40 protein-coding genes and 2 pseudogenes are annotated in these 48902 nt (G+C 55.2%); 20 read left to right on the forward strand and 22 right to left on the reverse strand.

Features of this window, described 5'->3' with window-relative positions:
• Positions 1–174: 174 nt before the first annotated feature.
• Positions 175–1293 carry an aspartate-semialdehyde dehydrogenase gene (asd, locus tag HMPREF2796_RS07385; RefSeq protein ID WP_070632479.1) on the reverse strand — a complete coding sequence of 373 codons (1119 nt, stop codon included), beginning with the start codon at positions 1291–1293 and terminating at the stop codon, positions 175–177.
• A gap of 226 nt (positions 1294–1519) precedes the next feature.
• On the opposite strand from asd, the gene gap reads away from it, so the two are divergent.
• A complete protein-coding gene (gap, locus tag HMPREF2796_RS07390; RefSeq protein WP_070632482.1) occupies positions 1520–2548 on the forward strand; it encodes a type I glyceraldehyde-3-phosphate dehydrogenase in 1029 nt (342 codons plus the stop codon).
• A gap of 222 nt (positions 2549–2770) precedes the next feature.
• Here the strand turns inward: gap and dsbD are convergent, their stop codons facing one another.
• Entirely contained in the window at positions 2771–4555 is a 1785-nt protein-coding gene (gene dsbD / locus HMPREF2796_RS07395; protein WP_070632486.1) for a protein-disulfide reductase DsbD, read from the reverse strand.
• A 280-nt stretch (positions 4556–4835) separates the two neighbouring features.
• Between dsbD and grpE the strand changes: the two genes are divergently transcribed.
• Positions 4836–5420 carry a nucleotide exchange factor GrpE gene (grpE, locus tag HMPREF2796_RS07400; RefSeq protein WP_070632489.1) on the forward strand — a complete coding sequence of 195 codons (585 nt, stop codon included), beginning with the start codon at positions 4836–4838 and terminating at the stop codon, positions 5418–5420.
• A gap of 174 nt (positions 5421–5594) precedes the next feature.
• Here the strand turns inward: grpE and HMPREF2796_RS07405 are convergent, their stop codons facing one another.
• The 6 genes from HMPREF2796_RS07405 to HMPREF2796_RS07430 form a co-directional block, all read right to left on the reverse strand.
• Positions 5595–6188, reverse strand: coding sequence for a 5-formyltetrahydrofolate cyclo-ligase (locus HMPREF2796_RS07405; RefSeq protein WP_070632492.1), 594 nt, complete (start codon positions 6186–6188; stop codon positions 5595–5597).
• Between the two features lie 15 nt (positions 6189–6203).
• The gene (locus HMPREF2796_RS07410; protein ID WP_070632494.1) at positions 6204–8084 is read right to left on the reverse strand and encodes a monovalent cation:proton antiporter-2 (CPA2) family protein; all 1881 of its coding nucleotides are present in this window, start codon (positions 8082–8084) and stop codon (positions 6204–6206) included.
• Between the two features lie 138 nt (positions 8085–8222).
• Entirely contained in the window at positions 8223–8912 is a 690-nt protein-coding gene (locus tag HMPREF2796_RS07415) for an SIR2 family NAD-dependent protein deacylase (protein ID WP_070632497.1), read from the reverse strand.
• Between the two features lie 106 nt (positions 8913–9018).
• Positions 9019–9825 (reverse strand): carbon-nitrogen hydrolase family protein, encoded by an 807-nt coding sequence (locus HMPREF2796_RS07420; RefSeq protein ID WP_070632500.1) that lies wholly within the window; start codon positions 9823–9825, stop codon positions 9019–9021.
• A gap of 132 nt (positions 9826–9957) precedes the next feature.
• Positions 9958–10932: a class 1 fructose-bisphosphatase gene (locus HMPREF2796_RS07425; protein WP_070633459.1), complete on the reverse strand. Its 975-nt coding sequence runs from the start codon at positions 10930–10932 to the stop codon at positions 9958–9960.
• Between the two features lie 215 nt (positions 10933–11147).
• Positions 11148–11624, reverse strand: a complete 477-nt coding sequence (locus HMPREF2796_RS07430) for a DUF2059 domain-containing protein (protein WP_070632502.1) — start codon at positions 11622–11624, stop codon at positions 11148–11150.
• An 843-nt stretch (positions 11625–12467) separates the two neighbouring features.
• Between HMPREF2796_RS07430 and HMPREF2796_RS07435 the strand changes: the two genes are divergently transcribed.
• On the forward strand, positions 12468–14255 hold the full coding sequence (locus HMPREF2796_RS07435) for a 2-isopropylmalate synthase (protein ID WP_070632505.1): 1788 nt from the start codon (positions 12468–12470) through the stop codon (positions 14253–14255).
• Between the two features lie 551 nt (positions 14256–14806).
• On the opposite strand, the gene recQ is transcribed toward HMPREF2796_RS07435, so the two are convergent.
• Entirely contained in the window at positions 14807–16639 is a 1833-nt protein-coding gene (recQ, locus tag HMPREF2796_RS07440; RefSeq protein WP_070632508.1) for a DNA helicase RecQ, read from the reverse strand.
• An 81-nt stretch (positions 16640–16720) separates the two neighbouring features.
• Here recQ and HMPREF2796_RS07445 point away from each other — a divergent pair, with 81 nt between their 5' ends.
• On the forward strand, positions 16721–17155 hold the full coding sequence (locus tag HMPREF2796_RS07445) for a surface-adhesin E family protein (RefSeq protein ID WP_070632511.1): 435 nt from the start codon (positions 16721–16723) through the stop codon (positions 17153–17155).
• 26 nt (positions 17156–17181) lie between these two features.
• A complete protein-coding gene (locus HMPREF2796_RS07450; protein ID WP_070632515.1) occupies positions 17182–17517 on the forward strand; it encodes a hypothetical protein in 336 nt (111 codons plus the stop codon).
• 174 nt (positions 17518–17691) lie between these two features.
• Here HMPREF2796_RS07450 and HMPREF2796_RS07455 read toward each other — a convergent pair whose 3' ends face one another.
• From HMPREF2796_RS07455 to HMPREF2796_RS07475, 5 genes are all read right to left on the reverse strand, one after another.
• Positions 17692–19821 (reverse strand): lysine decarboxylase LdcC, encoded by a 2130-nt coding sequence (locus HMPREF2796_RS07455; RefSeq protein WP_070632518.1) that lies wholly within the window; start codon positions 19819–19821, stop codon positions 17692–17694.
• A 662-nt stretch (positions 19822–20483) separates the two neighbouring features.
• Positions 20484–21083, reverse strand: coding sequence for an LOG family protein (locus tag HMPREF2796_RS07460; protein ID WP_035579837.1), 600 nt, complete (start codon positions 21081–21083; stop codon positions 20484–20486).
• A gap of 368 nt (positions 21084–21451) precedes the next feature.
• The gene (gene lipA, locus HMPREF2796_RS07465; RefSeq protein WP_070632522.1) at positions 21452–22444 is read right to left on the reverse strand and encodes a lipoyl synthase; all 993 of its coding nucleotides are present in this window, start codon (positions 22442–22444) and stop codon (positions 21452–21454) included.
• A gap of 62 nt (positions 22445–22506) precedes the next feature.
• The gene (lipB, locus tag HMPREF2796_RS07470) at positions 22507–23130 is read right to left on the reverse strand and encodes a lipoyl(octanoyl) transferase LipB (RefSeq protein WP_070632523.1); all 624 of its coding nucleotides are present in this window, start codon (positions 23128–23130) and stop codon (positions 22507–22509) included.
• Positions 23130–23402, reverse strand: a complete 273-nt coding sequence (locus tag HMPREF2796_RS07475) for a YbeD family protein (RefSeq protein ID WP_070632526.1) — start codon at positions 23400–23402, stop codon at positions 23130–23132. The genes lipB and HMPREF2796_RS07475 overlap by 1 nt, the downstream gene beginning before the upstream one ends.
• Positions 23403–23713: 311 nt before the next feature.
• Here HMPREF2796_RS07475 and msrAB point away from each other — a divergent pair, with 311 nt between their 5' ends.
• On the forward strand, positions 23714–25312 hold the full coding sequence (gene msrAB, locus HMPREF2796_RS07480; protein ID WP_210385356.1) for a bifunctional peptide-methionine (S)-S-oxide reductase MsrA/peptide-methionine (R)-S-oxide reductase MsrB: 1599 nt from the start codon (positions 23714–23716) through the stop codon (positions 25310–25312).
• A gap of 274 nt (positions 25313–25586) precedes the next feature.
• Here the strand turns inward: msrAB and HMPREF2796_RS07485 are convergent, their stop codons facing one another.
• Positions 25587–26417 (reverse strand): basic amino acid ABC transporter substrate-binding protein, encoded by an 831-nt coding sequence (locus HMPREF2796_RS07485; protein WP_064105521.1) that lies wholly within the window; start codon positions 26415–26417, stop codon positions 25587–25589.
• A 395-nt stretch (positions 26418–26812) separates the two neighbouring features.
• On the opposite strand from HMPREF2796_RS07485, the gene HMPREF2796_RS07490 reads away from it, so the two are divergent.
• The 7 genes from HMPREF2796_RS07490 (at position 26813) to HMPREF2796_RS07520 (ending at position 36265) form a co-directional block, all read left to right on the forward strand.
• Positions 26813–27442, forward strand: a complete 630-nt coding sequence (locus tag HMPREF2796_RS07490; RefSeq protein ID WP_023886426.1) for a lytic transglycosylase domain-containing protein — start codon at positions 26813–26815, stop codon at positions 27440–27442.
• Between the two features lie 124 nt (positions 27443–27566).
• Positions 27567–28292: a DUF4304 domain-containing protein gene (locus tag HMPREF2796_RS07495; RefSeq protein WP_070632533.1), complete on the forward strand. Its 726-nt coding sequence runs from the start codon at positions 27567–27569 to the stop codon at positions 28290–28292.
• Between the two features lie 154 nt (positions 28293–28446).
• Positions 28447–29835, forward strand: coding sequence for an MFS transporter (locus HMPREF2796_RS07500; protein ID WP_070632536.1), 1389 nt, complete (start codon positions 28447–28449; stop codon positions 29833–29835).
• Complete coding sequence (locus tag HMPREF2796_RS07505; RefSeq protein WP_070632539.1) at positions 29822–30337, forward strand: single-stranded DNA-binding protein; 516 nt, start codon at positions 29822–29824, stop codon at positions 30335–30337. The genes HMPREF2796_RS07500 and HMPREF2796_RS07505 overlap by 14 nt, the downstream gene beginning before the upstream one ends.
• Before the next feature lie 133 nt (positions 30338–30470).
• Positions 30471–33314: a type I restriction endonuclease subunit R gene (locus HMPREF2796_RS07510; protein WP_070632542.1), complete on the forward strand. Its 2844-nt coding sequence runs from the start codon at positions 30471–30473 to the stop codon at positions 33312–33314.
• A gap of 2 nt (positions 33315–33316) precedes the next feature.
• Entirely contained in the window at positions 33317–34744 is a 1428-nt protein-coding gene (locus tag HMPREF2796_RS07515; RefSeq protein WP_070633461.1) for a restriction endonuclease subunit S, read from the forward strand.
• Between the two features lie 18 nt (positions 34745–34762).
• Positions 34763–36265, forward strand: coding sequence for a class I SAM-dependent DNA methyltransferase (locus tag HMPREF2796_RS07520; protein WP_070632544.1), 1503 nt, complete (start codon positions 34763–34765; stop codon positions 36263–36265).
• A gap of 232 nt (positions 36266–36497) precedes the next feature.
• On the opposite strand, the gene HMPREF2796_RS07525 is transcribed toward HMPREF2796_RS07520, so the two are convergent.
• From HMPREF2796_RS07525 to HMPREF2796_RS07540, 4 genes are all read right to left on the reverse strand, one after another.
• On the reverse strand, positions 36498–39587 hold the full coding sequence (locus HMPREF2796_RS07525; protein WP_083308673.1) for a DNA translocase FtsK: 3090 nt from the start codon (positions 39585–39587) through the stop codon (positions 36498–36500).
• 265 nt (positions 39588–39852) lie between these two features.
• Positions 39853–40686, reverse strand: coding sequence for a pantoate--beta-alanine ligase (panC, locus tag HMPREF2796_RS07530; RefSeq protein WP_070632550.1), 834 nt, complete (start codon positions 40684–40686; stop codon positions 39853–39855).
• 388 nt (positions 40687–41074) lie between these two features.
• On the reverse strand, positions 41075–41449 hold the full coding sequence (locus HMPREF2796_RS07535) for a YkvA family protein (protein WP_070632553.1): 375 nt from the start codon (positions 41447–41449) through the stop codon (positions 41075–41077).
• A 58-nt stretch (positions 41450–41507) separates the two neighbouring features.
• The gene (locus HMPREF2796_RS07540; RefSeq protein WP_070632558.1) at positions 41508–41984 is read right to left on the reverse strand and encodes a SixA phosphatase family protein; all 477 of its coding nucleotides are present in this window, start codon (positions 41982–41984) and stop codon (positions 41508–41510) included.
• A 92-nt stretch (positions 41985–42076) separates the two neighbouring features.
• Between HMPREF2796_RS07540 and HMPREF2796_RS07545 the strand changes: the two genes are divergently transcribed.
• The 6 genes from HMPREF2796_RS07545 (at position 42077) to ylqF (ending at position 47161) form a co-directional block, all read left to right on the forward strand.
• Positions 42077–42586: a chorismate--pyruvate lyase family protein gene (locus HMPREF2796_RS07545; RefSeq protein ID WP_070632560.1), complete on the forward strand. Its 510-nt coding sequence runs from the start codon at positions 42077–42079 to the stop codon at positions 42584–42586.
• Between the two features lie 189 nt (positions 42587–42775).
• On the forward strand, positions 42776–43663 hold the full coding sequence (gene ubiA, locus HMPREF2796_RS07550) for a 4-hydroxybenzoate octaprenyltransferase (protein WP_070632562.1): 888 nt from the start codon (positions 42776–42778) through the stop codon (positions 43661–43663).
• Between the two features lie 101 nt (positions 43664–43764).
• Positions 43765–44211, forward strand: a complete 447-nt coding sequence (ptsN, locus tag HMPREF2796_RS07555) for a PTS IIA-like nitrogen regulatory protein PtsN (protein ID WP_064103488.1) — start codon at positions 43765–43767, stop codon at positions 44209–44211.
• Positions 44212–44225: 14 nt separating this feature from the next.
• Positions 44226–45188: an HPr(Ser) kinase/phosphatase gene (hprK, locus tag HMPREF2796_RS07560; RefSeq protein WP_003822238.1), complete on the forward strand. Its 963-nt coding sequence runs from the start codon at positions 44226–44228 to the stop codon at positions 45186–45188.
• Positions 45169–46026 (forward strand): RNase adapter RapZ, encoded by an 858-nt coding sequence (rapZ, locus tag HMPREF2796_RS07565; RefSeq protein ID WP_070632567.1) that lies wholly within the window; start codon positions 45169–45171, stop codon positions 46024–46026. The genes hprK and rapZ overlap by 20 nt, the downstream gene beginning before the upstream one ends.
• Positions 46027–46231: 205 nt before the next feature.
• Positions 46232–47161 (forward strand): ribosome biogenesis GTPase YlqF, encoded by a 930-nt coding sequence (gene ylqF / locus HMPREF2796_RS07570; RefSeq protein ID WP_070632570.1) that lies wholly within the window; start codon positions 46232–46234, stop codon positions 47159–47161.
• Positions 47162–47236: 75 nt separating this feature from the next.
• Here the strand turns inward: ylqF and HMPREF2796_RS07575 are convergent, their stop codons facing one another.
• Both HMPREF2796_RS07575 and HMPREF2796_RS07580 read right to left on the reverse strand, forming a co-directional pair.
• Positions 47237–47641 carry a ClpXP protease specificity-enhancing factor gene (locus tag HMPREF2796_RS07575; RefSeq protein ID WP_070632573.1) on the reverse strand — a complete coding sequence of 135 codons (405 nt, stop codon included), beginning with the start codon at positions 47639–47641 and terminating at the stop codon, positions 47237–47239.
• 166 nt (positions 47642–47807) lie between these two features.
• A complete protein-coding gene (locus HMPREF2796_RS07580) occupies positions 47808–48413 on the reverse strand; it encodes a glutathione S-transferase N-terminal domain-containing protein (RefSeq protein WP_070632576.1) in 606 nt (201 codons plus the stop codon).
• 114 nt (positions 48414–48527) lie between these two features.
• Here HMPREF2796_RS07580 and HMPREF2796_RS11535 point away from each other — a divergent pair.
• Positions 48528–48637 (forward strand): annotated as a pseudogene (locus HMPREF2796_RS11535) (IS5/IS1182 family transposase); the annotation flags it as partial.
• A gap of 77 nt (positions 48638–48714) precedes the next feature.
• On the opposite strand, the pseudogene HMPREF2796_RS07585 reads toward HMPREF2796_RS11535, so the two are convergent.
• Positions 48715–48902 (reverse strand): annotated as a pseudogene (locus HMPREF2796_RS07585) (type IIA DNA topoisomerase subunit B); the annotation flags it as partial.

Below are 48902 nucleotides of genomic sequence, written 5' to 3' on the forward strand. Positions count from 1 at the left end.
TACGCCTGTGGCTAACCCAACCTACTTTTACTGCGCCGAAACATCGTTTTCAGGTAGCCTGATGCGGTAAAGATCTCGGGCTGCTGAAAGGGGATGAAACAATATAAAGGCTACCTGAAAGTCAGCCATGACTGTTTTCAGGTAGCCTTTAATGCTGTTTCAGGGCAAGTTAAATCAATCCAAATTGCCCAATACGATGCGCAGGATGCGGCGGATGGGTTCTGCCGCGCCCCAGAGCAGTTGGTCGCCCACGGTGAAGGCGCTGATGTATTCGCCGCCCATGGCGAGCTTGCGGATGCGGCCTACGGGCACGGTGAGCGTGCCGGTAACGGCGGCGGGGGTGAGCTCGTGCATACTGGCTTCTTTGGTGTTGGGCACAACTTTCACCCAATCGTTGGCGCCGGCGAGCAGGCTTTCGATTTCGGATACGGGCAGATCCTGTTTCAGCTTCAGGGTGATGGCCTGGCTGTGGCAGCGCATGGCGCCGATGCGTACGCACAGGCCTTCCACGATGGTGGGGCGGCTGCCGCCGAGGATTTTGTTGGTTTCAACGTCGCCTTTCCATTCTTCCTTGGATTGGCCGTTGCCCAAGTCTACGTCGATCCACGGAATCAGGCTGCCGGCCAGCGGCACGCCGAAGTTGGCTTTGGGGTAGTCGGGCGAGCGCAGGAAGTCGGATACTTTGCGGTCGATATTGAGGATGGCGCTGGCGGGGTCGGCCAGTTCGGCGGCCACTTTGCTGTGGATGGCGCCCATGCCGCTGATGAGCTCGCGCATATTTTTTGCGCCCGCGCCGGAGGCGGCTTGGTAGGTCATACTGGAAGCCCATTCCACCAGGCCGTTTTGGAACAAACCACCCAGGGCCATCAGCATCAGGGAAACGGTGCAGTTGCCGCCGATGTAGTTTTTCACGCCGTTTTGCAGGGCGGCATCGATTACGTTACGGTTTACCGGGTCGAGCACGATCACGGCATCATCGTTCATGCGCAGGGCGGAGGCGGCATCGATCCAGTAGCCGTTCCAGCCGGATTCGCGCAGTTGGGAATACACGGATTTGGTGTAGTCGCCACCCTGGCAGGTAACGATGATGTCCATTTTGGCCAATTCGGCGGGATTGTTGGCATCAAGCAGGGTTTTGGCGGCCTGGCCGAAATCGGGAGCGTTGCCGCCTACGTTGGAGGTGGTGAAGAAATAGGCTTCGGGGATGTGGGCGAAATCGTTTTCTTCGCGCATACGCTGCATCAAAACCGAGCCGACCATACCGCGCCAGCCGACAAATCCTACTTTTTGCATAACTGCTCCTTGATTGGTAAAGAAGTGTGAATGAAATGAGACTGCCTTTTTAACCTTGCGGCGCGGAAAAGTAAAGGGGGGAACGGCAGAATTATGTTTTCAGGTAGCCTCTTAGGATTTGGCGGCTGTAGTTTGGCGGATAAACCCGCTATAATGCGCTTTGTTATTTTGTGTCTGCCCGGGCTGTTTGGCGCGGGGTTTTTTGGAATTCACGAAAGGTGTAAACATGAGCTTGAAGATTGCCATCAATGGCTATGGCCGCATCGGCCGCCAGGTGGTGCGCGCGATTTACGAATACGGCCTGCGCGACCAATTTGAAGTCGTCGCCATCAATACTGGCAGCGATTTGCCAATCAACGCCCATCTTACCAAATTCGACACCGTGCACGGCCGCTTTGCCGCCGAGGTGTCGCACGATGAAACCCATCTGATTGTGAACGGCGACAAAATCCGCTTCCTGTCTCAGCGCGATCCGTCCCAGCTGCCGTGGAAAGAGCTGGGCGTAGATTTGGTGATGGAGTGTACCGGCGCTTTCACCAGCAAAGAAAAAAGCTCGGCACACCTTCAGGCCGGTGCGAAAAAAGTGCTGATTTCCGCACCCGGCGGCGATGATGTGGATGCTACCGTTGTATACGGCGTGAACCACCAAGTGCTCACCCCTGAGATGACTGTTGTGTCCAACGCTTCCTGCACCACCAACTGCTTGGCGCCTGTAGCCAAAGTGCTGGCTGAGGGCGTGGGCATTGCCAAAGGCCTGATGACCACCACCCACGCCTTTACGAATGACCAAGTGCTGACCGATGTGAGCCACAAAGACCTGCGCCGCGCCCGTAGCGCGGTGGAAAACATGATTCCCACCAAAACGGGCGCTGCCAAAGCGGTGGGCTTGGTGTTGCCCGAGCTCAAAGGCAAACTGGACGGCTTCGCCGTGCGCGTGCCCACCATCAACGTTTCTCTGGTGGATTTAACTTTTGAAGCCGGCCGCGATACCAGCGTGGAAGAAATCAACGCTCTGGTGAAAGCCGCCAGCGAAGGCTACCTGAAAGGCGTGCTGGGCTACAACAGCATGCCGCTGGTGTCTTCCGATTTCAACCACACCACCCAGGCTTCCGTGTTCGACAGCACGCTGACTAAAGTTTCCAACGGCAATATGGTGAAAGTGTTGTCTTGGTATGATAACGAATGGGGCTTCTCCTGCCAGATGCTGAACACTGCCCGTGCGATGTTCGGGATGCCGGTGCGCCCGTTTGAATAAGGCTGCTGCGTGATACAAAAGGCTACCTGAAAAGTTTCAGGTAGCCTTTTGTATGGTTTGCGGCTAGTGTTGTTATGCCGATATTCGCTCGGCTTGCTTCTGTATATTTCAGGTAGCCCCAAAATTTCAGGCTACCTGAAAATATGGCTGCATATTAAAGCTACACATTAAAAAGGCTACCTGAAACTGTTCAGGTAGCCTTTGCTTTTATTCCAACCGGCTTCAGGAAACCTGCTGCCGATACCATTCGATAAATGCCGCCGGCTCGGTGAAGCCGATGAGCGGGCTGCTGCGGCGGCCGTCGGGATGGATAACGAAGATGCCGGGTGGGCCGGGCAGGCCGTATTCCTGCAACAGCGCGCGCTGCTCGGGCGTGTTGTCGGTGAGGTCGATTTTGAATACGCGCTCGGGCGGCACGGCGGCCTGCACTTCGGGGCGGCTGAAGGTTTTGTGTTCCATCTCCTTGCAGCTGGCGCACCAGTCGGCATAAAAATCCAGCACTACAGGCTTGCCGCTGGCCAAAGCCTGTTGCATGGCGCTGTTGAGCTGCTGTGGTGCGGTGAATACCCGGTGCGCAGTTTGCTGCGGCGGGAACACGGTGAGCGCCTGGTGCAGGAAGGTGGGCTGCATGCGCACGCTCTGCACGGCGAAAAACACGCCCACGGTGAGCAGGAGGCTGCCCAGCCCCATGGCCAAAGGCCTGATTTGGCGGTTGCGCAGGTGTTTGCCCAACAGCAGGCTGCCGGGGATAACCAACAGCAGGGAATAAAGCGCCACGGTTATGCCATAGGGCAGGAAGGGGGCGGCCAGATACACGGCCACGGCCAGCAGTATAATGCCGAAGGCATGTTTGATGCCGTTCATCCACGCACCGGCCTTAGGCAGGATGTGCCCGCCGAAGGTGCCCACCAGAACCAGCGGCACGCCGGTGCCCAGCGCCATGCTGTATAAGGCCAGGCCGCCTAGCGCGGCATCGCCGGTTTGGCCGATATAGCCCAAGGCCACGGCCAGGGGCGGCGCCACACAGGGGCCGACAATCAGCGCCGAGAGCATGCCCATCACAAACACGGAAGCCATCTTGCCGCCGGACAGCTTGCTGCTCTGTTGTTGGAAGTAGCTTTGGATGAAGGAGGGCAGCTGGATAGTGAACACGTCGAACATGCCCAGCGCCAGTACCACAATCAGCGCGGCGGCAGAAAGCACCACCCACGGCTGTTGCAGCCACACGGTGAGCAGCGAGCCAGTGAGCCCGGCCAGCACGCCCACGGCAGCATAAGTGAGCGCCAGCCCCTGCACATAAACCGAAGACAAAATCAGTCCGCGGCGTTTGCCGGCATTGGCACGGTCTCCCACGATGATGCCCGACACAATGGGCAGCAGGGGATACATGCAGGCGGTAAAACTCAAGCCAATGCCGAAACTAAAAAAAGCCAGCAGGTTTGCCCCCAATGTGTCGCGCGACAGGCTAAACGGGTTTTTGCGCGGCTGCGGCACGGGGCTGGCAGCGGGCGAGCCGTCTTGCGGCGCGGTGAAGCGGTTGCTGCCGCCGGCGGGCGGGGTAGCTGTGTCGCCATACACGCCCGTGCCTTTAATTTCCAGTGTTTTGGTTACCGGCGGATAGCACACGCCAACATCCGCGCAGCCTTGGTAGGTGAGCGTGAGGCGGTAGGTGGCGGGTGCGGCGGATTGGAAGGGCAGTTTCACCACGGCTTGGTGGTAGTGCACGGTTTGCTTGCCGAAAAATTCATCTTCCTTTTCCTTGCCCTGCGAAAACTTAGCCGTGCCCAGCAGGCCGGATGGTTCGGTTTCTACGCGGATTTTTTCTTGATAGAGATAATAGCCGTCGGCAATTTGAAACTGCACGGCCACATCCTGCTCGCCCGCCGCCACCGTGGGGCGGAACGCCTGCTCCGCCGGCAGCAGCTGGCCGGCATCGATTGCATGTGCCGCCATACCGGAGCACAACAGCACGGGCAGGGTGAAAGATTGAATCAATTTTTTAAACATAAAGGCTACCTGAAAGCGTTAGCTTCAACGAAGTTGAAACAAGGGCACAAAAATGTGCGCGGATTATAAGGAAATAGTAACTTGCCCGCCATGGGCTTAATTTAACAAAGCGATTGATGAAATTAACTTTGCCGCCACAGGCTTGCTTATATAGACGAGCGGCGCATGCCGTTTCTGACAGCCGCAGCAAAATAATTATGCCCGCCGCCGCCTTTTCGCTTGAAAATCGGCCGCTCCGCCCCATTTGGCAGGGCAAAAGCTCTCTTTCAAAGGAATTTTCATGTCTCATCATCAACATCACCAACACCAAAACCAAAACCCCGAAACCGAACTCCCGCAGCAAGAAGCCCAGGCCGAAGCGGTTGAGCCGCAGGCCACCGCTGAAGCTGCTGCCGAGCCTACGCCGGAGCAGTTGGCTCAGCGCGTGACCGAGCTGGAAGCCGAGCTGGCCGACATCAACAAATACCATCAGGCCGAGCTGCAAAACCTGAACCGCCGCCATCAGGAAGAAATCCAGGCCGCCCACAAATTCGCCGCCAAGAAATTTGCCGAAGAGCTGTTGAAAGTAAAAGACTATTTGGAAATGGCGCTGCTCGACCAAAGCGGCAATTTCGATGCGCTGAAAATGGGCGTGGAGATGACCCTCACCGAGCTCAAGCGTGCCTTCGAGCAGGCTCAAATCAAAGAAATCCTGCCCCAGCCCGGCGACAAGCTCGACCCGCACCGCCACCAGGCCTTCCAAACTGTGGAAAGCGAGCAAGAGCCGAACACCATCGTGAACGTGATGCAGAAGGGCTATACCCTGCACGACCGCGTACTGCGCCCCGCCACGGTGTCCGTTGCCAAGGCGCCGGAGGCGAAATAGCTTTCGGGCTGTAAACGGATTTTCAGGTAGCCTGCTATATCGAATGCAGGCTACCTGAAAATTTTGGCACACAGTACAGCGTTTGCTTCAATAAAAAGGCTACCTGAAAACGCAGCGCAGTGAAGTTTCTGCGAAGCTAAAGTTTCAGGTAGCCTTTGTTGTATCTATTTTTAGCTAGCGCTGAACATCGGCCGTTTTGCCGAAACGCCGGATGCCGTTTTCGCACACCCACACATCCATCTGCATATCGTGCTCTTCGGCTGGCAGGATGTCGGTTTCCTGGCAGGCGAAGCCGGCGCCGATTTTGTGCGGGCAGAGGCGGTGGCGGGGGGCGGCGAGGGTAACGTCGTAGAAGCCGCCGCCTTGGCCGAGACGGTAGCCGCGCCGGTCGATGCCAACTAGGGGGATGATGATGCTATGCAGGTTGTGGATGCGGATTTTGCGGCCGGCAAATTGGGGAATGTTCAGTTTGCCTTGGCGGCGGCGTTCGGGGCGGCCTTGTTGCGGGAAGGGGGTAAACCACAGGCGCTGGCGGCGTGGTTCGATGTAGGGCAGGTAGAGCTCGGTGCCGCGTTGGCGGGCGGCGGCGGCGAGGCTGTCGAGCCGTAGCTCGCTGCCGATGGGCCAATAGATGGCCAGCCGTTTGCCGCGTTTCAGGTAGCCTTTGAGCAGGTTGTTGATGCGTTTTTCGGCACGCTGCCGCTGGGCAGGCGGCAGGCCTTGCCGTTGGCGGTGGAAGTGGCGGCGGAGGTCGGTTTTGCTTGGCATGGCAGGCTCGTCAGCTTAGGTGAGGCCTTTTTTCAGGCGGGTCCAGCTTTCTGGGTCTTCCTGCCATTCTACGCTTTCGCCGCGCAGTATGGCCTGCATCATTTGGGCGGTTTCGGTATCGATTTCGCGGGCGGCTTGGAGCAGGGGCTCGTTGGCAAACACGGGCAGGTCGGGGGTGTATTTCTCGGCCATTTTGTCCATTTGATAGCGGTCGCGGGCGGCGTAGAACTCGCTGAGCTCTTGGGCTTTTTCAGAGTTGATGCCGAGTTTCTCCAGCGCGAGGCGGCCGCTGCGGATGGCGGCGTCTACGGTTTCGCGGATGATGTAGTTGGCGCCGGCATGGTGCAGGTGGTAGGCATGGATGCGGTCGTGGGCGCGGGCGATGATGGGCAGGTTGGGGTAGTGGCGGTGGACGAATTCCACGATTTCGGTGGACTGCTCGCGGTTGCCGATACAGATGATGAGCAGTTTGGCGTGCGCCAGGCCGATGGAATTGAGCAGCTCGGGGCGGGTGGCATCGCCGTAGTAGGTTTTGCTGCCGTATTTGGTGAGGCCTTCCACAGTGTCGGCTTGGTAGTCGATCACGGTGGTGTGGAAGCCGCAGGCGGTGAGCAGGCTGTTGATTTGCTGGCCGAAGCGGCCGTGGCCGAGCAGGATGACGGGGTTTTCCTCTTCAATCACGTCGTGTGGGCGCTCTTGGTTTTCTTCCACGATGCCGCGTGGGGCCACCACTTTGTCGTAGAAGATGAACAGGAGCGGGGTGAGCAGCATGGAGAGGGCAACCACCAACGAGATTCGGTCTGCCATGGCGCGCGGCAGAACATGGCTCTGGCGGGCGATGGTGAGCAGCACAAAGCCGAATTCACCGGCCTGCGCCAGGCTGAGCGCGAGCAGTTTGCTGCCCATACGCGGCAGGTGGAACAGCAGGCCGAGGATGAATAGGATGATGCCTTTTACCGCCAGTGTGGCTAAGGTGATGGCAGCCACCACCCAGAACTCTTTAGCCAACAGAGTGAAATTCATGCCCGCGCCCACGGTGATGAAAAACAGCCCCAACAGCAGGCCTTTGAAGGGCTCGAGATGGCTTTCCATTTCGTGCCGGTAGGAGCTGTTGGCCAGCGCCACACCGGCCACGAATGCGCCCAACGCGGGGGAGAGGCCGACGAGCGACATCAGCGTGGCGATGCCCACCACCAAGGCCAGGGTGAACATGGTGAACATTTCGTTGAGGCGGACTTTGCTGATGAAGCGGAACATGCGCGGTACCAGATAACGTACGCCCACGGCAATGGCCAAAATGGCGGCAATGCTCACGGCGGCGAGCACCCAGCCGGGCTGGTCGGCCAAAAGGTTGGTGGTGTGCGGGCCGCTTCGGTGGTGGTGGCCGACGGCCAAGAGCGGTAAGAGTGCCAGCATCGGGATGGCGGCCACGTCTTGAAACAGCAGGATGGCAAAGCCTGCCTGCCCGCCGGGCGACTGCATCAGATTTTTTTCGCTATAAGTTTGCAGCACGATGGCGGTGGAGGAGAGCGCCAGGATGCAGCCCACGGCCACGCCCATCTGCCAGCTTTTGCCGATGGCTATGGTGATGCCGGCAATCGCCGCCACGGAGAGCAGCACCTGCAATCCGCCCAGCCCCAAGAGCTTATGCCGCAGCTGCCACAGCTTTTGCGGCGCCAGCTCCAAACCGACCAGGAACAGCATCATCACCACGCCGAATTCGGCAACGTGCTGGATGGATTCGGTTTCTTTGCCGGCGAAGCCTAAAACCGGGCCGATGGCGATGCCGGCCATCAGGTAGCCCAACACCGAGCCCAAACCCAGTTTTTTGGAGACGAGCACGGCGGCAACGGCGAAAGCCAGGTAGGTGAAGGAATAGAGCAGAATGGTAGTCATGGGCGTGCTTTAGGATAAGTGGTGTTTGAAATAAAGGGTTACAGTTTTCAGGTAGCCTTTTGCCGCAGGAGGGGCTACCTGAAAACAGCAGGTTTGTTTCGGCAAAACTGCCGTATCTTTCTGGCGGGCTAGCGGCAATCAGTGCCGTGTGGCTTCGGCAATCAGTTTTTCTACCAGTTGCGGCACACCGTCTTTGGCCTTGGCTTTGATGACGCTGATGTTTGCCAAGCCCACCGGCGGCCGCGGATCGACCAGATAGCGTTCGGCTTCGTAGGGCGCGTATTCCACCAGGCCGGCGGCGGGATACACCTGCATCGAGGTGCCGACCACCAGCACTTTATCGGCCTGCGACACCCAGCGGGCAGCAGTTTCAATCAGCGGCACGGCCTCGCCGAACCAAACAATGTGCGGGCGCATGGGGTAGCCTTGCGGGTCGGTGTCGTTGATAGATTGGTCGCCCGTCCATTCGACCACATAGTTTTCGTCGGCGCTGCTGCGGGCTTTGTTCAATTCGCCGTGCAGGTGCAGCACGGTACTGCTGCCGGCACGTTCGTGCAGGTCGTCCACATTTTGGGTAACAATTTGAACCTGATAATATTTTTCCAGTTCGGCCAGCGCGCGATGGGCGGCATTGGGTTCGGCAGCCTGTGCTTGGCGTCGGCGTTCGTTGTAGAAGTCGATCACGAGCTTGGGATTGCGCGCGAAGGCTTCGGGCGTGCACACTTCTTCCACTTTGTAGCCTTCCCACAGGCCGTCGGTGTCGCGGAAGGTGCGCAGGCCGCTGTCGGCGCTGATGCCGGCACCGGTGAGGACGACGATTTTTTGCATGGTTTGCTTTCTTGTGAACAGGGTTGCCGTGTGTTTTCAGGTAGCCTATATGGCCGGATAAAGGCTACCTGAAAATAAGAAATAGTTTTTCAGGTAGCCTTTTTGTTTAAAACCGGCGGTGCTGCAGGGCGGGCAGTTGGTTGCGCACGGTGTGCAGGCGTTGGGGCTTGAGTTCGGCCATGATCCAGCCTTCTCCTTCTGGCCGCTCGGCGAGGATTTCGCCCCAGGGATCGATAATCATGCTGTGGCCGTAGGTGCGCCGGCCGCTGTCGTGCAGGCCGCCTTGGGCGGCGGCGATAACGTAGCATTGGTTTTCGATGGCGCGGGCCTGCAGCAGGGTTTGCCAGTGGGCTTTGCCGGTGGTGTAGGTAAAGGCGGCAGGCAGGAGGAGTACGTCAAACGGCTGCTGGGCGCGGAAGATTTCTGGGAAACGCAGGTCGTAGCACACGCCTTGGCCGTAGCGCCAGCCGTCGATTTCCACAGACGAGGGGATGCTGTTGCCAGCTTCGATGGTGTCGGCTTCGCGGTAGCTTTCGCCAATGCCGGTGTAGCTGAAGAGGTGGGCTTTGTCGTAGCGGCTGAGGCATTGGCCGTCGCGGCCGTATACGAGCAGGCTATTGATGATTTTGCCGCTTTCGTTGGCGAGCAGGGGGATGCTGCCGCCGAATAAGACGATGCGGTGGCGGGCGGCCAGCTCGGCCATGAAGATTTGCAGCGGGCCGCGACCGAATTGTTCGGCTTGGGCGAGTTTGTCGGTGTCGTGTTGGCCAATTAGCGACCAGTATTCGGGCAGCAGCACCCAGTCGGCGCCGGCTTGGGCGGCAGTGGCTACTTGCTGTACGACACTGCGGCGGTTTATGGCGGGGTCGGTGTGAGAAACGAGTTGGATGGCGGCGGCGCGGATAGTTTGCATGGTGTGTTCGATGTTGGATTAAAAAACTAAGGGGAGGCTACCTGAAAGCATCTGCTTCAGCGGAGTTAAAACAATATCTTGTTGCGTGCGGCTGTTTCGGTGAAGCCAAAATTATTTCAGGTAGCCTTGGGTTTATTGTTGGTGCAATCGCGTGGCGTAATCCACTTCTTCGCGGCTGCCCATAATCACGGCCACGCGTTGGTGCAGGCCTTCTGGCTGAATATCGAGCATGCTCTCGCGGGCATTGGTGCTGGCGCCGCCGGCTTGTTCGATGATCAGACTCAATGGGTTGGCTTCATACATCAGGCGCAGTTTGCCGGGCTTGGCCGGGTCGCGCGCGTCTTTGGGATACATAAAGATGCCGCCGCGCATGAGAATGCGGTGAATCTCGGCCACCATGCTGGCTACCCAGCGCATATTGTAGTTTTTGCCGCGGGGGCCGGTTTCCCCGGCGAGCAGTTCGGCAATGTATTGCTGCATGGGCGGCTGCCAATGGCGCTGGTTGGACATATTGATGGCAAATTCGCGCGTGGCCTGCGGGATTTGCGGGTTGAGCTGGGTTTGGACAAATTGGCCGCCGGCATCCAGCGTAAACACGGCCACGCCGTGGCGCAGGCAGAGCACGAGCTGGGTTTGCGGCCCGTAGAGCGTATAACCGCTGGCTACTTGGGCGCGGCCGCTTTGCAGGAAGGATTGGGTGGAAAGCGGACCTGCAGGTTTTTCCAAGATGGAGAAGATGGTGCCGACCGAAATATTGATGTCGATATTGGACGAGCCGTCTAAAGGGTCGAACAGCACGAGATAGCGGCCTTGATCGCTGGCGGACACAAACTGCTCCTCTTCCTCGCTAGCCAAGCCGGCCACGGCGGAGTTGGCAGAGAGGGCGTCAATCAGGATTTGGTTAGCAATCACGTCCAGTTTTTTCTGGGCTTCGTCTTGCACATTGCTGCTGCCGGCTTCGCCCAGCACACCGGCGAGCGCACCTTGGCGCACTTGGCCGCTGATGGTTTGGCAGGCTTGGACGATGGTGGAAACTACACTACCTAATTCGGCAGGCAGTTGGTGTTCGGCGAGGTGTTGCTGGAGGAATTGGGACAGAGTGGGCATGAGGAACTCGATTAGGATGTTTTTGCGGGTTATCTGTGTCAAAGGCTACCTGAAAAGTTTGGTATGGCCTACACGCCGTTACGTTGGATTTTAACTGCGTAGAGGTTTCGCTTTCAGGTAGCCTGTTGGCATGGCCGTATTTTACCCGCACAGTGGCTGGATAGGGTAGGGTTTGCAGGGAGAAATTTGCCGTACCGTTGTGCTGTTCGGGCTGTTTAACGGCATTTGCCGCGGCCGCTGTGGCGTGGCGGCTCAGTACGTCCAGCTTCGCGCCGGATACGATCCACTTCGCGGCGGAACTGCGGGGTAAGGCGCTGGCTTACCTGTTCGTAGCGCTGGCTGATTAGGCGCATCATCGGCGGCATCATAGTTTTGGTCAAATCGCCCTGTTTGTTCAACACACTCTGCCCGGCAGGTGTGTGGTAGAAGGCGATCATGGCGTCCACTTCTTCTTGTGTGTAGGTTTGGCGCATGGCATCACGGCTGATTTCGCGCATTTGGTTCAGCAATTCTTCCGATTGGAAAACTTCGCGGTTCATGCCGGAAACATATTGTTCGGAAGCACGTTGTAGCGCGGCACGCTGCTCGGGGCTCAGGCGGGTGTTGCTATTGATTTGTCGGTTGATTTCCTGGTTGGTGAAATCGGTGGCGGCTGGTACGGCAGTACGCAGCTGGGCGGGCAGGTTTTGCAACTAAATCAGCCGGTTAAGAGATTCGTCAGACGGGGTTTGCGCGGCGGCGGGCAGGGTAATCAAGAGTGCGGCCAAGGCGAGGCTGCGGAAGATAGACCGGCGGAAGCTATGTGGCATGGGATTCCTTTTTGTAGTGAGGCTACCTGAAAGCATTTGCTTCAGCGGAGTTAAAACAAGATATGCACCGCGAGGCTGCCACAGAATGGGCTATTGTCGGTCCCGGTGGTATTCACGGGTGAAAAAACTGCAATCGTCATGCCCGTGAGTGGTGAGCGGCTTGCGCTGACGGTGGTGCTGTTTCAGGCGTACCAGCAGCCATAGCAACAGAGCCAGTAATAAGAAAGAAAGAGAAAGAGATAAATCGAACATCGCTGCCCCCGCAAGTAATGGCACGAAACACTTTGCATCCCTAATTATTTTGCTAGTTTGCTTGGCAAGGCAGTGAAGCCTTGGTTATGCGGGATGAAGTTGTTCGGCTGTAGGTATCAGAATCGGTGTTTGTTATCTGTTTGTTATCGCGGCGCGTGGCCGGTTTTTAAAGCTTGCCACTTTGAGCGGCAGCAAGCTGTTTGCTTGTTATGTTTCAGCAAGCTCCTCTGTTTCAAAAACCTTTGTATCTGTTTTAAATTATAGCGATTTCTCTACATTTATGTCCAGTAAGTGGCTAAAGTGCGGGGAAAGGTTAAGGCATATGTGCAACAAGTGCGTTATTGTGGACAATAAGTATAAAATTATGCTTACTCTTGCGTTTCTCATATAATTTCTACTTGCTTTTATGTCTATGAATGTCTATTATACTAGTAATTAGCAAATTTCCGGTTTAAATTAGACTGAAAGTCCATTATGAAGCTTGATATTGATCTCCTGATTGCTTATTTCGGTGGCGTAAACGCATTGGCCGAGGCCTTACGCCGGCATGATCCTGAAGGGGCCGCTTCCACCGCAGCCATTTACAAATGGCGCACACGCGGTTCGCTGCCGTTGGCACAGCTGCAAAGGCTGACTGCCTTGGCTGAAGCGCAAGGCAGGCCGTTGGATTTGAATGCTTTTCTGGAGCAGCAGCCTACTTTGCAGCGCGCCCCGGCACAGCCAGGCAACAGCCGCATAGTGGTATTCGATACCACTTTGCGAGATGGTGAGCAATCCCCGGGTGCCGCCATGACAAAGGAAGAAAAAGTGCGCGTGGCACGGCAGCTGGAGAGGCTGGGGGTGGATGTCATCGAGGCCGGTTTTGCTGCAGCTAGCCCCGGCGATTGGGAGGCCGTGCACGAAATCGCCAAAACTATTACCGAATCAACCGTTTGCTCGTTGGCGCGGGCAGTGGAGAACGATATACGCAAGGCCGGCGAGGCGATTGCACCCGCACCGAAAAAGCGCATCCACACCTTCATCGCCACCAGTCCCATCCATATGGAATACAAGCTGAAAATGAAGCCGCAGCAGGTGATCGATGCAGCGGTGAAAGCGGTGAAAATTGCCAAAGAATACACGGACGACGTGGAATTCTCTGCAGAAGATGCAGTGCGCTCCGATTTGGATTTTTTGGCAAAAATCTTCACGGCAGTTATTGATGCGGGTGCCACCACCATCAATATCCCCGATACCGTGGGCTATTCTGTCCCATCCGCATGGTACGAGCGCATCAGCAGCATCATCCGCAGCGTACCCAACGGCGGCAAAGTGGTTTGGTCCACCCACTGCCACAACGATTTGGGTATGGCTGTGGCCAACTCGCTGGCCGCAATTCAGGCAGGCGTTCGGCAAGTGGAATGCACCATCAACGGCCTGGGCGAACGCGCGGGCAATGCCAGCTTGGAAGAAATTGTGATGGCGCTGAAAGTGCGGCACGACTTATTCGGCTTGGAAACCGGCATTGATACTACCCAAATCGTGCCCGCGTCTAAACTGGTGTCCAGTATCACCGGCTATCCGGTGCAGCCCAATAAGGCCATTGTGGGTGCCAACGCTTTTGCCCACGAATCAGGCATCCACCAAGACGGCGTGCTCAAACATCGGGAAACCTATGAAATTATGTCGGCCGAATCGGTGGGCTGGTCGGCTAACCGATTGAGTTTGGGTAAACTTTCCGGCCGCAATGCCTTCAAAACCAAATTGGCCGAGCTGGGCATTGAATTGGGTAGTGAGGAAGCACTCAATGCTGCTTTTGCCCGCTTCAAAGAACTGGCCGATAAAAAACGCGAAATTTTTGACGAAGATTTGCATGTGCTGGTATCGGATGAAATGTCTAATCTCACGCCTGATCGTTATAAATTCATCTCGCAGCGAATCGTTACCGAAACCGGTGAATTGCCGCGCGCCGAAATCGTGTTCAGTGCCGATGGCGAAGAGCAGCACGCCGAAGCCACCGGCTCCGGCCCGGTAGATGCGATTTTCAAGGCCATCGAAAGCGTGGTGCAGAGCGGCGCCGAATTGCAGATTTATTCGGTGAACGCGGTAACCTTCGGCACGGAAAGCCAAGGCGAAACCGGTGTGCGCCTGGCCAGAAACGGCCGCGTGGCCAACGGCCAGGGTGCGGACACCGATATTCTGGCTGCCACCGCCAAAGCCTATCTTTCTGCGTTGAACAAGCTGGAAGGTGGTGAAAAAGTGAAGGCGCAGGGCGGGATTTAGCTGGGTTTTGTTTTCCGCTTGCTTTTGAAGTACCGCCCTTCGGCATCATGCTGCAGGGCGGTTTGATTTTGCGCGAAAGGCTACCTGAAATTATGCGATATGGTTTTCAGGTAGCCTTTTTGTTGTGCAGGCGGCTGGGATGTACGCATCTGAGCAATGCAGATATCCCCGCCTGAGTTTTGCAGCGCCAGACTGCTTTCAGGTAGCCTGAATCATTCTGCATGAGCAGGGCGGTTTGTGCACCAGATAGTTGATTCGTGCCACATAAAATCTGATTAAAGCCTGTGTTTTTATATTTAAATTAGCTGGTTTTACTGCTTCGGTATTGCCTGGCTTGCTCCGAACAATATGGGCTGCGCCATGTGTGGCAAAGGTATAGTGAATTAACAAAAACCAGTACAGCGTTGGCTCGCCTTGCCGTAACGTGTGTACTGTCTGCGGCTCGCCGCCTTGTCCTGATTTAAATTTAATCCACTATAAATTGGCTGGAAACGTGTTGTCCGCATTTAAAAGGCTACCTGAAAATTTCAGGTAGCCTTTTATGGATTGGCTTAGGCATCTGGCAGGGCGGTTTCGGGGACGCTGTCTTGGGTGAATTGGGCGCAGACTTCGAGGATATCGCTGCCGAATTTTTGGATTTTGGCTTCGCCCAAGCCGTAGATGTTTTGCAGTTCGGAGAGGCTGGCGGGGCGTTGCTGCACGATGTCTTGCAGGGTGCGGTCGCCACACACAATGTAGGCGGGCACGTTCTCGGCGCGGGCGCGTTCGGTGCGCCATTGGCGCAGGGCTTGCCAGAGGCGTTCTTCGCGCTCGGTGCGCAGCCATTGTTCGCGCGGGGTACGGGTGGCGGATTTTTCGCGTTTGAGCGGGCGCAGCATCACGGTCTGCTTGCCTTGCAGCACGGGGCGGGCGGCTTGGGTGAGCATGAGGGCGTGGTAGTTGTGCGGGTCGGTGGCGAGCAGGCCTTGGCCGATGCATTGGCGGATGATGCCGCGCCATTCTTTGTCGGACAGGGCGGCGCCGATGCCGTAGGTGGAGAGCTGGTCGTGGCGGTTTTGCCGAATCCAGTCGTCGGCTTTGCCGCGCAATACGTGGATGACGTAGCCGGCGGCAAAGCGCTGGCCGACGCGGTAAACGCAGCTGAGGAGTTTCTGCACGTTTTCGGTGGCGTTGAAGAGGACGGGCGGGTGCAGGCAGTTGTCGCAGTGGCCGCAGGGGGGGATTTCTTCGCCGAAGTGGCGCAATAGGGCGGCGCGGCGGCAGCTGGAGGTTTCGCACACGGCAAACATGGCTTCGAGTTTTTGCTGTTCGATTTGCTTTTGGAAGTCGTTGCTGTTGCCGGTTTGGATGCGTTCGCGCAGCAGGGAGTAGTCGTTGAGGCCGTAGCACAGCCAGCTAGCGGCAGGCTGCCCGTCGCGCCCAGCGCGGCCGCTTTCCTGGTAGAAGTGTTCGATGCTTTGCGGCATATCGAGGTGGGCAACGAAGCGCACGTCAGGTTTGTCGATGCCCATGCCGAAGGCGACGGTGGCCACGATGATGAGGCCTTCTTCGCGGGTGAAGCGGTGTTGGTTTTCGTTGCGCTCGGCCATGGTGAGGCCGGCGTGATAAGGCAGGGCGCGGTAGCCGTGTTCGTTTAAAAAGGCGGCGGTGTCTTCCACTTTTTTGCGGCTTAAGCAGTAAACGATGCCGCTTTCGCCGTGGGGACGGTTGTGCAGAAAATCGAGCAGCTGTTTTTTGCCGTTGTTTTTTTCAATGATTTGGTAGTAGATATTGGGGCGGTCGAAGCTGGCGATGTATTCGGCGGCGTTTTCCAGTTTGAGGTAGTGTTTGATGTCGGCACGGGTTTCGGCGTCGGCGGTGGCGGTGAGGGCGATGCGGGGGATGGTGGGGTAGCGCTCGGCCAAAAGGCCGAGCTGGCGGTATTCGGGGCGGAAGTCGTGCCCCCATTGGCTCACGCAGTGGGCTTCGTCGATGGCGAACAGGCTGATTTCGGTGTGGTCGAGAAAGCGCAGGAAGCGTTCGCTTACCAAACGCTCGGGGGAAACGTAGAGCAGTTTCAGGTAGCCTGCCTCGATAGTGTCGGCAATCTGCTGCACCTGACTGCTGCTGATGCCGCTATGCACGCTGGCGGCGGCCACGCCTGCGGCCTGCAGGGCGGCCACTTGGTCGTCCATCAGGGCAATCAGCGGCGACACTACCACGGCCAGCCCGCGCCGCATCAGGGCGGGAATTTGATAGCACAGGGATTTGCCGCCGCCGGTAGGCATCAGCACCAGCAGATTTTGCCCCTCTGCCAGCGCGTTCACAATTTCTTCCTGCCGCCCACGGAAGGCGTGATAGCCGAAAACTTCGCGCAGGATGCTGAGGGCGGAGGGTTGTGGCATGAGTGGTTTTCCGTTTGCGGGATTTGTTGGATATAATGGCGCGGATTTTATAGCGTTTGAAGGCTACCTGAAAGGATTTTTATGCAACTGAAGAGATGGGCCGGGCTGTGTGCGGTGTTGGTGTTGGCGGGTTGTCCGAGTATGAGCGGCGGGCCGAGCCTGGGCGGCAGCTGGAGAGAAGTGGGTGTGAGCCAAAACGGCAATATGCGTTACGAAATAGACACTTCCAGCATTCGGAAGGAAGGCAGCCGGGTTAGCTTCCGCGAGCGGATTACCGTGTCGGATGTGGGGCGCGAGCATTATGTGAACACGCCGCATTTCAAAACGGCGGTCAACCAATGGCAGTTCGATTGCCAGGCGCGCACCCGCCATTTGGCTGCGGTGGATATGTGGGATGCTTCAGGCAACAAACTGGCTGCCAACCAATATGAAACAGCCAGGCGGCCTGCCCAGCCGGTGGTGAAAGGTTCGGCCGGCGGTAAACAGTTTGAAATTGCCTGTGGCAAAACTTTGTGATTTTTGCAGAATTAAGGAGAGAAAATATGCGGATCAAGGGAATTGTGGCCGGCCTGTGTCTGCTGGCCGCCGCTGCGCCAGCTTGGGCGGATGATGCGGCACAAACTGAGCTTTTGAGTGCGCAGATGGCGTATCAGGAAGCATTGAAAGCGCAAACCGATAACGGCAGCCGTGTGAACACGCTGCGCACCCGTTTGGAAGCGGCACAAACTGCTTTGCAGCAGAAACAGGCGGAAATCACGCAGTTGCAAACGCAATTGAATGAGGCGGATGTGGCCGCGCAGCAATCGAATACCACGATGGAAGAGGCCGGCCGCCGGTTGGATGCGGCTTGGACGGCAGTACGCGGACAGCAGCCTTAGCCGGAGATGAGTAGCAGCAGACTTGTAACTTTGCAGAAACTGGTTTTGACTGGTTAAAGTTGCGCTTTCAGGTAGCCTTTGCTTGCCCGGCTATATCGGCATATAAAAAACCGGCCTGATTATTCAGGCCGGTTGGTTTATGCTGCGAGGGCATGAAGCCCCGTACCGCGTGGGTTAAGCTTTAACAATCTTAACTTTGTAGCGGCCGTCTTCTTGACGGTAAGCACCGTGGATGTCGGTTTCGAAGCCGGGGAAGTGGGCGCCGATTTCGCACAGCATCATCAGGAATTCCAAGATGGGCTTGCTCTCTTCGGTGATCATTTCACCAGGCATTACCAACGGTACGCCGGGAGGATAGGGCAGAATCATGTTGGCGTTGATCTTGCCTACCATGTCTTCCAAGTAGCAGTCTTCAATCTGACCTTTCAGCTCAAGCTGGAAGGCTTTGTGCGGGTTCATCACCATGGTCGGCAACACTTCGAATGCGCTGAACATGAGTTCAGGCAGGTTGTGTTTGCAGATCAGGCTGTGGATGCCTTGTGCCAATTCTTGAATCCGCATTTCTTGGTAGAAAGAGGGCGATTCGTTGAATACGCGCGGCAATACTTCTTCTACGGTGGCGTTGGCATCGTACAGGGACTTGAACTCGTTCAATGCGTGCAGCAGGCTGAGGGCTTTGGTGTCGTCCACGCCGATGCTGAAGAGCACGAGGATGTTGTAGGGACCAGTTTTCTCCACGATGATGCCGCGGTCTTCCAAGAATTTGGAAACGAGGGTAGCGGGGATACCGGTTTTTTCCAGCTCGCCGTTTTTATCCAAGCCCGGGGTAAGCAGAGTTACCTTGATCGGGTCGAGGTACATGTGCTGGGCGTCGATGTCTTTGAAGCCGTGCCATTTGTCGGTCTGATGCAATTCCCAGCATTCGATGTTATCAACGTTTTCAGGTTGCCATACGTCGAAATACCATGAATCGGCATGGGCTTTGTGTTTCTTGATTTCCTTACGGAATTTAACGGCGCGCTCCAGTGAATCCTGCATCAGGCGTTTACCGGCATTGCCGCGCATCATGGCTGCTGCCACTTCGGTAGAGGCTACCATGGGGTAGAACGGAGAAGTGGAGGTGTGCATCATGTAGGCTTCGCCGAAGGTGGCGGTGTTCAGGTTACCTTTAACGTGAATCATGGAAGCCTGTGAGAATGCAGCCAGCAGTTTGTGGGTGGAGTGGGTTTCAAAGATTACCTTGTCTTTAACCTGCTTACCGCCCATACCGGTTTTGCCGTTGTAGATCGGGCTGAAGTTGGTGTAGGGAACCCAAGCAGAGTCGAAGTGGATGGATTTCACATCCAGGGTGTCTTTGATCTTGTCGGTGTTGTAGAACAGGCCGTCGTAAGTGGAGTTGGTAATCACGGCATGTACCGGCCAAGTGGCGCCCGGAACTTTGGTAAGTTTTTCGGTAATAACTTCTTTGGTGAATTCTTTTTGCGGAATACCACCCAAGATACCGTAGGCGTTACGGGTCGGTTTCAGATACACTGGAGTAATGTCGCTCATCATCAACAGGTGGGTTAATGATTTGTGGCAGTTACGGTCGATCAGTACGGTGCTGCCGGCCGGAACGGAGTACATACCCACGATTTTGTTGGCGGTGGAAGTACCGTTGGTTACGATGTAGCTGTGGTCGGCATTGAAGGTTTCGGCGATGTATTCTTCGGCCTCTTTGTGCGGGCCGGAGTGGTCGAGCAGAGAGCCCAATTCGCCCATAGAAACTGAAATATCTGATTTGAATGTGTTTTCGCCGTAGAAGTCGTAGAACAGGCTGCCTACGGGAGATTTCAAGAAAGCGGTACCGCTCATGTGGCCCGGAGTACAGAATGTGTATTTGTTTTTCTCAACGTAGTCAAACAGGGCTTTAGTGAAGGGCGGGGTGATATTGTCGATATAGTGACAGATTGCTTTTTCAATTTTATCAACAACGTCTTCGTTGCTGAACAGATGGCAATCGATGAAGGTGGCGTGGTCGCCTACAGCGCCGAAGTCCACGGGTTTGTCGCAGTCGGTGGGCTTCAGAATGAATACGGGCAGCTCATCGTTGAGTGCAATAATTTGTTCGTCTAATTCTCGGTTGAAAATATCCAGTGTACAAAGCACTGAGCCTATTCTGGCGTCATGTTTCAGGAACGTCAGGATTTCTTGCGGGTCATGGGCTATTCGGATGGTGTGACCACCCTTTTCCAAAGTTTCAATCAAGCTCTTCAGATAGTCACCAAGTTCCTTATGACCACAGCCTAATAAGATGTTCTTCATGATCTAAATCCTTTAAGTAAATAAAAAAACAACTGCTTTTGCCAGCAGGTAAGCTGGCTTTTTGCTACCACCGCTGTTGTGCCATTTTGGCGCAACAACAGTAGTGGCAACCTGTGTTTTGCCGCTTGCGGATACAAGGGCAAAAATAAACCTGCATATGGGGTATGCAGGCAAGTGATTGATAGGGTATTAATGATATTCTTGGCTGTGTGGCCTGGCATTAGATAGAGAATCGTGGCAGCCGAGGCTGGCGGCGGGTAGAATATCGGATTACAGTTAAGGACTGCTAAGAAAATGTAACAGTTCTTTAGCTGTTGCGTTCAAGTGGGCAAATATTAGAATTATTTGCATACCTTGCCTGCATTTAAAGCTGGTTGATTTTAAAGAACAATATCTTGATATGTGGCTGAGTTGGCAGTTTATTTGAATGCCTATCTATTTATTGATACATCATATCATAAAATATGGCGCCTTGGGTTGACTTTAGTCAGAAATTTTTAGAGTAAAGCTGTAGGATAGGGTGTGGAAAAGAAGTGGAAGAGCTATGCCGGCAAGGGCTTAGCGTGAGTTTATAAAAATAGAAACGGTAGGCTTGGGGAAGCACCTACCGTTGGAGAAGCGAGAGCGAGTTTGTTGCCGAATAAAAGGAGGAAGCAGTATTTTCAGGTAGCCTCTGCCTGCTCTTGCCAGGCGGGGCGTTTCCATTTAGGGGCGTCTTGGAAACGATAGGCGGCCATTTTGTTCAGTAGGGCGGGGATGCTGCTGTCTGTACACACTAAGCCGGTATTGGCGGCTGGCATGAAACCTTGGCTGGCGGTGTGTTGCAACAGGGTGGTGATGGGATTGAAAAAGCCGTTGATGTTGAGCAGGCCGATGGGTTTGCTGTGTAGCTTGAGCTGGGCGGCCGAAAGCACTTCAAACAGCTCTTCGTAGGTGCCCAATCCGCCGGGCAAGGCGATGAAGGCATCGGCCTGTTCAATCATTTTGGTGCGCCGATCGGCCATATTATCGGTGATGATGAGCTCGGTGAGGCGGCCGTGCGCCATTTCTTCGTGGCGCAGGAAGGTGGGGATGATGCCGGTTACTTTGCCGCCGGCAGCCAGGGCGGCAGAAGCCACTTCGCCCATCAGGCCGATGCCGCCACCGCCGTACACCAGCCGGCTGCCGCGTTCGGCAATGGCACGCCCCAGCTCGCGGGCGGCTTGGCTGTAGCTCGGGTCTTCGCCGAGGTTGGAGCCGCAATAGACAACAATGTTGTTCATAGCATTCATATTTATTCTTTCAGGTAGCCTGAGGCCTTAGCCAAATAATGCTTGCGGCACATTTCTGGGTTGCATGTGCATACCTTAAACAGTATTTATATTCGGCGGCTTGGTGCAGGCCTCATCCTCTTGGAGGGTAGTGATTTCGGCAATTAGCCGTAAAAGTGAAAAGGTGAATTATAGCGAAATAGGAATTTTTGCGCACAGGCCGGAGGGTAGGGCGGGCAAAGGCTACCTGAAAATGCCACAACAGCTTTTCAGGTAGCCTTTGGCTTTAGGTGGAACTGATGCGTTCAGGTAGCCTGAAACCTGTATGGTGCAAAAAAACAGGCTGCGGATTGCTCCGGCAGCCTGTTTGGCGTGTATCGTTAATGCCCGTGGTGGCAGCCGCCACCGCCGGCCGAGGCCATGGCTTCGGCAGCTTGCGCGTCGGCGTGGTAGCTAGAGCGCACCATGGCGCCGATGGCGGCGTTGGTGAAGCCCATGGCGTAGGCTTCGTGCTCGAACTGTTTGAACATTTCGGGGGTAACGTAGCGCAATACGGGCAGGTGGCTGTTGCTGGGCTGCAGGTATTGGCCAACGGTAATCATTTCGATGTTGTTGGCACGCATATCGCGCATGATTTCGCGCACTTCGTCGTCGGTTTCACCCAAGCCAACCATGATGCCGGATTTGGTGGGGATGTGCGGCATCATTTCTTTGTAGCGGCGCAGCAGCTCGAGCGAATGCTGGTAGTTGGCGCCGGGGCGGGCTTGTTTGTAGAGGCGCGGGTGGGTTTCCAAGTTGTGGTTCATCACATCGGGCGGGGTTTTGGCCAGAATTTCGAGGGCGATGTCCATGCGGCCGCGAAAATCGGGCACGAGGATTTCGATTTTGGTGTTGGGGCTGCGCTCGCGGATGGCGGTAATGCAGTCGGCAAAGTGCTGGGCGCCACCGTCGCGCAAATCGTCGCGGTCTACCGAGGTGATAACAACGTAGCGCAAATTCATGGCAGCCACGCTGGAGGCGAGGTGTTGCGGCTCTTCGGGGTCGAGCGCGTTGGGGCGGCCGTGGCCGACGTCGCAGAAGGGGCAGCGGCGGGTGCAGATGTCGCCCATAATCATGAAGGTGGCGGTGCCGCGGCTGAAGCATTCGCCGATATTGGGGCAACTGGCTTCTTCGCACACGGTGTGCATTTTCTGATCGCGCAGGATATTTTTAATTTCAAAAAACTTCTTGCCGGTGGGCAGCGGGGCGCGAATCCATGCTGGTTTTTTCAGTTTCTGCTCCAGCGGCACAACTTTAATCGGGATGCGGGCAACTTTGGCCGCGCCTTTGTGTTTGACGCCCCGGCTGTTGTCTTGTTTGTTTTCTGTGGTCATGGTTTATACCTTTGCTGTGTTTTTAATGTGGTGTGTACTTTTCAGGTAGCCTGTGTGTGGGGCTAATCGGCCGGCTTTTCAGGTAGCCTCAACTGCTGCTGCAAATGGGCAGTCAGCTTGGCGGCCACGTCGGCCACGGATGGAGCGGGCTGTACCAAGTCGGCGATTTGGGTCATTTCCAGCCCGGCGTAGCCGCAGGGGTTGATTTGGTGGAAGGGGCTCAAATCCATGTTTACGTTTAATGCCAAGCCATGATACACCGCGCCGCGTTTGATGCGGAGACCGAGCGAGGCGATTTTTTTGCCGTCCACATACACGCCGGGGCGCTTCGGGTCGGCTGCGGCGGCGATGCCGTATTCGGCCAGGGTGGCGATGATGCTGTTTTCCAAGCGGCTCACCAATTCGCGCACACTGATTTTGCGGCGTTTGAAATCGATTAGGGTATATACCACCAGCTGGCCGGGGCCGTGGTAGGTAATTTGGCCGCCGCGGTCGATCTGCACCACGGGGATATTGCTGCGGGCCAACAGGTGCTCGGCTTTGCCGGCCATGCCTTGAGTGAACACGGGCGGATGTTCCACCACCCAAAGCTCGTCTTCCGTGCGCTCGCTGCGCGCATCGGTGAAGGCTTCCATGGCGTGGAAAACCGGGCTGTATTCTGCCAGGCCAAGCTGGATGACTTTCATCACAGCACCACTTTCACCAAGGGGTGTGAGGTGAGTGCGAGGTAAATATTATCGAGCTGCGCCTTGCTGTGGGCGTTTACGGTAACGGTTACGCCCTGGTAGTTGCCTTGGCTGCTTTCGCGGTGGCGCATATCGTGTTCGGTGGTGTCCGGTGCGTGCAGGCGCACGGTTTCCAATATTTGCACGGCAAATTCGGGGTGCTTGGCGCCCATGATTTTGATGGAGAAGCGGCAGGGGAATTCCAGCAGGGTTTCTTGGTTGGTTTCGCTCATGATGGTCTTTCAAACGGCCGCCGTTCGGAGTGGCGGCGCGGTATAATCAGGGCGGCATTTTACTGGAAAACCGATGGCTTGAACAACACGCCGCTGTGTGGCGGAAATGGGGTTTCAGGTAGCCTTTGGCGCCGGATAAAGGTTACCTGAAAAGATTAACCGGCTGATTTTTATAGCTGCTTAAAATAAGAATAAGACGGCTTTGGTTTGCCGCTTTGTGTTATTTCAACAGAGAAACCGCTATAGTGTGTCAGAAAACTGCGGCCTGCTCCGTCTAAGCTATGTCTTCCATTTTTCCGAAAGCTCAAACCATGCTGCGTAAAATATTGCTGCTCTTAGCCGCCATCATTCCCGCCGTTCTTATCCTCGGCTTGTTTGCCCCTAAATTCATCGCTCAAGCCAAACCAGGAGCCCATACCATGCCCAATAATCCCGCCTTTGCCCAACACCTCGTTTCCCTGCACACCCCGGATGGCCGCCCCGTGCAAACCCTGCTCAAGCCCGGCCGACCCACACTGGTTAAATTCTGGGCCAGCTGGTGCCCCTTGTGCCTAAGCGAGCTGCAAATCACCGCCGAATGGCAGCAGTCTGCCGAATTTTCCGGCGAAAACGCCCGTGCCAACTTGATTGCCGTGGCCTCGCCCGGCTTTCTCGGCGAAAAGCCTGAAGCCGAATTTAAAGAATGGTTCGGCAAGCTCGATTATCCCGGTTTTCAGGTAGCCCTCGATGACGGCAGCCTGGCCAAAGCCGCCGGTATCGGTGTGTATCCCAGCTGGGTGTTGCTCTCAGCCGAGGGAGAGATCTTGCGCGTGCACAAGGGCAGCCTGCAGCGCGAACAAGCCCTTGCCCTGCTCGACAACCCCAATGCCGACCTCGCCGCCGTGCCCGTGCAGCAGCACTACACCGCCGCCGACGGCAGCAGCCGCACCGCGCACACCAAAACCATCTATCTCGCCGGCGGCTGCTTCTGGGGCGTGGAAGCCTATATGCAGCGCCTGCCCGGCGTAGTGGATGCCGTATCCGGCTATGCCAACGGCCAAACCGCTCATCCCAGCTATGAAGACGTGATTCACGGCAGCGGCCATGCCGAAACCGTGAAGGTGGATTACGACCCCGAGCGCATCAGCCTAACCGACCTGTTGCGCTACTACTTCCGCGTAATCGACCCCACCTCGCTTAATCAGCAAGGCAACGACCGTGGCCGCCAATACCGCACCGGCATCTACTACACCGACCCCGCCGAAGCCCAAACCGTGCGCGCCGCCCTGGCGGCCGAACAGCGCAAATATAGCCGCCCCATCGTGGTGGAAGCCCTGCCGCTGCAGCACTTCTATCCCGCCGAGGCCTACCACCAAGACTACCTCGCCAAAAACCCCAACGGCTATTGCCACATCGACATCGGCCTGGCCGACCAGCCGCTCGAACCGGCCGAGGGCGGTAGTGCTCCCGCCCAAGGCTTCAATCCCGCCACCTACCGCAAGCCCGACGACGCCACCCTGCGCCGCACCCTCACCGACGAGCAATACCGCGTTACCCAAAAAGGTGACACCGAACGCGCCTTCAGCCACCAATACGACAACCTGTTCGAGCCCGGCCTGTATGTCGATATTGTTAGCGGTCAGCCTCTGTTTAGCAGCCGCGACAAATTCAATTCCCATTGCGGCTGGCCCAGCTTCACCCGCCCCATCAGCCCCGATGCCGTTACCAAACACGACGACTACAGCTACCATATGCACCGCACCGAAGTGCGCAGCAGCGCCGCCCATTCCCATCTTGGCCACGTCTTCCCCGACGGCCCCCAAGACCTCGGCGGTCTGCGCTACTGCATCAACGGCGCCAGCCTGCGCTTCATTCCAGAAAACCAAATGCAGCAGCAAGGCTACGGCGGCTACCTGAAAGATTTGCATTAAGCGCGGATCAATGCGGAACAGGCTACCTGAAGGTTCAGGTAGCCTTTGTTTTGAGATAGCTGATCTAGCCAATCCAATTACAATTGATACAAGGCGGCGAGCCGCAGACTGTACAGGTGTATGGTAAGGATAGCTAGCACCGTATTAGCAGTTGAGTTGATTGGCTAAAGGCTATCTGAAAAGGAATAACGAGCTTTCAGGTAGACTTTCCCGCATAAAAAAACTGCCTGCATATTGTTTGCAGGCAGTTTGGCGCGAAATTGGCAGAGCCGGCTTATTTGGCAGCGGCGGTACCGAAGTATTGCTGGTGGATGCGGTCGTATTCGCCGCTGGCTTTGATGGCGGCCAAGGCTTTGTTGAGGGTATCGCGCAGCTCGGTGTCGTCTTGGCGCAGGGCGATGCCGTAGTGTTCGGCTTCGAAATCGGGCACTTTAATCATGGTGAAGCCTTTATCGCCGTTGTGTTTGATGAACTCCATCACCACAGAGCTGTCGCTCACGGCTGCGTCCACGCCGCCGTTTTGCAATTCTTTCAGCAAGAGGGGCAGGCTTTCGAAGCGGGTTACTTTAGGATTGGTGGCACCCAAGAGTTTGGAGGCGGCCAAATCGCCGGTGTTGCCGGTTACCACGCCTACGCGGTTGAGATTTTTCAAATCTTCCACGGAAGCCACCTGTTTGCCTTCGGGCACGGCCACTACTTGGGTGATTTCAAAGTAGGGGTCGGTGAAGAGCATGCTTTGTTGGCGTTCGGGGGTGATGGTTACGGCAGCCACCACTACGTCGGCATCGCCGTTGCGCAGGCTGTTGAAAAGGCTGTCCCAAGATTGATCTTTAAATTCCACGCGGTAGCCGGCTTCTTTGGCTAAGGCGTTGATGAGGTCGATATCGAAGCCGCTCAGGCTGCCGTCGGGGTTTTTAGATTCGAAGGGGGCGAATTCGGCATTGGTGGCCACGCGCAATACTTTTTCGCTGCCAGGGGCGGAAGCGCCGGAAGCATTGGCATCGGCAGGCTGTGAAGCTTGCTGGGTGCCACCGGAATTGCCACAGCCGCTGAGGGCGATGGCGGAGCAGGCCAGGGCGGTGGCCAGCCATTTTTTCATGTTCATTGTTTGGTTCTCCTGGATTGGTTTGGATATTAATTAATGATTGCGCTCCGTGCGCATCATTCGGGAACACATCATACAACCATATGCGGAAATTCTAAAGGTTTATTGCAGAATATAGCCCAAGCACCTTATTTCTACTGAGGCAGTGGGCGCACTTTGTTGCCGTATTCATACTGGCTACCTGCCACATTGTGGGAAGAAGTAATTGCTTCAACGATATCAGGTCAGGCTACCTGAAAGCATCGGCTGCTGCGAACCTAAAATGCCATTTCATTGTTCGACCTGTATCGAGGATAGCCAGCTTCGGTGCAGCAAACAGGCTCAAGCTGCACAGTATGGGCGAAACTCCACTATAATAGCGGCTGTTATCATCTTAATCGGTACACTTTAAAACCATGCCGTATCCGTCTGCCCCCGAACAGCCCGAGCGCCGCCGCCTGCTCGCCTCGCTGGCTGCCGTTTCCGCCGTTGCCTGCCTGCCTCAAGCCGCCCGTGCCGGGGCGCAGCGTGAGGAGACGCTGTCGGACGATGTCACTTCGGTGATGCGCCATTCGGTGAATAATGTGAACCCGCCGCGCCTGGTGTTTGAAAACCCGTATAACGCGCCGCGCTGGCTCAATGATATGTCGCTGCGGCTGGCACGTTTTGTGCCCGACCCGCTGGAGCGCCGCCGCCTGCTCATCAACATCCAATACGAAACCACCCGTGCCGGATTGGATACGCAGCTGATTTTGGGGCTGATTACGGTGGAGAGCGCGTTTCGGCAGTATGCCATCAGCAGCGTGGGCGCGCGCGGGCTGATGCAGGTGATGCCGTTTTGGCAGCGCTACATCGGCAAACCGGAGCACAATCTGTTCGACATCCGCACCAACCTGCGCTACGGCTGCACCATCCTGCGCCACTACAGCAATCTGGAAAACGGCAATATGGAGCGTGCATTGGCGCGCTACAACGGCAGCCTCGGCAGCCGGCGCTATCCCGATGCAGTGATTGGGGCATGGCAGAATCGCTGGCAGTGGTCGTAGTTAGGTTACCTGAAAGTCTATGTTTCTATTTTCAGCATAGCCGAAGTGTCTTTTCTATTTTCAGGTAGCCTCAAGCGCGAAGCAGGCTACCTGAAAAAATATAATCTGAGATCAACTGCAAAATATGGAATATTTCACTGCCGCGCAAGCCTTCAGCCAAACCATCAAGAATCTGCATATCCTACTCAAACCGCTTGGTTTCAAGAAAAAAGGCAACCACTTCTACCGCTACATCAAACACGGCGTTGGTCAGCTGATTCACACGCAAAAAAGCCGGTGGAGCGACAAAAGCCGCATCAGTTTTACTTTCAATATTGGCCTCGTCTGCCCTCCGTTGCAACACGATCCACGTTTCCAAGAAGCCGGGCAGCCCCTGCCCGATTTTCCGAACATACTCGATTGCTTGGCACAGGAGCGAATCGGTTTTCTACTGCCCGAGCCGGGGCAGCAAGATATTTGGTTTGAAGTGGCAGACGGAGCCAATAACGCTGCCGTTTTGCAAGAAGTGCAAACCATAGTGGAAACATTTGTGCTGCTACACTTTGCTGCACACAGCGTGCCGCAGCAGCTTTATCCGCTTATCGGCAACCGGCACGCCATGCAACTGGCCACTAAGTTGGGAGAACCGGAACAGGCGCAACGGTTTTACCGGGCAGAGCGCGAATGGGCGCAGCAGCGCTACCATGAAGAGTGCCAAGCAGCCAAACATTTCCAACCCGGGGATGATGAATATTACGAAGACGAAGATGGCTGCATCGTGTTTGGCGGCGAGCAGCCCGATCCGCAAGTTTGGCTGGATTATTTGTCGGAGTTAGAGCGGGATGCCGCCCGGTGGGGTGTGCTGACGTGAGCTTTATTACACATATATCCTTTCAGGTAGCCTCAAACGCGAAGCAGGCTACCTGAAAACTAATCCGGCCTTGCCAGCGTTAAAAGCCCACCGACGGAGCAAGGCTTCGGGTATAATCTGCGGCATTTTTCCCCAACTCTTTCGGTTAAACACAATGTCTCGAGCTCCCCGTACTGCCTTATTACCCGCAGAATGGCTTGCCAGCACATCGCTTTCCGGAGTGTATGCGCTGCGCATGTTGGGCATGTTTTTGGTGTTGCCCGTGTTGGCGCTGTATGCCAAAGAGCTGCCGGGCAGCACTCCTGGGGCAGGCGGTTTGGCGATTGCGGTGTATGGCTTAACGCAGGCGCTGTTTCAGCTGCCGCTCGGTATGCTTTCTGACAAGTTGGGGCGCAAAAAGGTAATTTACCTCGGCTTGGTGGTGTTTGCTTTGGGCAGTTTTATTGCAGCTGCGGCAGATAGCGTTACCTGGCTGCTCATCGGCCGGGCGATTCAGGGCGCAGGTGCAGTGAGTGCGGCAGTTACCGCGCTTTTGGCAGATTTAACGCGTGAAGAAGTGCGCACCCGCGCTATGGCTTCGGTGGGGCTTACCATCGGCCTCACTTTTGCCGTCAGCATGGTGGTTTCGCCGCTGCTTACCCGCTATATCAATGTTTCCGGCCTATTTGCGCTCACCGGCGCGTTGTGTGTGCTGGCTATAGGTGTGGTGGCTTGGATTACGCCCAATCCGCAGCGAGGGAAGTTCCACGAAGATACGGAAATGCAAACTTCGCGGATCAGCGAGGTGTTGCGTAATAAACGCTTGATGCAGCTTAATTTCGGTATTTTCGCCTTGCAGGCGGTGATGATGGCGATTTTTGCCAGCCTGCCGATTGTGATGCGCGGCCTGGGGCTGCCCAAAGAGCAGCATTGGCAGCTTTATCTGCCGGCGGTATTGCTGGGATTGCTGTTGATGGTGCCGGCGATTGTGGTGGGCGAAACGCGCAATAAGCTTAAGCAGGTGTTTGTGGCCGGTATCGCGTTGATTGCGGCGGCTTTATGCGGTATTTATGCCGGCCAGGCTTCGCTTTTGGCTATTGGCGTATCGCTGGTGGTGTATTTTGTCGGGTTCAATATTTTGGAAGCCAGCCTGCCGTCTATCGTGTCGAAAGTGGCGCCGACGGATTTGAAAGGCACCGCCATGGGTATGTATAACACGGCACAATCCATCGGCGTGTTTGTGGGCGGTGCAGCCGGCGGGCGCTTGTTTGAACATTTCGGCTTGATCGGCGTGTTTGCCTTTTCTATGGTGCTCACGCTGGCCTGGTTGCTGATGGCCGCAGCGGCGCCCGCACCGGCTGCCGTACGCAATTTAGCACTGAGCATCTCGCCCATATGGCAGGGTTGCGAAGAGCGGCTCTTGGCTGTATTGCAGCAGTTTGAAGGTGTGGAGGCAGCCAGCCTCAGCGCCGACCGTTCAACCGTTTATATCAAGGCACGGCAACAGGGTTTCGATGAAGCCGCTGCCAAACAGATTATTTTAGGAGGAAATCATGTTGAATAAAGTGATACTTATCGGCAACTTGGGGCGCGATCCCGAAGTGCGCTACCTGCCCAGCGGCGATGCCGTGGCCAATTTTTCGATTGCCACCAGCGAAAACTGGAAAGACCGCAACGGCCAGCGCCAGGAGCGCACCGAATGGCACAACATCAGTATGTTTGGCCGCTTGGCGGAAATTGCCGGCCAATATCTGAAAAAAGGCAGCAAAGTGTATATCGAAGGCCGCATCCAAAGCCGCAAATACACCGGCAAAGATGGCATCGAGCGCACTGCCTACGACATCGTGGCCAGCGAAATGAAAATGCTCGACGGCCGCAACAGCGGCAGCAGCCCCTACGAAGGCGGCGACCAATATGCAGCCGCCCCCAGCAGCCCGCGCCAGCAGCCAGCTCAAAACTATAATGAACCGGCTTACGCTGCCGAGCCGCCCACTCCGCCCCGCCGTCAAGCTGCCGCACCTGCCCCGGCACCAATTGACGATATCGATGACGATATTCCCTTCTGAGTTACAGATAAATTACATTTTGTAAGCTTTTCGATTTTAAGAATTTATGAGAAATCATATAAATTAGAATATTAGGGGCTGTCCTAGTTATCTAGGATGGCCCCTAATTCAACACGTTATCTAGGAAATCTCTATGAGCAAACAGGTAACCTACAACCAACACCCCGAGCAGCAAGCCCGCGACATCATCGACCAAAAACTGGAGCAGGCGGGCTGGACAATCCAGTCGGTGAAGCACTTTAATCCCAATAGCAATTTGGGTGTGGCAGTGCGTGAATATCCTACCGACAGCGGTCCGGTAGATTATCTGTTGTTTGTTGATGGCGAGCCGGTTGCCATGATTGAAGCCAAGCCAGAAAACTTTGGACATAAGCTTAATACGGTGGAAGAGCAAAGCGCACGCTATGCCGATAGCGAACTTAATTATATTCAGCAAGCAGAGATTGCCTTTTTATATGAAAGCACAGGCGTAGTAACACGTTTTACCAACCGCAACGATCCTGCCCCGCGTGCCCGTGAAGTATTCCACTTTCACCGTCCGGAAACGCTACAAAAATGGGCAAGCGAAGGCAAAAACACCCTGCGCGCCAAACTTAAAGCCATACCGGCACTCAATCCTAACCATCTGTCTGCGGCGGCGTTAGGATTGCGCGATTGCCAATTAACCGCCATCGAAAATATGCAAGACTCTTTGGCAAAAGATTTGCCGCGCGCCTTGATTCAGATGGCCACAGGCGCAGGCAAAACCTATACCGCCATCAGCATTATGTATCGTTTGCTCAAATACACAGGCAAACGCCGCATTTTATTTTTGGTGGATACCGTCAACTTGGGCGAACAGGCCGAGCAGGAAATGTTGGTTTTTACCCCGTCTGACGACAACCGCAAATTTACTGAACTCTACAACGCTCAAGTCATTAAATCGCCGCATATTCCCAACGGCGTAGAAGTTTGCATTTGTACCATTCAGCGCATGTATTCCCTATTAAAAGGGGAAGAACTGTCGATACCGGATGACAGCATGGAATTGGAAGAATGGGAAAACCGCTTAAAAGAACCATTGCCCGTTGCCTATCAACCGGATCTGCCACCCGAATTTTTTGATTTTATTTTTATCGATGAATGCCATCGCTCCATTTACAACCTTTGGCGGCAAGTGTTGGATTATTTTGATGCCTATCTGATCGGCTTAACCGCCACACCGGACAACCGCACTTTTGGCTTTTTCAATCAAAATGTCGTCAGCGAATACAGCCACGAGCAAGCCGTTGCCGATGGCGTAAACGTAGGCAATGAAGTCTATCTGATCAATACCAAAATCAGCCTTGATGGCGGCAAATTCAAAGCAGAAGAGCTGGTCGAACACCGCGAACGCACCACACGCCGTAAACGCTGGCAGCAGCAAGATAGCGATGAAGACTATACTGCCAAGCAACTCGACAGGGATGTTGTCAATCCAAGCCAAATCCGCACCATTATCCGTACTTTCCGCGACCATTTGCCCGTAATGTTCCCAAATCGTCAAGAAGTGCCCAAAACCTTGATTTTTGCCAAAAACGACAGCCACGCCGACGACATCATCAAAATGGTGCGGGAAGAGTTCGGGCAAGGCAACGAATTTTGCAAAAAAATCACTTACAAAGCCAAAGACGATATTGTGGGAGAAAACGGCGAAATCATCGAACAAGGCGAAGAACCCAAAACCGTCTTGGCGAATTTCCGCAATAGCTACAACCCGCGCATTGCCGTTACCGTCGATATGATTGCTACGGGAACCGATGTCCGCCCGCTCGAATGCCTGCTGTTTATGCGCGATGTCAAAAGCCGCAACTATTTTGAGCAAATGAAAGGGCGCGGCACACGCACGCTTGATAAAGAAGGCTTGCAAAAAGTCAGCCCTTCCGCATCATCAGCCAAAACCCATTATGTGATTGTCGATGCGATTGGCGTTACCAAATCGCTCAAAACGGCAAGCCAACAATTAGACACCAAGCGTTCGGTCAGCTTCTCCGATTTAGGAAAAGCCGTCGTTTTCGGCGGCGCATTTGATAGCGACAGCATCAGCTCACTGGCGGCACGCCTTGCCCGTTTAAACAAACAGCTTGATGACGAACAACAGCAGCAAATTACCGCCATTACTGGCGGTGTCCCATTACCGCAATTAGTCAAAGACCTGTTTCACGCCATCAATGCCGATGAAATCCATCGGGCAGCCTGCGAGCAAGAAGGCATTTCCATTGATGAAACGCCGTCTGAAAAAACCGTTTTACAGATACAAAAACAGCGCGTCAAAGCTGCCACACGTCCGCTTTCCATGGAACTCATCACCACATTGGACGACATCCGCAAACAAAACGAGCAGAAAATTGACGCCGAGATTGATGAAGTCATCCATGCAGGCTGGGCGGAAAATGATGAAACCCTGACCCAAGATTTTGCCGAATGGATACGCAGCAACAAAGACGAAATTACCGCCTTGCAGATTTTCTATAATCAGCCTTATCAACGCCAAGCCTTAAGCCTAGCGATGATTAAAGAGCTGGCAGCCGCCATCAAAAAAGCCAAACCGAAATTGGCATTCAGTCATATTTGGCAGGCATACGCGCGTTTGGATAACGTCAGCGAACAGGTAGAAAGCGAACTCACCGCCTTAGTCAGCCTTGTTCGCCGCGTGATTGGCATTGATGACAAAATCACGCCGTTTACCAAAACCGTGCGTAAAAACTTCCAAACATGGACGTTTGAACACAACGCCCGCGCCGACAAACCGCTGACTGAAGAACAAATGCAATGGCTGACCATGATTCGTGACCACATCATCACTTCCTTTGCTATCGAAGAAAACGACTTTGAACTTACCCCGTTCAATCAATACGGCGGCTTAGGTCAAGCCTATGATGTATTGAGCGAAGTTGCCGCCAACGACCAAGACTTTAACACCCTATTAGACGAGATTAACCAACAATGGACAGCATAAAAATGACCACAGAACAAGAATTGCCGAAAGGGTGGAAAATAGAACGATTGGGTGATATTGCTATTAGTGAAAAGGGTAAAAAACCAAAAAACCAATCTAGCGAAAAAACAGATACATATTGCTATCCCTATGTGGATATTGAAGCTTTTGAAAAAGGTGTTATTAAAAATTATACCGATGGAGTGAAATGTGTTCTGTGTGATGAAGATGACTTCTTAATGGTCTGGGATGGTTCACGCTCTGGATTGGTAGGTAAAGGCATTAAAGGAGTATTAGGCAGTACACTTGTTCGTATTTTATTACCAGATATAAACAATCTTTATGCTTATTATTTCTTGCTGTCAAAATATAAAGAAATTAACACTCGCGCTAAAGGTTCTGGTACACCACACGTAGATCCCGATTTATTGTGGAATTATGCTTTTCCCATTCCACCAAATCTAGAAACCCAACAAGCCATCGTCAATAAAATCGAAAGCCTGTTTGATGAAATCGACGAAGGCATAGGTCGTCTGAAAACCGCAGCGCAGCAAATCCAGCAATACCGCCAATCCCTGCTTAAAAACGCCTTTAACGGCGAACTCACCAAAGAATGGCGTAGCAAGCATGCAGACACCTTGTCGTCTGAAAACGAACTGCTCGCCCAAATTCAGACGACCCGCGAACAACACCACGCCCGACAGCTTGCCGACTGGCAAACAGCCGTCAGCCAATGGGAACAAAATGGAAAAGAAGGGAAAAAACCGAGTAAACCCAAAGCCCCGACACAAGCGGCTAAGTTTGAAGACAATTTTGCAGATTTGCCGAGTGGGTGGGGAGTAGTGAAATTAGAAAATATTGCAGATATTGGTTCGGGAATGTCTGTAAGTGCTAGCCGAAAATTAGAAAATCCAATTACAGTTAATTATTTGCGTGTAGGAAATGTACAACGTGGGTATTTGGACTTAAAAGAAATTAAAGAAATGCAGATTGAGGCAGAAAATTTTGATAAATATAGTTTGAGATTGGGAGATGTGTTATTTAATGAAGGTGGAGATAGGGATAAATTGGGGCGAGGTTGGATTTGGGAAAATCAAATACCAAACTGTATCACCCAAAATCATGTGTTTAGAGCAAGCCCATTTTTAAAATTAATTACACACTCAAAATATATTTCATACTTAGGTAATTCCAGATATGGGCAAAGTTATTTTGAGAAAACAGGAAAACAAACAACAAACTTAGCATCAATCAATAAAACAGTATTAAGTAATTTTCCAGTTAAACTTCCATCATTTGCCGAGCAGACTCAAATCGTTGCCATTTTAGAAAGCAAACTCACCGCTTGCGACCAACTCGCCGCCGAACTTGCCAAACAACTCAAACAAGCCGAGCTGCTCAAACAGGCCGTCTTAAAAGCGGCTTTTTCAGGTGGCCTTTTGGATAAATAAATTAAAGAGAAAACGAATATGACCACAACGCAAAACCATACATCAAACGCCATCGTCCAAAAGGTTTGGAGTTTCTGCCATATGCTGCGCGATGACGGCGTGAGCTACGGCGACTATTTGGAGCAGATTACTTATCTGATTTTTTTGAAAATGGCGTTTGAATACAGCCAGCCACCCTACAATCGTGATGTCGGCATTCCCGAAGAATACAACTGGAAAAGTCTGACCGACCGCACAGGCGCGGAATTGGAAAGCCATTATCTCGCTTTGTTGCGCGATTTAAGTATGCGCAAAGGCTTGCTTGGTCAAATCTTTGCCAAGGCGCAAAACAAAATCCAAGACCCTGCCAAATTATCCCGTTTGGTGGCGATGATTGATGAAACCAAATGGACGCGCTTGGGCGTGGATGTGAAAGGCGATATTTACGAAGGCATTTTGGAAAAAAATGCCGAAGATACCAAATCAGGCGCGGGGCAATACTTTACGCCGCGCGCTTTGATTGAGGCAATTGTCGAATGTGTCCGCCCGCAGGCAGATACCCTGATTGCCGACCCGGCAGCAGGCACCGGCGGCTTTTTATTGGCGGCATACAGCTATTTGGAAAAACATGCCGATTTAAATGCCGAGCAAAAAGTGCGGTTAAAAAACGGGACGTTTTTCGGCAATGAAATTGTCGCCAATACGCGCCGTTTGTGTTTGATGAACCTGTTTTTACACGGCATCGGCGAAATGGACGGCGATAGCCCGATTAGTGCCGACGACTCCTTGGTTGCACCAAGCCCACGCAAAGTGGACTTGGTTTTGGCGAATCCGCCATTCGGTAAAAAAAGCACCATGACCATTACCAATGCCGAGGGTGAAGCTGAAACCGAAGATTTTGTCTATAACCGCCAAGACTTTTGGGCAACCACCTCCAACAAACAAGTCAATTTCTTGCAGCATATTTACACCATGCTCAAAAACAACGGGCGGGCTGCTGTCGTCGTGCCCGATAATGTGCTGTTTGAAGGCGGCGCAGGCGAAACCGTGCGTAAGAAACTGTTGCAGATGACTGATTTGCATACGATTTTACGGTTACCAACGGGCATTTTCTACGCCCAAGGCGTGAAAGCAAATGTGTTATTCTTTGATAACCGCTCCGCACAGGAAAAAGCCGTTACCCAAGAAGTCTGGGTGTATGACTACCGCACCAACGTGCATCACACGCTGAAGAAAAAACCGATGCAGTTGGCAGATTTGCAGGATTTCATTACCTGCTATTGCCCCGAAGACCGTTCAAAGCGCGCAGAAACCTATCATGCCGAAAACAATCCAGACGGACGCTGGCGTAAATTTAGTATCGATGAAATCAATCAGCGCGAAAAAACCAGCTTGGATATTTTCTGGTTGAAAGACCATTCTTTAACCGACTTGGACAATCTGCCCGCCCCCGATATTTTGGCCGATGAAATCATTGAAAATATCGAAGCGGCTTTGATGAGTTTTCGAAGCGTTGCAGCGCAGTTGGAGACTAGGGAGTAGCTAAAAAATGTTTTAGAAACCAAACCCGCTACCTATTCCTGAGTGGGAGTAGGCAGCGGGTTTGCTTTGGGTGTTTCAGGTAGCCTGTTGTGTGACCGTAGGTCAGAATGAACAGAACATATGGATGTTTTGTGCTTAGTGCGGCCAAAATTAGGTGAGGTTGCTTGTTAATCCGTTGCAATAATAAAGGCTACCTGAAACTTCAGGTAGCCTTTATTCAGCTTATTCAACCCTATGCGCCGTCGTCTAAATGATCCGGCCGGGCGAGGATGGTACGTTTACCATTGGTGTCGGCGGGGGAGACGATGCCTTCGGCTTCCATTTGGTCCACCAGGGTGGCGGCTTTGTTGTAGCCGATGCGCAGGTGGCGCTGGATGGAGGAAATGGTGGCTTTCTGCGTGCGCAAAACGATGGCGACGGCTTCGTCAAACAGGGGGTCTTGGCCGCTGTTGCCGCCGCCGATGCCGCTGTTGGCGTTGCTGAACAAATCGTCGCTGCCCACGCCGGAGGTGAGGATGTCTTCCACATAATCGGGCGCGCCGAAGCCTTTGAGGTATTCGGCCACGCGCTGCACTTCGCTATCGGCCACGAAGGCGCCGTGTACGCGCTGCGGGTAGCCGGTGCCGGGCGGCAGGAAGAGCATATCGCCTTGGCCGAGCAGGTTTTCCGCGCCCATTTGGTCGATGATGGTGCGGCTGTCTACTTTGGAGGCTACCTGAAAAGCGATGCGGGTGGGGATGTTGGCCTTAATCAGGCCGGTAATCACGTCCACGCTGGGGCGCTGGGTGGCGAGAATGAGGTGGATGCCGGCGGCGCGGGCTTTTTGGGCGAGGCGGGCAATCAGCTCTTCGATTTTTTTGCCGGACGTCATCATCAGATCGGCAAATTCGTCCACGATCACCACGATGTGCGGCAGGCGGACGAGCGGCTCTGGGTTGTCGGGAGTGAGGCTGAAGGGATTGGCCATCCGCTCGCCGCGGGCGGCGGCATCTTTGATTTTCTGGTTGTAGCCGGCGAGGTTCCGCACGCCTACATGGCTCATCAGACGGTAGCGTTTTTCCATTTCGTTCACGCACCAAGTAAGCGCATTGGCGGCAAGTTTCATGTCGGTTACCACCGGCGCGAGCAGGTGCGGGATGCCTTCATACACGGAGAGCTCGAGCATTTTCGGATCGATCATGATCATGCGCACTTCGTCGGGCGTGGCCTTGAACAGCAGCGACAAAATCATGGCGTTCACGCCCACGGATTTGCCCGAGCCGGTGGTGCCGGCCACCAAAAGATGCGGGGCTTTGGCGAGGTCGGTTACCACCGGCTGGCCGGTGATGTCCTGACCCAGCGCGAGGGTGAGCTTGGATTTGCTTTCGGCAAACACGGGCGAATTGAACACTTCGCTCAGGCGGATCATCTGCCGCTTGGGGTTGGGCAGCTCCAAGCCCATGCAGGTTTTGCCCGGAATGGTTTCCACCACGCGGATGGCGGCCACGCCGAGCGAGCGGGCAAGGTCTTTTTCCAGGTTAATCACAGAGTTGCCGCGCACGCCGACATCGGGCTCGATTTCATAGCGGGTAATCACCGGGCCGGCATAAGCATCCACCACGTTTACTTTCACGCGGAACTCGGCCAGTTTTTCTTCGATTTTGATGCTGTTGTCCAGCAACTGCTCTTCGCTGAGGGTGGCTTCGTTGTCGTATTGCGGCGGTAGAAGCAGCTCGTTCATTGGCACATGGTAGTGGCCGAAGTCGGCAAACGATACGGCGGAAACGGCCGAAACTGGCGCGGGCTGCGGCGGCAGATCGGGCAGGGGAGGGATGCCGGGCGCGGCAGTGGGCGCGGGGCTTACCCACGCAGCTTGTGCCTGGGCTTCGGCTGCGCCTTGCTCCAAGGCCTGCTGCCATTCGTTACCGTTGTCGAATTCGATGGCGGGTTCGGCAGCCGGTGCTTGCTCGGTAAGCGAGAGGTCGGGACGGAAGTGATATTGGGCACCGGTTTGGTCGGCGGTGTCTGAATACGTTTCAGCGGTATCGTCGCTCACAGTTTCAGCCAAGCTCCAAGGTGGGCTGTCTTCAACGGTGCTTTGCGGGAAAAAAATCGGCGGTTGTTCGGCGGGCCGCGCCGACTCTTCCTCAGTGGGCTGGGCGTCGGGGCTTTCGGGCGCAGCGGCATGATTGAAGGGGGTAAAGCGGGTGGATATTGGCAGCGGTTGGGCTTGCTGGGGCGGCATAGCCGTCGGCACTTGTGCGCCCTGGCTGTGGTTCACGCGCGCAGCGGCTGGAATCACGCTCTCGCGCACGGTTTGGCGTTTGAAGCGGCTGCGTTGGCGATTGGCCGGGGCATCGGTTTTGGCCAGATTAGCCAAGATTTCGTCTTCATTGATTACTGGCAAATCGGGCTGCTGCGGGGCAATGGCCGGTTGGGGCGCGGGCTGGGGCTGCCGGCGTGCACGCAGGCGCTGGCGCAGGAGGTTGTTGCGGATGTCGTCGGGGCTGATGGTGTGCCGCTCTTCGGCAGGTTCTTCAGGTGTAGGCTCGACTACGGGCGGCAGATGGGCTTGAATTTTTTCGCGCACATACTGCACGGCGGGATCGGCTGATGTGATTTCTTCGCGCGGTTCGGGGGCGGGGGAGGGGGCTTTAATCGGCCAGTTCAGCACCACAGGTTCCAGCGGCTTAGCCTCGGCTGCTTCGTTTTTATGCAGCATACGGGTGGCTTCAGAAAGGGAAATGATGCTCGGCTCAGGCTGGTTTTCTTCGTTTTCGATGTTTTCAGGTAGCCTGTGGCGGGTGGCCTCAGCTTCGGTGATCACCGGCAAATCGGCATCGGGAGCGGACAAATCGTGGATTTCCGGTTCGTCGGTAGTGTTGGCTTCGGTTTCGGCGGCATTCGTGTTTTCAATATGTTCCGCCTGCTCGGCAGTGGCCTCGGCAGTAGTTTCCGGCAGCAGGGCGCTTGCTTCTTCTGCGGCTGTTTCTTCTTCGGTGGGGCTGAAAATCGGCAGTTCTTCTTGATTTTCGCTCACGTTGCGGCGGCGCGTTTTTTTCTTCACACCGCCGGCAAGCAGTTCGATTTTACGCTGCAATTCGTCCTGCACTTTTTGATAGTGCAGCTTCACTTGGGTTTGCGCACGCTGCGGCAGCACGTTGGGGCGAGCAGGCTGTTGCTGCGGGGTGTTTTCCGCTTCGATATCAGTGGATTGCTTATTGTTTTGGTGCCGGTTGAGATAGGTAAACTCCAGTAGCCATTCGCGCTCTTCGCGCGCACGCCACCACAAGAGCACGGCGATGCCGGTCAACAACAGAATCAGCAGAAAAACTAAAAACATAAACAGCGGCTCCCGAATTTGGCGCAAAGGCTGGTATTTTAACGTGTTTCCCGTCGAAATTAAACCTTGTGGCCTGGGTAAAAACTCGACTTTGGCGCATTTCTGCGTGATGTGCTTCCCGGTGGTCTGTCTATCTGTATGATATGTTTGCGCGTTCTGTGATGCTGGCGCTTTGATTGTTGCTCAAATCTAAGGCTTTACAAAGATCTCCGCCCGCATATTGCGGGCGGAGGGGGATAGCCAAACGGTTTACTTCTTTGGAATATCAAAGGTGGATTTCGACATTGTCGATGAGACGCGTATTGCCCAAACGGGCGGCGGCTAGCACCACCAGTTCGCTGTCGCCGACATGGGCTACCTGAAGATTGCCCGAGTGGCGGATTTCCACATAGTCCACCTGCCAGCCGGCCTGTTTCAGGTTTGCTGCCGCCTGTTGCTCCAGCGCGGCATAGTCGCGGTTGCCGTTTTCCACTGCGCGGGCAATGGCTTGCAATTCGCGGTAGAGCTGCGGGGCTTGTTTGCGCTCAGCTTCGCTCAGGTATTGGTTGCGGCTGGAGAGTGCCAGGCCGTCGGCGGCGCGGCCGATGTCTACCGGCACGATTTCCACCCGGAAATTCAAATCGGCAGCCATACCTTGCAGGATGGCCAGCTGTTGGTAGTCTTTTTTGCCGAAGCAGGCGTAATCGGGCTCAACAATGTTGAACAGTTTGGCCACCACGGTAGCCACGCCGCGGAAATGCCCCGGGCGGAACGCGCCGCACAGCTCGTTTTGCAGATTGGGCGGCTCGACGTTGTATTGCTGGGCCACATGCGGATACAGCTCCTGCTCGTTCGGTGCGAAGAGTACGGCCACGCCTTCGCCGGCCAGTTTGGCAGCATCCTGCTCCAGCGTGCGCGGATAGCGGTCGAAATCCTCGCCTTGGCCAAATTGTAGGCGGTTGACAAAAATGCTTACCACCACCTTGTCTGCCCGTTTGGCCGCTTCGCGCACCAAGGCCAGATGCCCTTCGTGCAGGTTGCCCATGGTGGGCACGAATGCCACGCTGCCGGCTTCGCGGCGCCAGTCGCGCAGTTCTTGAATGGTATGGATAATTTTCATGGCGGGTTTGCCCTATCAATAAAAAAATGCGGCGCAGTATACTCCGCCATGCTGAGAGAGGCTACCTGAAAAAACAGACGGTGGGTTTTCAGGTAGCCTTCATTATGGGGTGCAGCATGGAGCGTGGATGGCTTGTTTGCATTTATAGTGAATTAAATTTAAACCAGTACGGCGTTGGCTCGCCTTGCCGTAACGTGTGTACTGTCTGCGGCTCGCCGCCCTGTCCTGATTTAAATTTAATCCACTATATGTAATGCGGCTTATGTGCTTCAAAATTTCAGGTAGCCTGAGTATGAGAGGGCTACCTGAAAAATATGCCGGATATGAAGCAGGCTACCTGAAAATTCTAAAATGGGTTTTCAGGTAGCCTTTCCGGGTATAAACAAACCTACTTCCGCACCAGCCGTTCTGCCGCAGCACGGGCGCGGATTTTGATTTCTTCCGTCAGATAATCCTTCATCTGCGCGTATACCAGCGTGATCACGGCAATGTCGTCGCTGAAGCCCAGCGGGCCGAGCAGGTCGGGGATGCTGTCGATGGGGCTGACGAAATACACCAGCGCGCCCACGATAATCAGCTTGGCACGTTTGGGCACGGTGGGCGACTGAAACAGGAAATACAGCGCATACAGCTGCTCCACCACCGGCCGCCCCAGCCGCAGCGCGAAACGGCGCAGCTTGCGCAAAAAGCCGTCCGGCTCGAAACGGCGGCGGCGGAATTCCGGCACGAAATCTTCGGGGCGGACAGGGTTGTCTTGATTCATGGCAAACTCCTTGCATTGGATAGGGCACAAATGGGCGCGGCAGCGGCAGGTTTCAAGTTTAATCTTCCGGCAATAGCAGCTGCGGGGTCATTGCGGCTTTCAGTTTGGCACAGAGCCTGCCGCCTTCATCAACCTTCACGCCAAACCACCAAATGCCGGATTTCTTTACCGACCAATAATTACCCGCCCGCCAGCCGCCGTTGAGCAGATAGCTGCACAGCTGCCCCAGCCAGGGCTGGTGCCCCACCAGTATCAAATAATCCGCCCCTTTATGCGCGGCAATCAGCGCGGGCAGCTCTTCCACATGGTTAATCGGATTCAGCTCGGGTTTCACGGCATAGGGCAGGCCGAGCGCTTCGGCAGTTTGCCGGCTGCGCAGCGCCTGCGAAGCCCATACTTCCACCTGGTTGTTTAGATACGGGTGCAGCCACTGAGCCACCGCATTGGCCTGCTGCCGACCTTTGTCGGTGAGGCCGCGTTCCAAATCGGGCACACCATATTCGGCTTCGGCGTGCCGCCATAAAATCAGGTTCATCTTGCCTTCCTTATTCTCTGATACAATTCGCATCTTAATGCTTGGCAGCCTATGAGGCTACCTGAAAAGCATGGTTTCAATAACACAAACAAATGACAGCCTTTCCACACACCCTGCCGCCGCTGATTTGGCAGCCCGAACCGCCCGCCGTTCTCGCTGCTCTGCGCCGCCTGATACAGGCAACCTCGCTCACCTTGGCCTTACAGGCCACCGGCGCGGATTTCCGCGTTCAGGTAGCCTTTCAGGGCGAACGGGCGCAACTGTGGCCGGGCGAAGAGGTGGCCGGCAATGCGTTTCATGTGCGCCAAGTGTGGCTGCTGCTGGATGATACACCGGTGGTGTGGGCGCGCAGCGTGTGCCCTTTAGCGGGGGCATGGCAAAGCATTCTGGCCTGCGGCACGCAGCCTTTGGGCAAACGCCTGTTTGATGGCCGCTTGGCCGCCGAACGCAGCCCGCTCGCCTTTGCCGCAGTGCCGCCCGCGCAACAAGGCCAGGCCGCCCAAGCCGTTTGCCTGCGCCGTTCGGTATTCGATTTGAACGGCGAAAAAATGGTGCTGACCGAAGGCTTTGTGCCGGAGCTGTCGCGGTTTTTGGAAGAGTAGGGCGGTATTTTGCAGCAGACAGTATTTCAGGTAGCCTCTTGCCACCATATGCAGGCTACCTGAAAGCGATAATTTTCAGGTAGCCTAAACCATCAGCTTCCACCCGGCTGTTTTATTATGCAACATTCTTTTGCAGGTAGACTTTGCCGCAGCCTCGAGGCTACCTGAAACTACACCCCGAGAATTCCCGTGCCTTTTCTTTCTTTTCTCTCCCCGAAGCAAGCCGAGCGTCTGACCGTGTACCTGCAACTGATGCGCGCCGACAAGCCCATCGGTACGCTGCTGTTGCTGTGGCCCACGCTGTGGGCGCTGTGGGTGGCCGCCGGCGGGCTGCCCGATTTCGGCATTCTGTTTGCCTTCGTGCTTGGCACTTTTCTGATGCGCAGCGCCGGCTGTGTAATTAATGATTTTGCCGATCGTAATTTCGACGGTGCGGTGGCGCGCACCAAAAGCCGCCCGTTTGCCACCGGCAAAGTGAGCACGCGTGAAGCGATGCTTTTGTTGTTGGTTTTGTGTGCCGCTGCCTGCCTGTGCCTGCTGCCGCTGAATACACTCACCAAGCTGATGAGCTTGCCCGCGCTGTTTCTGGCCTTGAGCTATCCCTTCACTAAACGCTTTTTCCTGCTGCCGCAGCTGTATTTGGGGCTGGCTTTTTCATTTGGTATTCCGATGGCCTTTGCCGCGGTGCAAAACCATGTGCCGCCGCTGGCCTGGCTGCTGTTTGCCGCCAATGCCTGCTGGACGCTGGCCTACGACACTATCTACGCCATGGCCGATAAGGAAGACGACCTGAAAATCGGCATTCAAACCTCGGCCATTACCTTCGGCCGCCGCGATGCTGAAGCCGCCATGCTGTGCCACGCGCTGTTTGTGCTGCTGATGGCCGCTGCCGGTTGCGCCATTCATGCCCGCTGGCCGTATTGGCTCGCGCTGGTGTACGCGGTGTGGCACCAATGCGGCCAATACCGTGCCATCCGCAGCCGCAACCGGGAAGCCTGTTTTAAGGTATTCTTATCCAACAACCGCATCGGCTGGGTTTTATGGTTTGGCTTGCTGGCGCATTACAGCGGCGGCTGATTAGGCTACCTGAAAGCTGGCCGCCGGGTACAAAATTGCCCTTAGGCGGCGGCACAGGTACAATCCCATCCTTAATGAATTTTTACGCAAGAGAAGTAACCATGAGTCTGATCGGCAATATCCTGCCCGTATCGCATATTGTGCTGGATTTGGAAGTGAGCAGCAAAAAACGCCTGTTTGAAGAAGCCGGCCTGCTGCTGGAAAGCGAATCCGGCCTGAGCCGCGCTGCTGTGTTTGAATGCCTGTTTGCGCGCGAAAAGCTCGGCACTACCGCGCTGGGGCACGGCGTGGCCATCCCGCATGGCCGGCATGCCGAAGTGCAAGCGGCCACCGGCGCGTTTATCCGCCTGAAAGAAGCCGTGGATTTCGATGCGCCCGATGGCGAACCGGTATCGCTGGTGTTTGTGCTGCTGGTGCCGGAAAACGCTTCCGGCGAGCATTTGGAAGTGCTCTCTGCCTTGGCCATCAAGCTTTCGGATAAAGCCGTGCGCGAGCAGCTTCTGGCTGCCGAAAACGCCGAAGCCGCCCACCGAATCCTCACCACATAACCAACAGGACGCCCATGCCCAGCATCTCCGTGCGCAAGCTCTATCAAGACAACCAGGCCAAGCTGAGTTTGGCTTGGTCGGCCGGCACGGCGGGCGCAGACAACCGCATCAGCGTGGATGCCGACAAACCCGTGTTGGCGCTGGTGGGGCATTTGAATTTTATCCATCCCAACCAAGTGCAGGTGTTGGGCGTGGCCGAAGTGGCCTATTTGGATAAGATGGCCGCCGGGGAAGTGAAGGCGAGCCTGGACGAACTATTCGATTTGAGTATTGCCCTGGTGATTGTGGCCAACGATTTGCCCGTGCCCTTCATGCTGCGCGATTATTGCCACACCCACAACGTGCCGCTGCTCACTTCCAAAACCGAAAGCCCGTTTTTGATGGACGTGCTGCGGATTTATCTGCAGCGCGTGCTGGCCGCCTCCACCGTGAAGCACGGCGTGTTTTTGGACGTGTTTGAAATCGGCGTACTGCTGATGGGGGCGTCCGGTTTGGGCAAGAGCGAGCTGGCCTTGGAGCTGATTTCGCGCGGGCATGGTTTGGTGGCCGATGATGCGGTGGAACTCTACCGCACCGGCCCGGAAACATTGGAAGGGCGCTGCCCGGCCGTATTGCGCGATTTTCTGGAAGTGCGCGGCCTGGGCGTGCTCAATATCCGCACCATTTTCGGCGAAACAGCCGTGCTGCCCTCCAAGCAGCTCAAGCTCATCATCAACCTGACGCTGGCCGACGACAACTACATGAAAACGCTCGACCGCCTTTCCATCCAGAGCGAAACCGAAACCATCCTCAACGTGGCCGTACGCTCGGTGACGCTGCCGGTGGCCGTCGGCCGCAACCTCGCCGTGCTGGTGGAAGCAGCGGTGCGCAACTATATTCTGCAGGCGCGCGGCAAAGACAGTACCAAAGAATTTTTAGAACGCCATACCGCCATGCTGAGGGAAGACGAACGCAGCCATGAGGATAGTGCTGATTAGCGGGCTGACCGGCTCGGGAAAAACAGTTGCCTTAAAACTGCTCGGTGATATGGGCTTCACTTGCGTGGACAATATTCCGCCCGCGCTCCTGCCCCAATTGGTGGCTCAATCTGCTGCCAGTAAAATCAGTAAGCTGGCCATCAGCCTCGATATTCGCCTGCCGTATCCCCAAGACACCATCCAAAACTGCCTGCGTGCCATCCGCCGCCAAGGCCACCCCCTGCGCTTGCTGTTTCTCGATGCCGACACCGCTACCCTTATCCGCCGGCTCGACGGCCACGGCCGCCGCCATCCCCTCGCAGCCACCACCCTTACCTTGGCCGAAAGCATTGCCGCAGAGCGGCAAATGCTCCAACCGTGGCAGAGTTTCGCCTTTTGCATCAACAACTCCCACGACAGCATCGGCGATTTGAAATTCCGTATCCAAGAATGGCTCGCCTTGAGTCATGGCGGTTTGCAGGTGGTGATCGAATCATTCGGCTTCAAATACGGCGCACCGTTGGATTTGGATTTCCTCTTCGACACCCGTGCCTTGCCCAACCCGTATTACGATGAAAACTTGCGCGAGCTCACCGGCCGCGACGAAGCTGTGCGCGCCTATTTCGCCCAATTTAAAATCGTGCAGCAGATGGTAGCCGACATCAGCGGCTACCTAAACCGCTGGCTATCCGAATATGCCCGCCAAACCCGCGTACACATGCTCGTGGTCGGCATCGGCTGCACCGGCGGTCAGCACCGTTCCGTATTCGTGGCCGAAGCCGTGGCCGAACGCCTGCGCGACTACCCCGTGTGGGTGCGCCACCGCCAGCTTCCTACCACCGCCGCCCACCGCGCGTGAGTGCCAAGCGTATTGGTTTTAGTTGAAGGTTGAGTTTCAGGTAGCCCCAACACCAACAGGCTACCTGAAAACGAGGTCTCCGCAGGAAGGCGAGTTTCTGCAGCGCTAAAAAGATCAGTTTCAACACCGCCAACCCGTATCCCCAACATTTTCAGGTAGCCTTTCCCCGCCAAAGGCTACCTGAAACCTACAGAAAGAAAACATCATGAGCATCCAATGGTTTCCCGGCCATATGCACAAAACCAAAAAAGCCCTCATCGAGCGGCTGAAAAGCACCGATATGGTCATCGAAATGCTGGATGCCCGCCTGCCTGCCTCCAGCCAAAATCCCCTGCTGGCCCAGCTTTCGCGCGGCAAGCCCAAGCTCTATTTGCTCAACAAACAAGACCTTGCCGACCCCGAGCTCACCCGCGTGTGGCTGGCCGAACTGCAAAACCGGCCCAACACCAGCGCCTTGGCCCTTGATGCTTCCGAACGCCAGGCCGCCCAAAAAATCACCGCCGCCTGCCGCGCGCTGGTTCCGCATCGGCAAGGCATCGACCGCCCCCTGCGCGTGCTCATCTGTGGCATTCCCAACGTGGGCAAGTCTACCCTGATTAACGGCATGATCGGCAAAAAATCTGCCAAAACCGGCAACGAACCCGGCATCACCAAAACCGAACAACGCCTGTTGCTTGCCGACGACTTCTGGCTCTACGACACCCCCGGCATGCTCTGGCCGAAAATCATCGTTCCGCAAAGCGGCTACAACCTCGCCGCCAGCGGCGCAGTAGGCCGCAATGCGCTGGATGAAGAAACCGTCGCCCTCGAGCTGCTCAACTATCTGCGCCAACACTACCTGCCCCAACTGCAAGCGCGCTACCAAGCCTACCCGGAAGAAAGCCCAAGCTGGCAAGACACCGACTGGCTTGAATGGATCGGCCGCCGGCGCGGCGCCCTGCTTGGCGGCGGCCGCATCAACTACCAAAAAGCCGCCGAAAACACCCTCACCGATTTCCGCGACGGCCAAATCGGCCGCATCACCCTAGAAACCCCCGAACAGTGGCAAGTCTGGCTTGCTGCCGCCCGCGAAGAAGAAGCCCGCCTGCAAGTCAAACGTGCCGAGCGGCAAGCTGAACGGCGTAAGGGGAAATAGGCGATACATACCAAAAGGCTACCTGAAAGCAGTTTGTATGCTTTCAGGTAGCCTTTGTTTTAGCCGCGAAGGAGATTATTTCACCAGCTTCAGACCTTTGTGTTTGCCGGCGGGCTTGCTGCCTTTTCCGCTGTTGCCGGCTTCGGGTTGAGGCGGGGTGCTCGGTTCGTAGGGAGTGATGTCGAAGTTCATGCCTTCGCCAGTTTCGCGGGCGTAGAGGGCGCCGATATGGCCGACCGGAATCCAAATCTCGTGCGCCACCCCGCCGAAGCGGGCAGTGAAGCTGACCCAGTCGTTATCGATATGCAGACCGGCACAAGCGGTAGCACCGATGTTGAGGATGATTTGGTTGTCTTTCACAAACTGCATGGGCACGCGGGTGTGCTCGTTTACCCAGACTTGGATATAGGGCGTGTGGCCTTGGTCGCTGCACCATTCGTGCAAGGCGCGGACGAGGTAGGGTTTGAGGGTAGGGTTCATGGGCAATATTCCTGTGTGGCGAAAGGCTACCTGAAAAATATATCGCTAAAATACTTCACTTCCTACGGCGTTGGCTCGCTGCTAGGAATGAAAAAGCAACTATTTCAGCTAAAGGCCGCTTGCTCAGACAACGCGGAAGCGGTTTCCAAACAAGCGGCCTATATGCTTAGCGGCGCATGGCTTTTTCGGCGGCAGTGAGCGCGGCGATGAAGGATTCGCGTTGGAAAATGCGCTCGGCGTATTTCAGGATGGGCGCGGCGGATTTGCCCAGCTTGATGCCGTAGTGGTCGAGCCGCCACAGCAGGGGAGCGATGGCCACGTCGATCATGGAGAAGTCGTCACCCAGCACGTATTTATTTTTAGAGAAGGCGGGAGCGAGCAGGGTAAGGCCTTGGCTGATGGCTTCACGCGCTTTGGCCTGCTCTTTGGCCGATGTATCGGGGCTTTCGAGTTTTTTCACGTGGCTGAACAGTTCTTTTTCCATGCGGAACAAGACCAACCGGCCGCGGCCGCGCATCACGGGGTCGCCGGGCATAAGCTGCGGATGGGGGAATCGTTCGTCGATGTATTCGTTGATGATATTGGACTCAAACAAGATGAGGTCGCGCTCAACCAATACGGGTACTTGGTTGTAGGGGTTCATCACGGAGAGATCTTCGGGTTTGTTGAAGATATCCACATCTTTGATTTCGAAATCCATGCCTTTTTCGTATAGCACGAAGCGGCAGCGGTGGCTGAAGGGGCAGGTAATGCCTGAGTATAAAACCATCATAACTGTATTCTCCCTAAACGGTGTCGCCGGCTTGGCAAGACTGCCGGCGTATGCTAGCCGCGTATTATAGCCTGCCGGTGGTTTTATGGCTAGGAAATCGATGTAACTTTATGATATAGTGGATTAAATTTAAATCAGGACAAGGCGGCGAGCCGCAGACAGTACAGATAGTACGGCAAGGCGAGCCAACGCTGTACCGGTTTAAATTTAATTCACTATATTTATGTAATTAATTTAAATTTGAGATGAGAGTAAAGGCTACCTGAAAAAGCAATATTTCAGGTAGCCTTTGCTTATGGCTTTAAATATCCAGCTCGGCTTTATCGCCTTCGGCTTCCATCCAGCTGCGGCGCTGGGCGGATTCGCCTTTGCCCATGAGCTTCACAAATACGTTGTGGGTGGGTTCGCTGCTGTGTTCGGGGATATGCACGCGCAGCAGGCGGCGGGTGTCGGGGTGCATGGTGGTGTCTTTGAGCTGGTCGGGGTTCA

It is taken from the genome of Eikenella sp. HMSC071B05, assembly GCF_001811325.1.
GTDB classification, from domain to species: Bacteria; Pseudomonadota; Gammaproteobacteria; order Burkholderiales; family Neisseriaceae; genus Eikenella; species Eikenella corrodens.

What these genes read in the sequence shown, in the direction of transcription:
- HMPREF2796_RS07435 (WP_070632505.1), top strand. Translation starts at nt 12,468, where the DNA reads ATGAAGCTTGATATTGATCTCCTGATTGCTTATTTCGGTGGCGTAAAC.
- HMPREF2796_RS07515 (WP_070633461.1), top strand. Translation starts at nt 33,317, where the DNA reads ATGACCACAGAACAAGAATTGCCGAAAGGGTGGAAAATAGAACGATTG.
- dsbD (WP_070632486.1), bottom strand. Translation starts at nt 4,555, where the DNA reads ATGTTTAAAAAATTGATTCAATCTTTCACCCTGCCCGTGCTGTTGTGC.
- ylqF (WP_070632570.1), top strand. Translation starts at nt 46,232, where the DNA reads ATGAGCATCCAATGGTTTCCCGGCCATATGCACAAAACCAAAAAAGCC.
- lipB (WP_070632523.1), bottom strand. Translation starts at nt 23,130, where the DNA reads ATGAAAGTCATCCAGCTTGGCCTGGCAGAATACAGCCCGGTTTTCCAC.
- HMPREF2796_RS07450 (WP_070632515.1), top strand. Translation starts at nt 17,182, where the DNA reads ATGCGGATCAAGGGAATTGTGGCCGGCCTGTGTCTGCTGGCCGCCGCT.
- HMPREF2796_RS07445 (WP_070632511.1), top strand. Translation starts at nt 16,721, where the DNA reads ATGCAACTGAAGAGATGGGCCGGGCTGTGTGCGGTGTTGGTGTTGGCG.
- HMPREF2796_RS07495 (WP_070632533.1), top strand. Translation starts at nt 27,567, where the DNA reads ATGGAATATTTCACTGCCGCGCAAGCCTTCAGCCAAACCATCAAGAAT.
- rapZ (WP_070632567.1), top strand. Translation starts at nt 45,169, where the DNA reads ATGAGGATAGTGCTGATTAGCGGGCTGACCGGCTCGGGAAAAACAGTT.
- HMPREF2796_RS07580 (WP_070632576.1), bottom strand. Translation starts at nt 48,413, where the DNA reads ATGATGGTTTTATACTCAGGCATTACCTGCCCCTTCAGCCACCGCTGC.
- panC (WP_070632550.1), bottom strand. Translation starts at nt 40,686, where the DNA reads ATGAAAATTATCCATACCATTCAAGAACTGCGCGACTGGCGCCGCGAA.
- HMPREF2796_RS07410 (WP_070632494.1), bottom strand. Translation starts at nt 8,084, where the DNA reads ATGACTACCATTCTGCTCTATTCCTTCACCTACCTGGCTTTCGCCGTT.
- HMPREF2796_RS07460 (WP_035579837.1), bottom strand. Translation starts at nt 21,083, where the DNA reads ATGAACAACATTGTTGTCTATTGCGGCTCCAACCTCGGCGAAGACCCG.
- HMPREF2796_RS07535 (WP_070632553.1), bottom strand. Translation starts at nt 41,449, where the DNA reads ATGAATCAAGACAACCCTGTCCGCCCCGAAGATTTCGTGCCGGAATTC.
- HMPREF2796_RS07415 (WP_070632497.1), bottom strand. Translation starts at nt 8,912, where the DNA reads ATGCAAAAAATCGTCGTCCTCACCGGTGCCGGCATCAGCGCCGACAGC.
- msrAB (WP_210385356.1), top strand. Translation starts at nt 23,714, where the DNA reads ATGCTGCGTAAAATATTGCTGCTCTTAGCCGCCATCATTCCCGCCGTT.
- HMPREF2796_RS07525 (WP_083308673.1), bottom strand. Translation starts at nt 39,587, where the DNA reads ATGTTTTTAGTTTTTCTGCTGATTCTGTTGTTGACCGGCATCGCCGTG.
- HMPREF2796_RS07540 (WP_070632558.1), bottom strand. Translation starts at nt 41,984, where the DNA reads ATGAACCTGATTTTATGGCGGCACGCCGAAGCCGAATATGGTGTGCCC.
- ptsN (WP_064103488.1), top strand. Translation starts at nt 43,765, where the DNA reads ATGAGTCTGATCGGCAATATCCTGCCCGTATCGCATATTGTGCTGGAT.
- HMPREF2796_RS07425 (WP_070633459.1), bottom strand. Translation starts at nt 10,932, where the DNA reads ATGCCCACTCTGTCCCAATTCCTCCAGCAACACCTCGCCGAACACCAA.
- lipA (WP_070632522.1), bottom strand. Translation starts at nt 22,444, where the DNA reads ATGACCACAGAAAACAAACAAGACAACAGCCGGGGCGTCAAACACAAA.
- HMPREF2796_RS07510 (WP_070632542.1), top strand. Translation starts at nt 30,471, where the DNA reads ATGAGCAAACAGGTAACCTACAACCAACACCCCGAGCAGCAAGCCCGC.
- HMPREF2796_RS07520 (WP_070632544.1), top strand. Translation starts at nt 34,763, where the DNA reads ATGACCACAACGCAAAACCATACATCAAACGCCATCGTCCAAAAGGTT.
- HMPREF2796_RS07475 (WP_070632526.1), bottom strand. Translation starts at nt 23,402, where the DNA reads ATGAGCGAAACCAACCAAGAAACCCTGCTGGAATTCCCCTGCCGCTTC.
- HMPREF2796_RS07455 (WP_070632518.1), bottom strand. Translation starts at nt 19,821, where the DNA reads ATGAAGAACATCTTATTAGGCTGTGGTCATAAGGAACTTGGTGACTAT.
- HMPREF2796_RS07490 (WP_023886426.1), top strand. Translation starts at nt 26,813, where the DNA reads ATGCCGTATCCGTCTGCCCCCGAACAGCCCGAGCGCCGCCGCCTGCTC.
- recQ (WP_070632508.1), bottom strand. Translation starts at nt 16,639, where the DNA reads ATGCCACAACCCTCCGCCCTCAGCATCCTGCGCGAAGTTTTCGGCTAT.
- HMPREF2796_RS07420 (WP_070632500.1), bottom strand. Translation starts at nt 9,825, where the DNA reads ATGCAAACTATCCGCGCCGCCGCCATCCAACTCGTTTCTCACACCGAC.
- HMPREF2796_RS07405 (WP_070632492.1), bottom strand. Translation starts at nt 6,188, where the DNA reads ATGCCAAGCAAAACCGACCTCCGCCGCCACTTCCACCGCCAACGGCAA.
- gap (WP_070632482.1), top strand. Translation starts at nt 1,520, where the DNA reads ATGAGCTTGAAGATTGCCATCAATGGCTATGGCCGCATCGGCCGCCAG.
- HMPREF2796_RS07485 (WP_064105521.1), bottom strand. Translation starts at nt 26,417, where the DNA reads ATGAACATGAAAAAATGGCTGGCCACCGCCCTGGCCTGCTCCGCCATC.
- hprK (WP_003822238.1), top strand. Translation starts at nt 44,226, where the DNA reads ATGCCCAGCATCTCCGTGCGCAAGCTCTATCAAGACAACCAGGCCAAG.
- HMPREF2796_RS07575 (WP_070632573.1), bottom strand. Translation starts at nt 47,641, where the DNA reads ATGAACCCTACCCTCAAACCCTACCTCGTCCGCGCCTTGCACGAATGG.
- HMPREF2796_RS07500 (WP_070632536.1), top strand. Translation starts at nt 28,447, where the DNA reads ATGTCTCGAGCTCCCCGTACTGCCTTATTACCCGCAGAATGGCTTGCC.
- grpE (WP_070632489.1), top strand. Translation starts at nt 4,836, where the DNA reads ATGTCTCATCATCAACATCACCAACACCAAAACCAAAACCCCGAAACC.
- asd (WP_070632479.1), bottom strand. Translation starts at nt 1,293, where the DNA reads ATGCAAAAAGTAGGATTTGTCGGCTGGCGCGGTATGGTCGGCTCGGTT.
- HMPREF2796_RS07545 (WP_070632560.1), top strand. Translation starts at nt 42,077, where the DNA reads ATGACAGCCTTTCCACACACCCTGCCGCCGCTGATTTGGCAGCCCGAA.